Below are 42,723 nucleotides of genomic sequence, written 5' to 3' on the forward strand. Positions count from 1 at the left end.
CGTCCACCGCCAGCTGGCGGGAGGTCCGGATCCGGGCCGACGCCTCGGCCGTCCGCCCGACGGCCAGCTCCGCATCGGCCGCGTCCAGCTGGACCACCAGACCGCCGAGGGAGTGGGCGAGAACGTCGTGCAGGTCTCGGGCGATCCGGCTGCGTTCCTCCAGCGCGGCCACCCGGTCGGCCTCCCGCTGCCGCAACACCCGCTGTCGCCGGTTCGCCCCGAACAGGATGACGGCCGCCGCACCGAACAGGTTGCTCAGCAAGACGGTCCACTCGGGATTCGCGAGGACGGCCCGCGTCACCAGTCCGAGTGAGAGCGCACCCGTCACGCCGACGGCGAGCCGGGTCGGTACCTCCGGCTGGCCGACGACCATGATCCCGCCGACGACGAAGAAGACGGTGCCGAGATAGTCGATCGCCGGGTTCAGCGCGATCCCGAGCCCCATCAACACCACGGTCAGCACGAGCGCGAGCCGGTCGAAGGGGCGCCAGGTCCGCAGCACGAGGAGCACGAGCGAAACGGCGAGAGCCGTACCGGTGCCGATCGCAACCCAACGGGCACCGCTGAAGGCGCCGGACCTGACCAGGACGACCGTCAGGAAGGCCAGCCCGCCGAGTCGGACCACCAGGCCGAGGGTGCCGCTGCCGCCGCCCCAGCGGTCTCCGCCCGTGTCGGTCCACCTCATCGTCGCCGATCCTATGCCGACGGCCGGCCTCCTCGACCGATCAGAAGCCGCTGGCCGCGTACGTCCGGCGCGATTCCTCCGCGTGGTGCCGGTCGACCCGCTCCCGGACGACGTACGCCTGCACGCACTTGATCAGCGCCAGCACCAGGATCGTCGCCCCCGGCTGCGCTGCGAACGTCGCGCCGACCACGGCCGCCAGCACGCCGAACCCGATCCGCAGGGCGATAAAGCCGAGCCAGACGCCGAGCCCGGGACCGCTGAGCCGGAACTCGGTCTTGCCGCTCACGGTCCGGAGCAGGGTCAGCCGGCCCATCAACACGCCGGCCGCGAGGCCGACCAGCAGCTCGCCGCCGAGGACCACGATGTCCAGCACGCCGGGATGCCAGCCGTGCGGCTCGTGCTGCAGCGTGCCGGCGATCGTGATCAAGCCGACCACGGCGAGGATCACCGGCATCCGCAGCAGCCGGCTGGTGTCGACGGACTGCCACCTGGTCTGTCGATAGGTCACGAAGGCGATCGCCGCCAGCGCGATGATGATCGTCTCGATCGTGTTCGTGCTCATTCTCGTTGCCTTCTCCTCGGTCCGGCCGAGCGGCCGGACACCTGAACTGGGTGATGTATCCAGTCTTGGAGAAGCGGGCTCCGCGGCCCACCACCCGCGGGTGGAGATCCGGGTGGAGAAACCCGTTCGGCTGGGAGGACTCAGTGCTCGGGAAGCCACTCCTCGATCGCCGCGACGACCTGCGGATCCTTCGGCTCGGTCCGGGGCCGGAACCGTTTGACCTCTCCGCTCGGGCTGACCAGGAACTTCTCGAAGTTCCAGGTGACCCGGCCGGCCTTGCCCTCGGCGTCCGGAGTCGTCTTCAGCTCCCGGTAGAGCTGATGGGCCTGGCGGCCGTTCACCTTGACCTTCGCCGACATCGGGAAGGTCACTCCCCAGGTAGTCGAGCAGTAGTCCGCGATCGCCTCCTCGGTGCCCAGCTCCTGCAGGAACTGGTTGCTCGGGAACCCGATCACGGTGAAGCCACGCGGGCCGTACGTCTGCTGCAGATCCTCGAGCTGTTCGTACTGCGGAGTGAGCCCGCACCGCGACGCGACATTCACCACCAGGGCGAGCCTCCCCGCGGTCAGGTCTCCGAACGTGGTGCCCTCACCCTGCAGGGTAGTGACGGCAATGCCGGCAAGCTCCATCACTGACTGACGACCTCTCCTGCTCCCGATGAGCTTCCGCCTGCCAGGCTACGTCGCCGCCGGCGGGCGGAGTGCTCGCCGGGCTGCGGCCCGGACGTCCGCGCTGAGGTCGGCCAGCGCCGACGAGTCCAGCCGCCAGCGCTGCCAGAACAGCGGTACGTCGGTCACGTCCCGGGAGAGCCGTTGCAGCCGGCCGGCGGCCAGGTCGTCGCGAGCCTGCAGGCTCGGCACCATGGCCCAACCGAGGCCGAGCAGCACCGCGGCATAGAAGTCGGCGGACGAGGGTATCCGGTGCACCACGCGCGGCAGCTGCGCGATCCCGCGACGGCGGAGCAGCTCGGGCTGGAGATCGTCCTTGTCATTGAAGACGAGCGTCGGCATCGCCGCCCAGTCGAAGCCACGGCCGCGGCGCCAGTGATCGAGGAACTGCGGGGTGGCGGCCGGGACGTAGCGCAGCGCACCGAGCGGTTCGACCGTGCAGCCCTGAACGGCGGCCGGATCGCTGGTCACCGCCGCCAGCACGTCCCCGCTGCGCAGCAGGTCCTGGGAATAGGCCTGATCCTCGACGTACAGCCGGAGTGCCGTATCCCGCCGGCCGGCCACGCCGGCGATCACCTCGCGGAACCACGTGGACAGCGAGTCCGCGTTGACCGCGACCGCAACGGCGACCGACGTGGCGGTGCGCAGCTCGCGGCCCGCCTCCTCGTAGAGCAACCGGGTCTGCCGGCCGAGCTGGACGAGTCGTCGGCCGTGCCCGGTCACCCGGCAGGGGGTGCCCCGGGTGACCAGGACCTGTCCGGCCGAGGTCTCCAGCGCGCGGATGCGCTGGCTGATCGCGCTCGGTGTCACGTGCAGCGCCCGGGCGGCGCCGTCGAAGCTCCCGGACTCCGCGATAGCGACCAGCGCGTCCAGCTGGGCCGGGTTCAGTTCCATGATCGAAGTTAAGCAGAACTGATCGATCATGAAAAACATTTGCTGGTCTACTGAGGGGCGCGACCGTAGCGTGGAGGTCGTGCTCGATGCTTCGCTGGCCGGACTGCTCACCGGACTCTCGCTGATCATGGCGATCGGTGCGCAGAACGCTTTCCTGCTGCGGCAGGGCGTTCGCCGTTCGTACGTCGGCGTCGCGGTCGCGGTTTGCGTCCTGTCCGACGTCGTGCTGATCACCGCCGGCGTGTCCGGGGTCGGAGTGCTGATCCAGCGCGCCGACTGGCTGCTGACGCTCGCCCGCTGGCTCGGCGCGGCCTTCCTGGTCTGGTACGGCCTGTCCTCGATCCGGCGGGCGCTGCGGCCATGCGGCACAGGACTCGACCCCGCGGCCGGTGCCCTCGGCGGACCCGCCAGAGTGGTCCGGCGAACGCTGGCCCTCACCTGGCTGAACCCGCACGTCTACCTCGACACCGTCGTCCTGCTCGGCTCGATCGCGGCCGTCCACGGGGCCGTCGGCCGCTGGTGGTTCGGCGGTGGCGCGGCCGTCGCGAGCGTGCTGTGGTTCGTCGGCCTCGGCTTCGCCGCGCGGCTGCTCGCACCGCTGCTGTCGAGCGCGCGGGCCTGGCGTGTGCTGGACGTCTTCGTCGGTGCCACCATGCTGGCGATCGCGGTCAAGCTCGTCCTCGGTTGATCCCGCGGCCGGGTCCCCTCGCCCGCCCAGTAGCCCGCAACGCTCCGGTGCCGACGACTCCCTGGCGCCGCCCCGCCCCTTGGTGCCGACGACTCCCTCGCCCACCCCCGCCCACTCCGGTGCCGACGACTCTCCCCGCGCTCCGCCCCCCTTGGTGCCGACGACTCCCTCGCCCACCCCCGCCATCTTCGCGCGGCTTCGACCTAGTTCGCGCGAGAAGCTTCACGAGCGAAGTAGGTCGAAAGCGAGCGAAGACGACCGCGAGGGTCCGCGAGGACTGAACGCCTCCGGACCGCCGGCGGCCTCGGCGACGCATCGCCGACGAGGTCGCGCCGTCGGAATCCCACCGAGGGGATCACCGCGACGGAACTCCCACGGACGGGATCACCGCGACGGGATCCCAGCGATGGGATCACTGTGCGGGGAACGGCGGCTGCGCCCAGCTCGGTTGGTCGCTGAGCTCGACCCGGGCCACCCACTTCACCCACCAGAACCCGCGCCGGCCCGGGACCACCAGGCGCACCGGTGCGCCGGAAGCGGCAGTCAGCGGCCTGCCCTGGCAGGCGACCGCCAGCCAGAGCGAGCCTGCCTCCGCCGCGGGGAAGCGTCGGCGGTAGCCGGTCGCACTGGTCACCAGAACGCTGCGTGCCGCGGCCAGGTCCGCGACGGGAATCAGATCGGCGACCCGCCGGCCCGACCAGGTCGCATCGGCGAACCAGCCGCTGGTGCAGTCCAGCCGCGCGTTCACCTGCTCCGCGTCCTCGGCCAGCTCCGCGGCGCCGTACGACCGCCCGGCCACCTCAACCCGGTGCGTCGGCGCCAGCTCGGGGACTCGGTCCAACAGCCAGATGGTCGCCGGGATCGCGTCCGGATCGACCGCCCGGGACCCGGTTGCAGCAGGCGTTCGGGGCGGGCCGCCGATCGAGCGCGAGAGTGCGGTCAGCACCAGGTAGCCGGCGCTCACCGCGCCCAGCCCGCCGAGCCCGCGGAGCAGGACCCGTCGGGACAGGTCCGAACGCCGCGGGGCCAGCATCGCGCGGCCTCCGCGCCGCAGCACGTGCCAGCCGAGCAGCGGCAGCGCGATCAGGGAAGCGCCGACGTGCACCTGCAACGGGCTGATCCCGAGGGCCGCCGACCAGCCGGCGAACAGCTGGACGAAGCCGGCGGCCAAGCCGAGCACCACCGCGACCAGCAGCAGCACGCTGGCGACCCGCAGCCGGGATCGCCGGATGATCATGGACTTCCAGGGCGCCAGCGCCACCACAGCGAGTCCCAGCAGCGCGTGCAGCGCCGCGACCAGCCACGACGGCACCGGCCGGGCCACGGCAAAACCGACCCAGCCGGTGACGAACGCGCCGACCACGAGCCAGAACAGGGCGACGTTGGTCCGACGACCGGCCCGGGCGAACGTACGTCCTCGCGCCTCGGTGCGCACGCCACCATTCTCCGCCTCGACCGTGCCGAGTCTCCGCCTCGACCGTGCCGCCCGATCAATGCCGGCACCCGGCCCACCATCCACCGGGCCCACCATCCACCGGATGCCACCCCTCCGCCCCGGAAACTGTGCAGCTCTTGCAATCGCGGCCGGCGTGTCGCTGCAACAGCTGCACAGTTTCCGAGCTGGGGGGCGGCGGGGGCGGGGTGTCGCCGGGGGTAACGGGCGCGGAGCGCTCAGAGGGAGCCGGCGGCGGGTCCCGGCGAGCGGATCACCAGCACCGAGTCGACGGCGACCGGGCCGAGGGCCTGGTAGCGGTGCGGTACGTCGCTCACCCACTGCGCGGCCTCGCCGACCCCGACCTCGACCTCCGCACCGACGCGCCCGACCCGAGCCCGGCCGCTGGTCACCAGCAGGTGCTCGACGACGCCCGGCCCGTGCGGTATCGACCGGTGCTCCGCCCCGGCCTCGATCCGCAGCCGATACACCTCGACGGTCCAGCCGTCTTCGACACTGACGTCCAGCAGCAGGGCCACCACTCCGGGGGATGCGACCCGGCTCCCGGGCACGCCGGAGAGCAGCGCCGCCAGCGGCACCCCAAGCGCGCCGGCGAGTGCGTACAGCGTGCCGAGGGTCGCGCTGCGCGCCCCGTTCTCGATCTCCGACAGCGATCCCTTCCCGATGCCCGCGACCTCGGCAAGCGTGCCGAGGGACATGCCAGCCGCCTGCCGCAGCGACCGCAGCCGCTCGCCGACCTGCCGGGCCAGGTCCTGCCGGGCCGGGTCGGTGGCCGCTTGGGTGGCCGGTTCGGGGTGTGAGCTCACGGACCGAGACTAAACCGGTTGCGTTCTGTTTGCAGAACCCTAGGGCTCTGTTTGTGGAACCCTAGGGTTCTGTTTGTGGAACACTCCTCCCACGCACCCGTCGCCGGTGTCGTCGCTGCCCTGGTCGGCTTCACCAGTTCGTTCGCCGTCGTCCTCGCCGGCCTGACCGCGGTGGGCGCGACGCCGGCCGAGGCCGGGTCGGGACTGGCGGTGCTGTGCCTGGTGCAGGGCGTCGGCGTGCTGTGGCTGACCCTGCGGCACCGGACGCCGCTGCTGCTTGCCTGGTCGACGCCGGGTGCGGCCATGCTGGCCGCGACGGGAGCGGTCGCCGGCGGATGGCCGGCCGCGATCGGCGCCTTCCTGCTCACCGGAGCGCTCATCCTGCTCACCGGTGTCTGGTCGCGGCTCGGCGCCCTGATCGCAGCCATCCCGCCCGCGCTGGCCCAGGCGATGCTCGCCGGCGTGGTGCTGACCCTGTGCCTGGCGCCGGTGCACGGCCTGTCCGCCGAGCCGTGGGCGGTCGGCCCGATCGTGCTCTGCTGGTTGGTCGCGCTACGGCTCGCGAAGCGGTGGGCGGTGCCGGTGGCCTTCGCCGCGACCCTGGTCGTGGTCGGCATCGACGTCGCCCGGGCCGGCGGCCTGAGCGGTTCGCTGCTGCCGACGCTGGACTGGACCGTCCCCACGCTGACCTGGCCCGCCGTGCTCGGCATCGCCCTCCCGTTGTACGTCGTCACGATGGCCGGTCAGAACGTGCCCGGCACCGCGGTGATGGCGTCCTACGGCTATCGGGTGCCGTGGCGGGAGACGATGACCGTCACGGGTCTGGGCACGGTCGCCGGTGCCACCTTCGGCGGCCACGCGGTCAACCTGGCGGCGATCACCGCATCGATGACAGCGTCGCCCGACGTGCATCCGGACCCGAGGCTGCGGTGGCGAGCCGCGCACGCAGCCGGTTGGACGTACCTGGTGCTGGCCGTGCTCTCCACTCCGCTCACCACGTTCGTCAGCGCCGCCCCGCCCGACGTAGTGGGGACGGTCGCCGGGCTGGCCCTACTGGCCACCCTGGCCTCGGCTCTGCACACGGCGATGGGGGACGCCGCCCGGCGGGAGGCCGCCGCGATCACGTTCGTCGTCGCGGCCGCGGGAGGTGCCTTCCTCGGCATCGGCGCCGCATTCTGGGCGCTGGCGGCGGGCCTCGGTGTCGACCTGCTGCTCCGCCACCACCGGCGAGCAGAAGCGCCCGGCTCGGACGCCTGATCGGGCTGTGGTCTGATCGAGCCGTGGACGACGCCAGCCCCGGACCGAGCATCCAGGAGCGATATTTCGCCGAGCTGACCTGCTTCGGCTGCGGGCCGAGCAACGCCAAGGGACTGCGCATCCGCAGCTACCCGGCGGCCGACGGATCCGTCCGAGCCACTTTCCTCCCGTGGCCCGAGCACGACAACGGGCTCGGCTATCTCAACGGCGGCATCATCGCGACACTGCTGGACTGTCACAGCGCCGCGGCCATGGTCGTCGCGGCAGAGCAGCGCGGACTCGTCCCGAACGGAACCCTGCACTACGTCACTGCGGGGCTCGACGTCCGGTATCGCCGACCGGCCCCACTGCACGAGCCCGTCGAGTTGCGAGCCCGGACCGCCTCAGCCGACGACGCCGAGATGCTGGTCGATGTCGAGCTGTGGTGGCAGGACAAGGTCCGGGCGAGCGCCGAGGCGACCTGGAAACGCTGGCGCCCCCGCCCCTGACGCAGCCGGACCGACCCGCTGGGCCCGGCTCAGCGCGTCCGGGCCTCGAGCCAGGCAGCCAGTTCCTGATGGCCGGCATAGGCCGCCCAGCCGGCGGGAGTCGCGCCGAAGTCCCGATCCCGCAGCGTCGGGTCGGCTCCGTGCTCGATCAACCAGGTCACCATCGCCTGGTCGCCCCGCAGGGCGGCCTCGTGCAGCGCCGTACGCCGGTCGGCCGCCGCGGCGTTCACGTCGAAGCCCAGCGCGAGCAGCCGTTCGAGCGCTCCCCGATCGTGCTGCTCGGCCGCCAGCCGCATCGCGTCGGGCCGGCGGTCGACCAGGTCGGCGGGATGCCCGGCGGGCGCGCCCCCACCCCGGCCGCCGGCGAGCGCTGCACCGATCGCGCGGTCGACCTCGTCGAGACGGTCGCTCCACCCGCCGGCCTGCTCCAGCAGCGCGGCGGCTTCCGGGTGCCCGTTGCGAACCGCCACCTCGTACGCGGTCTGGTCGCCGAGCACCGGGTGGTAGCCGCGGGTGTTCGGGTCGACCCCGTGCTCGAGCAGGATCCGGACCCGCTCGGTGAACCCGTGCGCCGCCGCCGATCGCAGGTGCTCACCGACCATCTCCTCCGGCGACGGGTACGACGCACCGAGCCGGTCGCGCCAGGGCGACGGCGCCGGCCGGCCGGCGCCGTGCCCGAGCAGTGGTGGCAGGTGGTCGTTGTCGGCTCTGAACTGGCGGTTGTAGAACGCCTGGTTGTCGTTGGGGTCGGCGCCGGCGTCCAGCAGCAGCCCGGCCAGCGGGACCGCGTCCGGGTGCGGTGGCTCGTCCCGCTCACCGCCGCCGAGGACGCCGGTCACCGCGGTGAACGGCGAGGGCTGGCCGCGCCACAGGAATCCCGCGTTCGGGTCGGCGCCGGCGGCCAGCAGCACCCGCATCGTCGCAACGGGATCGCCGACGCCGAGCCGGGAATAGCACAGGTACAGCAGCGGCGGCCAGCGATGCGGGCCGGTCTCGCGGCTCACGGCGGCCCGATCCCGGTCGAGCAGCTCGGCCAGTAAGTCCGCCTCGGCACAGGCGGCGAGCGTGCCCGCCGTTGCCGTGGCCAGGGCAGGATCGGCGGACAGCAGGTCGGCGGCGCGGCCGGCGGCGGCCGGCTCGGTGTAGCTGAGACAGGCCGTTCGGAGGAAGCCGTCGACCGGATTCTCCCCGGCCGGGCCACGGGCGTCCATCTCGCGACTCCAGCGCTCGATCACGTCCCGCTCGATCACGCCCCGCTCGATCACGCCCTGCTCGTTCGACGCCCGATCCGGCACCCGCTCCTCCTCTGATCCCTCGTCGACGGTACCCGCGGCGGTAACCGCCCCACCCGACGAGGGTGATGCCGTCGCGAGGCCCCGACTCGACAATGAGCACATGGGCGATCTCGAGGGGCAGGACGGCGGACAGCGCGCCCTGCGCAACCATGCGGACGGGCATCGATGAGCCCGTCGACGCCGGCCGCGACCCGAACCGGCTGGACGGCAAGGCTGACCCCGCCGGCGCTGCGCGGCTACCAGCGTTCGTGGCTGAGAGCCGACATCCTCGCCGGAGCGACGCTGGCCGCGGTCGCCATCCCCGAGACCATGGGCTACACCTCGATCGCGCAGACGCCGGTGATCACCGGTCTCTACACCGTGCTCTTCCCGGCCGTGCTGTTCGGCCTGCTGGGCTCGTCCCGGCTGCTCGTGGTCGGGGCCGACTCCGCCACCGCCGCCATCCTGGCCGGCGGTCTGGGCGCCCTCGGCATCGCCGGCCTGCAGCCGAACTCTCCCCAGTGGCTCGCCCTCTGCTCGCTGACCGCGCTGGTCTGCGGCGCCCTGCTGATCCTCGCCCGGCTGCTCAAGCTCGGTTTCCTCGGCGACTTCTTGTCCGCGTCGGTCCTGATCGGCTTCCTGACCGGCGTCGGAATCCAGGTGCTGACCGGCCAGATCCCCGACATGCTGGGGATCGCGAAGGGGAAGGGCACCTGGTTCCAGCAGCAGTGGTACATGCTCACCCATCTCGGTCAGACCCAGTTGCCGTCGCTGGCCTTCGCGCTCGGCACGCTGGCGATCATCCTGGGTTTCAAACGGTTCGTCCCGAAGGTCCCGGGCGCGATCATCGCGGTGATCTTGTCGATCATCGTCTCCGCGGCGACCGATGCGTCCGCGCACGGTGTGGCGGTCGTCGGGGCGATGCAGGGCGGGTTCCCGCCGATCGGGCTGCCGCAGGGCGTCACCCTGTCCGACGTGCCGATGCTGCTCGGCACCGCGTTCTCGTGCTTCGTGCTGATCATCGCCCAGAGCGCGGCCACGTCTCGCAGCTTCGCGGCCAAGCACGGTGACCGGGTCGACATCAATCGCGACATCGTCGGGCTGAGCGGCGCCAACCTCGCGGCCGGCCTGACCGGTACGTTCGTGGTCAACGGCAGCCCCACCAAGACCCAGATCCTGGACGGCCAGAAGGGCAAGAGCCAGGTCGCCAACCTGACCATGGCCGCGGTCGTGCTGATCATCGTGTTGTTCCTGACCGGACTGCTGACCGACATGCCGAAGGCCACCCTCGGCGCAATCGTGTTCCTGATCGGGATCGACCTGATCGACGTCAAGGGCCTGAAGGTGGTCCGGCTGGCGCGGCAGAGCGAGTTCTGGATCGCGTCCGTGACCGCGGTGGTCGTCTTCGCGGTCGGCGTCGAGCAGGGCATCATCCTCGCCGTCGTGGCGTCCCTGGTCGAGATGGTGCGCCGCCAGTACAAGCCACACCGGTTCGTGGTCGGGATCAGCTCGGACGGCGACCCGACGTACCTCAAGGCACAGAACGGGATGCAGAGCGAGCCCGGCCTGCTGGTCTTCCGGTACGACGCCGACCTGTTCTATGCCAACGCGAACCAGTTCTCCGATGCCGTCCAGCAGCTGTTCAACGCCGCGCCCGATCCCGTGCACTGGCTCGTCCTGGACTGCTCCTCGATTCCCGACGTCGACTACTCGGCCGGAGCGGCGCTGCGCCAGCTGGTCCAGTTCGTCCACCAGCGCAACGCCGTGTTCGCGCTCGCCGGGCTCGATCCCGACCTGCAGGCGACCCTGGAGCAGTTCGGCGTGCTGCAACTGCTGAACGTCGACCATATCTACCCGACCGTCGCCGACGCCGTCGCCGCCTTCCGCTCCCCAGCGGCGACCACGGGGACGACGACCACGGAACCGCACGAGCCGGCCGGACAGGCCTAGGAGGGCATCATGACAGTCATCGAGGCGGCACCCCATCCCAGCGCGGCCGACCGCCGGGCCCAGGGCGTCGACGCCCGCGCCCGGACCCCACGCGAGGCCCACACGCACTGGCAGCCCGGGCCGGAACGGGAGGATCCGGTCGCCATCCTCCAGGCCCAGGACGCGACCCGCGAACCGGACCTGGTGCCCGTCCGGCACGGCCGGATGATGGTCTCCCCGTTCACCTTCTACCGCGGCTCGGCCGCGATCATGGCCGCGGATCTCGCTATCACCCCGACGGCCGGGCTGAACGTCCAGCTCTGCGGAGACGCCCACCTGTCCAACTTCGGTGTGTTCGCCTCGCCCGAGCGCCAGCTGCTGTTCGACCTGAACGACTTCGACGAGACCCTGCCCGGGCCGTTCGAGTACGACGTCAAGCGGCTGGCGGCCAGCTTCGCCATCGCCGCCGCCAACAACAAGTTCTCGGCCGAGGACACCCAGCAGGTCGTGCTCAAGGTCGGCGAGTCTTACCGGACCGCGATGGCCGGCTTCGCCAAGACCAACACCCTCGACATCTGGTACTCCCGGATGTCGGAGGCCGACATCCAGGACGGACTGGTCCGGCTCGAGCGGGAGTACGCCGAGGTGGCCAAGCAGGCCAAGCGGGCAGGGGCACCGAAGACCGCGATCCCGTCCATCGAGCGCGGCCGGGAGGTGTTCCGCAAGGCACGCACCCGGACGAACCTGCAGGCGCTGTCGAAGCTGACCGAGGTGGTCGACGGCCGGCAGCGGATCGTCAGCCAGCCGCCGGTGCTGATCCCCTGGCGGGAGCTGGAATCGAGCGCAGAGTCGGACCGGCCGGACCTGTTCGACGTCGTCCAGGAGGTGTACGACCGCTACCGCAGCACGCTGAACGAGACCCGTCGCCGGCTGCTCGACCGCTACCGGGTGGTGGATGCGGCACGGAAGGTGGTCGGCGTCGGATCGGTCGGCACCCGGGCGTTCATCGTGCTGCTGGAGGGACGCGACGCGGGCGACCCGCTGTTCCTACAGGTGAAAGAGGCCACCAGGTCGGTGCTCGAGGCTCACCTGCCGAAGAGCCAGTTCTCCACCTCGGGCGAGCGGGTGGTCCAGGGCCAGCAGATGATGCAGTCGGCGTCCGACATCTTCCTCGGCTGGTCCGAGGGCGTCCAGGACGACCGCTTCTACTACTGGCGCCAGCTGCGTGACATGAAGGGCTCGGTCCCGGTCGAGGAGCTGTTGCCGCCCGGTCTCACGTTCTATGCCGAGATCTGCGGCTGGACCCTGGCCCGCGCGCACGCCCGCTCCGGCGACCCGGTGGCCATTGCCGCGTACCTCGGCACCAAGCGGAAGTTCGACCGCGCCATCGCCGAGTTCGCCAAGGCGTACGCCAAGCAGAACGAGCAGGACTACCAGGCCTTCCTCGACGCGATCAACTCCGGCCGGCTGGAGGCCAAGACCGGCGTCTGACCACGATGCTCAGCGTTCCGCGATGCCGCCGAGCATTCCCGAGATGAATCTCTTCTGCAGCGCGAAGTACAAGATCACGATGGGCAGCGCGACGATCACCCCGGCTGCGGAGAGAAGCGAGTAGTCGGTCAGGTGCTCGCCCTTGAAGAAGGCCAGGCCCAACGGTGCCGTCCGCCGGTCCTCGCTGACGATCAGCACCAGCGGGATCAAGAACTCGTTCCAGGTCCACATCGTGATCAGGACGCACATCGTCATGATCGGCGCGAGCGACGGCGGCACCATCACCTGCCAGAGCAGCCGGAAGTCGCGCGCGCCGTCGAGTCGAGCCGCCTCGACGATCTCGGTCGGGAAGGTGCGGAACTGGTTGCGCAGCCAGAACGTCGCGAACGCCAGCGACTGGGCCGTCTGCGGCAGGATCAGGCTGGCATAGGTGTCGGTCAGGCCGACGCTGCGCAGGTTGAAGTACAGCGGGATGATGAACGCCTCGGCCGGCAGCATCAGCCCCGCCAGCAGCAGGAAGAAGATCGCCGACGAGCCGCGGAAGGTGAGTCGGGCGAAGGCGAAGGACGCCAGGATCGCGAGCACCGTGGTGAGCACCACCACCGCAACGGTGACCACCAGGCTGGAGAGCATGTAGCGGCTGAACTGCCCGTTCGTCCAGGCCCGTCCGAAGTTGCCGAGATCGATCCGGCTGGGCAGCGCGAATGCCCCGCTGTTCTCCGCGGGCGGGGTCACCGCGCTCATCAGCACGCCGATCAGCGGGATGATCGCGAACACACCGAAGACGATCAGCACGATGTGGTCGAGGACCTTCTCACGAGTGCTCAGTCTCACGCCGACTCCTTGGGCTGCAACCTGCTGATCAGCGCAGTCACCAGCATGATCACCAATGTCAGGCAGATGGCCACCGCGGCGGCGGAGCCGACCTGACCGGTGTTGAAGGCGCGGTTGTAGGCCTCGAACGCCGGAACGGTGGTGGAGTTTCCCGGGCCGCCGGCGGTGGTGATGTAGACGAGGTCGAAGGTCTTCAGCGCGGACACCATCGTCAGGGTCAAGGCCGCCGCGATCTGGCCGCGGAGCGCGGGCAGGGTGATCGCGAAGAACTCCCCGGCCGCGTTGGCGCCGTCCAGCCGGGCCGCCTCGAACAGGGCCGGCACGATGTTGCCGAACCCGGACAAGAACAGCACCAGGCAGAGGCCGATGTTCAGCCAGGTGCCGACGAACCCGATCGCCACCAGCGCGGTCGAGTAGTCCCCCAGCCAGACCCGGGTCACCGAGTCCAGCCCGACCAGGCGCAGCGCGGTGTTCAGCAGGCCGTCGGGCGAATAGATCGACACCCAGATCGTCGCCACCACGACCGACGCGATCACCTGGGGCAGGAACAGCACCGTCCGGTAGACGCTCATCCCGCGCAGCCGGTTGGCCCGCGAGATCAGCGCGGTGAGGAACAACGCGACCGCGATCGGCAGCACGCTGTAGAAGACCATCAACACGATCGCGTGTCCGAACGCCGCGCGCAACTGACGATCGGTGAACACCGCGACGTAATTGTCCAGCCCGGCCCAGGTTGCCAGCGACAGGCCGTCCCAGTCGAAGAACGAGTACTGGACGGTCTGCAGGAACGGCACCCCGAGGAAGACGGCGAACACCGCGAACGCCGGAAGGACGTACAGGTACGCAACCGGCTGGGACCGGCGCCGCCGGCGGCCGGTGCCGCCGGCCGCGGCGCCCGGCGCGGATGCAGGCGAGGGTCGGCGGCGGGAGCCGGCCGTGGCCGCTCCCGCCCCGGACGACGGCTGAGCGTCGGGCACGATCAGCGGTCCTGGTTGAACTTCGCGTAGTCGTCCTGCAGCGTCTGGGTGAACTGCTGCGGGGTCTGCTTGCCGGCCACCAGGTCCTGCGCGGCCGCGGTCAGCGTGTCGTAGAACGTCGGTGTCGCGTAGTCCAGGTACGGGGTGATGCCGTTCGACTTGGAGATCGCGACGTAGGAGTCGGTGATCGCCGCGGCCAGCGTGCCCGCCGCCGGCTTGTCGCTGTCCGGCACCACCGCCGGCAGGTTGCCGGTCTTCACCAGCACCTCGGAGGCGGCCTCGTTCGTGACGAAGTCGACGTACGCCGCTGCGGCGTCGGCGTTCTTGGTCTTGGAGGTGATGGCCCAGGCCAGCCCGATCCCACCCATGGTGACCGGCGTCTGCGAGCCGTCCGGCTTCAGCGCCGTGAAGCTGATGTTCTTGGCCTGCGGCGCCGCCTCGAGGGTGGCCTGGTACCACGTACCAGTGATCAGGAACGCCGCGTCGCCCTTGCCGAACGCGTTCACCGCGTCGTCCCGGGAGATGCCGTTGGCGCCCTTGGTCAGATAGCCCTTGGTGGCCCAGTCCTGCATGGTCTGTGCGGCCTGGACGACCTCCGGGTCGGTCCAGGCGCCGCTGGTCGAAGTGACCAGGTCGTTCACCTTCTGGCTCCCGGCCAGCGCGTTGAGCGGGACGCCGAACAGGTGGATCCCCGGGCTCTTCTCGACGTCGCCGTAGCTCAGCGGCAAGATCCCGGCCGCCTTCACCTTGGCCATGTCGTCGTTCAGCTCGGCGAGTGTGCTCGGCGGCTGGCTGATGCCCGCCTTCGCCAGCACGGCCTTGTTGTAGTACAGGCCGACCAGCTCGCCGGTCTGGGAGATGCCGTACAGATTGTCGCCCTGCCACTGCTTGCCGTCGGCGGAGAACGAGTTCAGCTTGAGGAAGCTGCTCGGGTAGCGCTGGTTCCAGCCGTACAGGTCGGCGTAGTCGTTCATCGGCCGGAGGTAGCCGGCCTTCACGAACGCGCCCATGTCCGGATAGCCCTGATTCGCCTGGACCACGTCCGGCGGGTTGTCACCGGACAGCGCCAGCTTCAGCGTCGTCTTCAGGTCCGAGAACGACCGCGACACCCGGTCGATCTTGACGTTGGGGTACTTCTTCGTGAACGCGTCGTTCAGCTGCTTCTGGGCGGCACCGATGCCCTCGTCACCGGTGTTCTGATCCCAGACGGTGAGCGTGATCGGTTCGGTGCCGAAGTCCTTCTTGACCGGCGCCAGGCTGCTCTGCTGGCTGGCCGGGGCCGAGCCGGATCCCGGCGTGCAGGCGCCGAGGGCGAGCGCGACCGCGGTGGCGACCGCCGCGACGGCCGATGCCTTCCTCAGGTGTTTCATGACTCTCCGTTCTGGGTGGGGGTGGTGGAGTGCGAGCCGAGGAACGACCAGTTGCCGGCTGGCCGGGCCTGGTCGACGAAGCGCCGGAGATCGGCCGGACGAGGTGCGCTCACGGCGCCCCCGAGACGGCGAACCGACAATGACGCGCTGAGCGCGGCGAACCGGAGCCGGTTCGTCAGGTCCCAGTCCGGATAGCGTTCGGCGGCCATGAACGACGCCACGAAGATGTCCCCGGCGCCGGTGGGATCGATCACGTCGACCGGGACCGCGGAGATCTCGGTGACCACGCCGGTCGCCGAATCGATCGCGACCACCCCGTCGCCGCCGCGGGTGACGACCGCAAGCGGAACCCGCTCGGCAAGCGCCTTCGCCGCCTCGAGTGCGGAGTCGGTCCGGGTGTAGCGCATCGCCTCGATGTCGTTCGGCACGAACACGTCGATCTCGGCCAACCGGTCCAGCACGTCACGCGACCAGACTCCCGCGGAGTCCCAGCCCACGCCACCGACGACCCTGGTGCCGGCGGCTCGCAGTGTGGCAACCCAGGCAGGTAGCTCGGTCGCGATGCCGACATGCACCGCCCCCACCGGGCCGGCACCGGCCGGCAGGTCGAGCGGGCCCAGATCCTCGTCGTAGGTGACGAAGCTCCGGTTCTCCGGCGAGGTCAACGACACGGTGATCGGCGTCTGCCGGTCGGGCACGCATGTGATCCAGGAGGTGTCCAGCCCCGGTTCGGCGGCGAGCATCACCCGCATCTCGCGGCCGAGCGGATCCTCACCCAGCCGAGACAGCAGCCGCGTCGGCGCGCCGGCGCGCGCCGCGGCGACGGCACGGTTGGCGACGCCACCGGGACTGATGGCGAAGCCGGAGGCGAAGACCTCGGCTCCGATCTCCGGGGCCGAGACGCCGGCCATCACCAGGTCGCAGTAGATGTCACCGACGAAGAGCAGGTCGCCGCCCGCGGCGGCTGGGCCGATCGTCTCCGCCACCTGTCAGCTCCTCGCCCTCTGGTCCTCGCCCTGACGTTCTCTTGCTGCCCGGCACTGACGCCCACGCCCGGCCGCCGCGCCTACGCGCTCGGGAAGATGCTCGAGTTTGCGCGGTCAAGGCGAGCGGCTTGCCCTATTCACGCAATCATGCGCACATCCGGTTGCTCTGACGTTACACGGGCGCCGCTCTTCTGTTAAGTCTGGATGAGAATGAAAGAGTTTGGCGTACTTTCGTTGCTCTTGCGCAAGATTGCCCTCTACAGTGATTTCCATGCTCTCGAGCGAACGGCGGAACCGCATCGTGAAGGCGCTGCGGGTCGACGGCTCGGCTTCGGTCCGCCAGCTCGCCGTCACGCTCGAGGTGAGCGAGTCCACGATCCGCCGCGACCTTCAGCTGCTCGATCGCAACGGTGAGCTGTCCCGCACCTACGGTGGCGCGATGCTGCCGCCCGGTGCGACCGTCGAGGAGTTCGGCCGGAGCGGTCATGAGGGGCGCTTCCTGCTCGACGCCGACGCCGACGCGCCGCTCAAGCGTGCGGTCGCCGAGACGGCGGCCGAGCTGGTGCGCGACGGCGACGTCGTGATCCTCGACATCGGCACCACGACCCCACCGCTCGCCCGCCGGCTTGCCGGCCGTGAGATCACCGTGATCACCACCAATCTGGCCGTCTTCGACGAGCTGCGCGACGACGAGGCGGTCCGGCTGATCCTGCTCGGCGGTGTCGTTCGCCGCAACTATCGGTCCCTGGTCGGCTCGATCGCCGAGCGGGCCCTGAGCGAGGTCAGCGCCGACATCGTCTTTCTGTCCTGCACCGGCGTGCGGCCCAACGGCCACGTGGTCGACAACATGGCCGTCGAGGCGCCGATCAAACGTTCCATGATCAGCGCGGCCGAGCGGGTGGTGCTGCTCGCCAGCGAGCGCAAATTCCCGGGCACCGGCGCCCTGCGGCTGTGCTCCCTCGCCGAGGTGGACACCGTGATCAGCACCCCCGGCGCCCCGACCGAAACCCTCGATCTGTGCCGGAACGCCGGCGGAGAGGTCCTCATCGCATGAAGCTCTGCATCCTCGGCGGCGGCGGTTTCCGCACGCCGTACGTCTACCAGGCCCTGCTGCGCGACACCGGCTCGCCGCGGGTCGACGAGGTCGCCCTGTACGACGTCGACGAGTCACGACTGCGGGCAATGACCGCGATTCTCAGCCAGCTCGGCGCCGGCTTCCCCGACGCCCCCGTGCTGAGCCCGGGCACGAATCTGGTCGAGGCGGTGGAGGGCAGTGACTTCGTCTTCGCGGCGCTTCGCGTCGGCGGGCTGGAAGGGCGCCGCTGCGACGAGCACGTTGCCCTGGACCTGAACGTCATCGGTCAGGAGACGACCGGGCCCGGTGGCCTGGCGTACGCCCTGCGCAGCGTGCCGGTGATGGTGCGGGCGGCGACCGTGATCAAGGAGCTGGCCCCGGACGCGTACGTCATGAACTTCACCAACCCGGCCGGCATCGTGACCGAGGCGATGCAGTCCGTGCTCGGCGACCGGGTGCTCGGCATCTGCGACACCCCGTCCGGGCTCGGCCGGCGAGTGGCGGGCCTGCTCGGCCTCGACCACACTCGCGTCCAGATGGACTACGTCGGCCTGAATCATCTCGGCTGGATGCGCCGGGTGCTGTTCGACGGCCGCGACGTGCTGCCCGAGCTGCTGGCCTCCGAGACACTGCTCGGCCGGCTGGAGGAGGCACAGGTCTTCGGTGCGGACTGGATCCGCTCGCTCGGCGCCGTGCCGAACGAGTACCTGTACTACTACTACTTCAACCGCGACGCGGTCCGTTCGATCGTGGCGTCCGGCACCACCCGAGGGGACTTCCTGGCCCGCACGCAGGACGAGTTCTATCGCCGGGCGCTGGCGGCCGGCGACGGTGCGGCGGACCTCTGGCGCCAGACCGTGGCGAGGCGGAGTGCCTCGTACATGGCCGAGGCCAAGGGAGGCACGCAGAACGAGCCGGTGGGCGAACGGGACGTCGAGACCGACCCGGCCCACCAGGGCTATGCCGGCGTCGCCCTCGGCGTGATGGCCGCGATCAGCCGCAACGAGCGGCAGACGATGATCCTCAACGTCCGCAACGGGACGACGCTGACCGGGCTGCCGGCCGACGCGGTGGTCGAGGTGCCGACCATGGTCGACGCCAACGGCGTCCATCCGCTGGCGACGAGCCAGCCGGACCTGCACCAGCTCGGCGTCATGGCCCAGGTGAAGGACGTCGAGCGGCACACCATCGCGGCCGCACTCACCGGCTCGAAGGCCGAGGCGCTGACCGCGTTCGCCCGGCATCCCCTGGTCGACAGCGTCACCGTTGCACGGGACCTGCTGACCGGCTATCTCGCGGCAAGCCCGGAGATCGCCGCCGTCCTCGCCGGCTGAACCGTCGGGCTCGTCGTCATCCGGATGAGCCCGAGCCGCTCAGTGTGCGGCGTCGTGCCAGGACCGGCCGACACCCACCGAGACGTCCAGCGGCACCGCCAGGTCGACGGCGTGCCCCATCTTGGTCCGGACCAGCTCGGTCAGCGCCTCCCGCTCGTCCGGGCCGATCTCGAAGACCAGCTCGTCGTGCACCTGCAGCAGCATCCGGCTGCGCATGCCGGCGTCGTCCAGCGCCTTCTCGACGTCCAGCATCGCGACCTTGATGATGTCGGCCGCCGAGCCCTGGATCGGGGCGTTCAGCGCCATCCGTTCGGCCATCTCACGGCGCTGCCGGTTGTCGCTCATCAGGTCGGGCAGATAGCGGCGGCGGCCCAGGATCGTCTCGGTGTATTCGGTCCGCCGGGCGTCGGCCACCAACCCGCGCAGGTAGTCCCGGACCCCGCCGAAGCGCTCGAAGTACTCGTCCATCAGCGCCTTCGCCTCGGACGTGTCGATGGCGAGCTGCTGGCTCAGACCGTACGCGCTCAGGCCGTACGCCAGCCCGTAGTTCATCGCCTTGATCTTCGCCCGCTCCCCCGGCGTGACGGCATCCGGCGCAACGCCGAACACCCGCGACGCGGTCACGGTGTGGAAGTCGATGCCGGAGTTGAACGCCTCGATCAGGCTGGCGTCCTCGCTCGCGTGCGCCATGATCCGCATCTCGATCTGGCTGTAGTCGGCGCTCATCAGCGACTCGTAGCCCTCCCCGACCACGAACGCCTGCCGGATCCGGCGCCCCTCCTCGGTCCGGATCGGGATGTTCTGCAGATTCGGGTCCGTGCTGGACAGGCGGCCGGTCGCCGCGATCGTCTGGACGTAGGTGGTGTGGATCCGGCCGTCGTCGGCGACCGACTTGAGCAGGCCCTCGACGGTCTGCTTCAGCCGGATCGCGTCCCGGTGGATCAGCATCTGGGCGAGGAACGGGTGCTCGGTCTTGAGGTACAGCTGCTGCAGAGCCTCCGCGTCGGTGGTGTAGCCGGTCCGGGTGCGCCGCGTCTTCGGCATCCCCAGCTCGTCGAACAGCACCACCTGGAGCTGCTTCGGCGAGCCGAGGTTGATCTGCTTGCCGAGCACCCGATAGGCCTCCTCGGCGGCCGCATTCACGGTGGCCCCGAACTCGGACTCCAACGCATGCAAATGATCGGTGTCGACCGCGACACCGGTGCGTTCCATCCGCGCCAGCGTGCGCTGCAGCGGTAGCTCGACGCCGTAGAGCAGCTCGGTCCCGCCGCGCTCGGATACTTCGGTGTCGAGCGCATCGGCCAGGTCGATCACCGCTCGGCCGCGCACCATCGCCGCCTCGGCGGCGACCTGGGCGCCGGAGTCGTCGTCGCCGAAATCGAGCGCCAGCTGGTCGTCGTCGGCTGCCTCGAGCGCAGTCTCGACCTTGAGCTCGCGCTTCAGGTGGCGCAGGGTGAGGTCCGCCAGATCGTACGTCCGCTGGTCCGGCCGGGTGAGATAGGCGGCCAGCTGGGTGTCCGAGGTCAGCCCGGCGAGGTCCCAGCCCCGCGCCCAGATCGCCAGCAGCGGACCCTTCGCGTCGTGCATGGCCTTGTGGTGGCCGGGGTCGGCGAGCCAGTCGGCCAGCGCGGCGTCGTCGTCGGGAGACAGCTCGGTGACGTCGACATAGGCGGCGGCCCCGTCGGCGGCGGCGATCGCGAACGCCCGCAGATCCCCGCTGCCCGAGCCCCAATGGCCGACGACATCCACCCCGACCCGGTTCGACGCAGGACCGGTGTCGGTCTCCACCGCCTCGACCGTGTGCTCGGCCAGCCAGGCCCGCAGCTGATCGGGCTCCAGGACCGACCCGGTGAGCTCGAAGCCGCCCTCGGGCTCGAACGCCTCGGTCGGCAGCGCCTCCAGCAGGCGGTCGCGAAGCACCCGGAACTCGAGCCCGTCGAACAGGGTATGGGTGGCCTCCCGGTTCCAGGCCCGTCGCTCCAGCTCGTCGACGGTGACCGGCAGCTCCAGGTCGCGGACCAGCGCGTTGATCCGGCGGTTCCGCAGCACATCCTCGGTCCGCTGCTGGAACGCCTCGGCCGCCTTGCCCTTCAGCTCGCCGGCGTGCGCGACCAGGTTCTCCAGCCCGTCATAGGTCGCCAGCCACTTGGCGGCAGTCTTGGGCCCGACCCCCGGCACTCCCGGCAGGTTGTCGCTCGACTCCCCCACCAGCGCCGCGAGCTCGGGATAGCGGGCCGGGGTAGCGAAGTATTTCTCCTCCACCACCGCCGGGGTCATCCGGCCGAGGTCGGAGACACCCTTGCGCGGATAGAGCACGGTCACGTTGTCGGTGACGAGCTGGAACGCGTCCCGGTCACCGGTGCAGATCAGCACGTCGAAGCCGGCCTGCTCCGCCTGGGTCGCCAGGGTGCCGATCACGTCGTCGGCCTCGAAGCCGGGCTTCTCCACGTGCACGATGTTGAGCGCGTCCAGCACCTCCTTGACCAGGTCGAGCTGGCCACGGAACTCGTCCGGGGTCTTGCTCCGGTTCGCCTTGTATTCCGCGTAGACCTCCGAGCGGAAGGTCTGCCGGGACACGTCGAACGCGACCCCGACGTGGGTCGGTTGCTCGTCCCGCAGCACGTTGATGAGCATCGAGGTGAAGCCGAAGACACCGTTGGTGTGCTGGCCGGTCTGGGTGGAGAAGTTCTCCACCGGCAGCGCGAAGAACGCCCGGTAGGCGATCGAGTGTCCGTCGATCAGCAGCAGCTTCGGGCGGCTGGGCGCCGCCCCCTCGGGCGGCTTCGTCGCGGTCTTCGCAGTAGCGGTCGGCACGGATGCGAGCCTAGCCGTGACCACTGACACCCGACGGAGCCCGCACCACCGAGCACCTCGCCCATCCCCACCGGCGGCACCCCGCCCAGCCGTGTCCCCGGCACTCCGCACCACGCAGGTCTACTCCGCGCCCTGCGTATGGGGTGCGGAGTCGACCTGCCGGGTGCGGAGTGAGGCGTCGGACGGCGTCGCAGACGAACGTCGCGCGCCTCTTCGACGCGAGTGGCGCGGAATCGCGGGAATATCGTCAACGGCACCCGGCGAGCGAGCGCCGGTGCCACAATCGGCTCACCGCACATCGTCAGGTTCGGGGGGATCGATGATGATTCGTTCGTCTGTGGCCGCTCACATTCGGGCCGGAGCCGCGGGACTCGCTGCGATCGCAGCGGTCCTGGTATCCGGCAGCGCATGCTCGGCCGGCCAGGCCAGCTCACCAGCAGCTGCCCCGGCTCCGCCCGCCGCGGCGAGCACGGCGAGCCCGAGCGCATCGGCCCAACCGCCGACCAAGGCCGGCGACCTGGCCGCGGCGAAACGGGCGCTGATCACCGCGAAGGAGCTGGGCGATCCCTGGGTGGCGGTGAAGACCGTGAACAGCGTGGGCGGCAAGGACGAGGCGTGCCCGGGGAAGCCGACCACCGACGCAACGGTGAAGCCGCTGGCCAGCGCCACCGCTCGGTTCACCGCCGGCCGCGCGAAGGGCGCGGGCATCGGCGTCTTCGGGGTGTCGAGCTATGCCGACAGCGCCGATGTCGCCACCTTCCGCGAGGCACTGCCGAAGGTTCTGGCTGCGTGCGCCAGCTATACCGATGCCAGCAAGATGTACGTCGTGCTGAAGACCACCGACGGTCCGGCGATCGACGGGGCCGACGCCACCTGGCAGTACGCCGAGCGGGTGTACTACGACGCCAAGCACACCAAGCTCGCGTACGCCCGGCACTACGTGATCGCGCTGCACGGCCGGGCGGTCTCGGCCGTGCAGTACGCGTTCCTCACTGAGAAGTCCGACCCGAACGCGAACGACTTCTCCCGGACCGAGCAGATGGCGCGGAAGCAGCTCGCCAACGTGCAGGCCGAGTTCAGCGAGAACTGACCGGCGGCCGCCGGCTAGCGCGCGCTGATCTTGATCGTCTTGGACTTGGTCTTGACGTTCGCGTACGCCATCACCTGGCGCCGCATCACGGTGCAGTCGTCGGCCCGCCAGGCCACCTTCACGTTGAACGTGGGCTTGGCACCGGCCTTCACCCGGACCCACTTCTGCATGGTCATCGTCCGGAACCGGTTCAGGCTGTAGATGTCGTAGCGCACCGCGTCGCTGGCCAGCCGCTTGGTGTGGATGTCGGCCTTGTCGCAGGTGGAGAAGTTCGCCACCGTGGTGCCGACGTTGATCGGGCCCATCGACACCCCGAGATTCAGCGGGTAGCTGTGGCAGCCGCCCTTCAGCTTGCTCTTGGAGTAGACGTTCGTGCTGTAGTTGATCTTCGAGGTCGGGTCGATGGTCACCGACAGCCGGCCCTTGTCGCCGTCGCCCAAGCGATCGTAGGTGTTGGCGGTGACGTCGACGAAGTAGTAGTCGTAGCGCTTCTCCTTCTCCTTCAGCCGATAGAGCTTCACCGAGTAGTTCACCTTGCCGCGGTTCGGCGGGTACTTCGCGCAGAGCGAGGCGCCGCCGTAGTAGCAGACCTCGTCGCCCTGTCCGATGCCGTCGATGTGCTCGTAGTAGCTGAACCGGTACGGCGACTTGTCCTTGATCAGCACGGCCTGCTGGGTGACCGGCGGGTCGGCGGCGGCGGGGAGGGCGGTGCCCGCGACCACGCCGAGGGAGACGACGGCGGCGGCGGTGAGTGTGGCCGCCGGGCGGAGGCCCGGCACACGGAGGAGGTGGAGAGGAGTCATGCTCGGACCCTAAGCACTGACGGGTTCACCTCGCAGCCTTCAGAACAACTTGCCTGCATCTCGCGCCGCCGCATGGGCGGCCAGCCGGTCGGTCGCCGCGTCGGCCGTGACCAAGTTCGGCCGGAAGGCGACCTCGGTGATGTCCTCGATGCCGACCCAGCGCAGCCAGTCGTCGAAGAACGGCCGCTGGAAGTCGGAGCCGAAGCCGGCCCGGTCCCCCGGTCCGTAGACCGCGCTGGTGTAGATCACCGCCGCCTGGCGCCCCCCGAGCAGACCGGTGTAGCCCTCGATCGGGTCGAAGCCGAAGGCCATCCCCGGTTGCGACACCACGTCGATGAACTGCTTCACGATGTAGGGCACGCCGGCGTTCCACATCGGCACACTGAACAGGTACTCGTCGTAACCGGCGAACCGCTCGAACGCGGCGCGGGCCCGTGCCCACGCATTCGCCGCCCCGCCGACCGGCTGCTCGCCGGCGAACACCGCCATCTTCGCCGCAGCCGCATCCGGGCCGAATTCGGGCAGCGTGCCGTCCCAGAGGTCCCAGTGATGAATCTGGGCACCGTCGTTGGCCTCGGCATAGGCGTCGAGGAAGGTCGCGGCCAGTGCCAGCGACTCCGAGCGCTCACCGCGCGGCGAGGCCGAGATGTGCAGCAACCGCCGGGGCCGGTCGGATCGAGTGTTCATGGTGAACCTCCTTGATATGTGCGTGTGCACGTACTTTATGTGCGTGCGCACGCATTTGTCAACGCGGGGCCGGGCTTAGCTCTTCCTGGTACGATCTCGTGCGTGCGCACGCAAAGAGACGTGATCGCGGCGGATGCCGACGAAGGCGTTCGCGCGTGGGCCGGACTGCTTCAGGTGCACGCGGCCCTGGTGCCGGTGCTCGACCGCGAGCTGCAGCGCGCAACAGGCATGTCCCTGGCCTGGTATGACGTGCTGCTCGAGCTGAACTCGGCCCCCGAGCGACGGCTGCGGATGAGTGAGCTCGGTGCGCGAGCCGTGCTGTCCCGCAGCAGGGTCAGCCGGCTGACCGACGAGCTGGTCTCGGCGGGCCTCGTCGAACGGGAGGCCGACCCCGCGGACGGGCGGTCCTCCTTCGCCGTGCTGACCGCCGACGGCCGGCGCAGGCTCCGGGCCGCGGCTCCGGTCTATCTGGCCGGCATCGAGGCGCACTTCTCGCGTCACCTCCGGGCACGGGAACGGCGCGTCGTTGCCGACGGGCTCTGGCGTGTCCTCCGCGACGAGAGCGCGCAGCCCGGCTGACCCTGCGGGGCACGAAGCAGAAACGGCTCAGCGCGCCAGCAGGTCGGAGACGTCTCGGGACCACAACGAACCGCCGCCGTCCTCGGTGACCAGATACAGCCGGGAACCAACCAGCAGCGCGGCCCGGACCACCCCGTCGGGAGCGGTATAGGCACGCCACTCCCCGGCGTGGCCGACCAGCAGGCGGCCCGAACCGGACGAGCTCAGCGCGGCGAGCACGCGATCACTGCCGTTGAGCACGACGCCGTTGTCGCCGTCGCCGACCGTCAGCTCGGGCAGCGGAGCTCGCGCCCCGTCGTCCCAGAGCGCGGCGACGCCATCGCGCGATCCGAGCGTGGCGCAGCTCGCGGCGCAGTCGGTGGACCAGGCCTCGCTCCGCCGGCCGGCATCGGGCAGCACCGTCAGGGTCCAGCTCGCGCCCGATCCACGCCAGATCGCCGCCGACTGGTGCACGCCGTCGGCAAGATCGATCACCGAGCCGCTGATCACGGTCGCGCCGGAACGCGTCTCCGCGGCCCGCGGCGCGACCTGGCGGGTCGCGGTGTTGGTCAGCGCCGGCACGGGCGCCTGGCGGGACCATCGATCATGAGCCACCCGCCAGATCCGGCCGTCCAGCCCCCGGGCTCCCTGCCAGGTGCCGACGATCATCGGTCCGCTGCCGTCCCAGGCGACGTCGAGCAGGCCGCCGGCCTCCTCGCCGCCGAACGCGTAGAAGCTCTGCGGCCGGTCGATCACCCGCCCGGTGCTGCCGGACCAGACCGTCCAGCGGAAGTTCGAGTGCGCGCCGCCGTGAGCGGCTCCGAGGGCGACCACGGAGGAACCGCTTCCCGTGACCGAGACCAGGTCGGCCACCTTTCCGTACGGCGTCTGCGGCGCTACGTCCGCGGCAGCGAAGTGCGGATCGGCGGCGGCGCCCCGGGCCAGGGCCGGCGCGCGGTCCGTGCCGGTGCCGACGTACCCGCCGACCACGAGGGTTCGCCCGATCAGCGCGATCGAGGACGCGTGCATCGCGTCCGGCAGCGGCACCCGGCCCCAACCGTCCAGCTGGACCGGGGGTGCCGGTGACGGGGCGGGCGGCGTCACCGGGCCGGCGGTGCACCCGGTCGCGATCAGCAGCAGCGCCGCCACCGTGCACCGGACCGCCGGGGTCCGCGCTCGAGTCCGCACGAACTCACTCTAGGTCGGAGGTGTGGACGTCCTACTCCTCGCCGAGATAGGCCTTGCGGACGTTCTCGTCGGTCAGCAGCGCCTGACCCGTCCCGTCGAGAACGATCTTGCCGACCTCCAGCACATAGCCGTGGTCGGCCAGCGACAGCGCCGCCTGGGCGTTCTGCTCCACCAGCAGGATGGTCACGCCCTCGGACCGCAGCTCGACGATGGTGCTCATGATCCGCTGCATCATCAGCGGCGAGAGGCCCATCGACGGCTCGTCCAGCATGAGCAGTTTCGGTTTGCTCATCATTGCCCGACCGATCGCCAACATCTGCTGCTCGCCGCCGGAGAACGTACCGGCCGGTTGGCTGCGGCGCTCCTGGAGGATCGGGAACAGGCCGAAGACCCGGTCGAGATCGCTGGCGACCCCGGCGCGGTCCCGGCGAGCGAACGCGCCGAGCCGGAGGTTCTCCTCGACCGTCAGCCTGGGGAAGATCCGCCGGCCCTCGGGCGAGTGGGCCAGACCGCGGCTGACGACGTCGTGGGCCGGCACGTTGTCGATCCGTTCGCCCTCGAACCAGATCTCTCCGGACTCGGGGTGCAGCAGCCCGGAGATGGTTTTCAGCGTCGTCGTCTTGCCGGCTCCGTTCGTGCCGACGAGGGTGACGACCTGGCCCTGGTCAACGCTGAAGCTGATCCCCTTCACCGCCCGCACCCGGCCGTACGCCACCTTGAGGTTCTTGACCTCCAGCATCAGCTCTCACCACCCTCGCCGCCGTCGACCGGTTCGTCCGACGCTTCCGGCCCGGTGCCGATGTAGGCCTCGATCACGCGCGGATCGGACTGCACCTCGGTCGGAGTGCCCTCGATCAGTGCCCGGCCCTGGACCAGACACAGCACCCGGTCGCAGAGGTTGAAGATGAACCGCATGTCGTGCTCGATCACGACCACGGCCAGGCCCAGGTCACGGATCTTGAAGATCAGCTCCTCGGCCTGGCGGGTCTCCTGCGGGTTCATGCCGGCGGTCGGCTCGTCCAGCAGGATCAACTTCGGGTCGGTGGCCAGGGCTCGGGCGATCTCCAACCGGCGCTGATCACCGTACGGCAGGTTGCGGGCCAAGATCTCCGTCGCGTTCGGCAGGCCGACGAAGTCCAGCAGCTCCTGTGCGCGGGCCCGCACTGCGGCCTCCTCACGGCGGAACTTCGGGCCGCGGATGATCGAGGTGAACGGACCGGCCGTGGTCCGGCAGTACCGGCCGACCATCACGTTCTCGAGCGCGGTCATGTTGCCGAACAGGCGGATGTTCTGGAACGTACGCGCCATGCCGGCCCGCACGACCTTGCGCGGCTTCGGCGGCAGCACCGCGCCGTCGAAAACGACCTGACCGGCCGTCGGCAGGTACATCCCTGTCAGGCAATTGAAGAAGGTGGTCTTGCCTGCGCCGTTGGGTCCGATCAGGCCCATGATCTCCCCGCGCGCCACCCGAAAGTTCACCGAGTCGACCGCGGTCAGTCCGCCGAACCGCATGGTGACGTTCTCGGCGGACAGGATCGTGCTGCCGGCCTCCGCGGCGGTGGCGTCGGGAACGGGGTGTGACGCGCTCATCGGGTGGCCTCCCGCATCTCGCCGGTTTCGTCCAGCTCCTCCTGCACCCGTTCGACGAGTTCCTCGTCCTCCTCGTGGAACTCGAGCTGTCGGCGCTGGTTGGCCACCAAGCCCTCCGGTCGGAAGCGCATCATGATGATCAGCAGCAGTCCGAACAGAAGCAGCCGGTAGTCGGCGACGAAGCGGAGCTTCTCGGGCAGCAGGTTCAACAAGACCGAACCGACGAGCACGCCGAGCACGGTGCCCATGCCGCCCAGCACGATCGCGGCAAGCAGGAAGGCCGACGTCAGGAAGACGTACTGGTCGGGAGTCACCGAGACGTCGACGTGCGCCTTCACCGACCCGGCCACGCCGGCCAGGAACGCGCCGCCGGCGAACGCGAAGAGCTTCAGCCCGAAGACGTTGACGCCCATCGCCTCGGCCGCCCGCTCGTCCTCCCGGATCGCCACCCAGCCCCGCCCGATCCGGCTGGCGTTCAGCCGGACGAAGACCAGGATGACCAAGGCGAGCAGGAACAGGAGCAGGAAGAAGTAGTTCGAGAAGCGGCCGAGGGTGATGCCGAAGACGACGTGCGGCTTGCCGAAGTCGAAGCCGAGGATCGACAGGTCCGGGATGGCCGGAATGCCGTTGGAGCCGTTGGTCAGGTTCGGGCCGGCCTGTCCGTCGAGGTTGATCATGGTGATCCGGAAGATCTCGCCGAAGGCCAGCGTGACGATCGCCAGGTAGTCGCCGGACACGCGCAGCGTCGGTGATCCGATCAGCAGGCCGAGGGTGGCGGCGACACACCCGCTGATCAGCACGACCACGATGAACGGCGGATGGAAGTTCACCGTCGAGAACGCGGAGCGGGACAGGACCGCCGCGGTGAAGGCGCCGGCGCCGAGGAAGGCCACATAACCGAGGTCGAGCAGACCGGCCAGCCCGACGACCATGTTCAGACCCATCGCGGTCGCCGCGAAGATCAGGATCTGGGTCGCGATCGACATGTTCGCGTCCGAGCCGTTTTGGGTGAACGGGAACAGGAACGCCACCACGAAGGCGGCCAGGATGAGCACCTTGCGATGTCGCTCGGACACCCCGGTCAGCCAACTCATCACCCCCGTCCGGAACAGGATGGCGATGAACCCGCCGGCCGCGGCCAGGAAGGAGACGAACGAGCCGCCGTCGTCGTGGTTCAGGGCGAACGCGGTGCCGAACAGCGCGACCGCCATCAAGGCGACGATCGCCAGGATCTCGATCCACGGCTTGGCCACAGCGCTGGCCAACGTCGGCTGCCGCTCGGGGACCAGGAAGCGGGTGCCGCCGAACACGAGCACCGCTCCCACCAGGGCGATCCAGCCGCCGTACACGACATTGACCAGGCCGCCGAGCTCGACGGCGATGCTGACCAGGATCAGGGCGATGTAGAGCAACAGCCAGAACGTCCCTGCCTTCGCACCGCGGATCCAGCCGATCCGCCAGGGCAGCCGATCCGGTTTGATCAACCAGGACGCGATCAGCAGGCCGCCGATGATCGCGGCCAGGACCAACGCGATCATCTGCAGCGGGGACGGATAGCCCGCGATCGTCATGTTGTCAAGCGCGTCGCCGGACCACGCCCACGGGAGGAACGGCGCCGCGATGCTGACGGCGCAGCCGACCAGCGCGACAATCCGGCCGACAGGTGTGTACCGCTCCTGCAGCTCCGGAGTGATCAGGGTGGGCAACCGGCTCATGCTCGATCCACCACCCGCGCGCCGAGCAGACCCTGAGGTCTGAACACGAGCACCAGGATCAAGATCACGAAGGCCCAGACGTCTTTCCAGGCTGACCCGCCGAACTGGCCGGGAATGAAGGTCGCCATCGCCTCGATCACGCCGAGGACGAGTCCGCCCACCACTGCTCCGGCGACGTTGCCGATGCCGCCGAGCACGGCCGCGGTGAAGGCCTTGAGGCCGGCGAGGAAGCCGATCCGGAAGTCGACGTTGGTGTAGCGCAGGCCGTAGCACAGGCCGGCGACGGCGGCCAGGGCCGCGCCGACGGTGAAGGCGACCATGATGATCCGGTCGACGTTGATCCCCATCAGCCGCGCCGTGTCGGGGTCCTGCGAGGTGGCCTGCATCGCCCGGCCGAGCCGGGTCCGGTTGATGAAGACATACAGCAGCGCCGAGCACACGATCAGCGCTGCCATGGTGAACAGCGCCGCCCGTTGGATGGTGATCCCGCCGATGGTGAAGGCCGGCCCGGTGACGTAGTCGATCTGCGGGAACGGGATCGCCCGCTTGCTGTCCGGGAAGCCCGGAATGTCGCCGTAGAACAGGCGGACGAACTCCTGCAGGAAGATCGAGACGCCGATCGCGGTGATCAACGGCGCCAGTCGCGGCGCGTTGCGGAGCGGGCGGTAGGCGAACCTCTCCATCAACAGCGCCACACCGACGGAGGCGATCATTCCGCCGATCAGCATCAGCGGCAGCATCCAGACCGAGGTCGTGCCGCTGGGCACCAGCAGCCAGACGGTCAGCGCACCAAACGCCCCGATCATGAAGATCTCGCCGTGGGCGAAGTTGATCAGCTGGATGATTCCGTAGACCACGGTGTAGCCGACGGCGATGAGCGCGTAGAGCGCTCCGAGCGACAACCCGTTCACGAGCTGCTGCAACACCTCAGTCAAAGAAGCCTCCCGAGACCGGTAGGGCCGATCCTGCCACGACTGGCGGCAGTCCGGCAGCGGTCGGACACAAGCCGAGCAACGAAATATCCTCGAACACGACGAGAGCGGCGGGCCATGTCACCATCGCCCGCCGCCCTCGGCATGCCTTCGATCAGTTCGTCGACCGGATCACTTGGCGGTCTTCGTCGCCTCGGTGGCCCACTTCCCGTCGGTCACCTTGTAGACCGTGATGACCTTGTTGGTGGTGTCGCCGAACTCGTCGAAGGCGACGGGGCCGGTGGCACCCTCGAAGCTCACCTTCTGGACGGCGTCGATGGTCGCCTGACGCGCGGACTTGGCGTCCGACGCGCTGGCCAGCGAGGTCTTCAGACCGTTGATGATCGCGTTGGCCGCGTCGAAGGAGTAGGCACCGTAGGCGCCGTACGGTTCCTTGAAGCCGGCCGCGGAGTAGTCGGAGACGAACTGCTTCGCCGAGTCCAGCGTCTCGGTGGGCGCACCCACGGAGGTCGCCAGGTCACCGTTGGAGGTCTTGCCGGCGAGCTGGATGTAGGCCGGGTCGAAGATGCCGTCGCCACCCATCAGCGGCACGCTCAGTCCGGCCGCCTTGGCCTGCTGGCTCAGCGGACCGGCCTGCGGGTACTCGCCGCCGTAGTAGACCAACTGCGGGTTCGAACTCTTGACCTTGCTGATCACGGCCGAGAAGTCCTTGTCGTCCGGGTTGATCGTCTCCGCGTCCACGATCTCGCCGCCGGCCGCCTTGAACGCCTCGGTGAAGGCGGCGACCAGGCCCTGGCCGTACGCCTTCTTGTCGTGGATGGTGGCGACCTTCTTGTAGCCCGCCTCGTAGGCGTACTGCGCCGCGACCGGGCCCTGAACGGCGTCGGTGGTGCAGGTCCGGAAGTATCCGGGGTACGAGCGCTTCGGGTTGCTGAGATCGGCGCCCTTGGTCAGCGTCGGGTTGGTGTTCGCCGGCGAGACCTGGGTAATGGTGGCCGCGCTGAGCACCGGCTGGACCGACTGCGACACCGACGAGTTCAGGGTGCCGACCACGCCGACCACCTCGTCGTCGCCGGCGAGCTTGGTCGCCGCGTTCTTGCCGACGTCCGGCGTCGCCTGGTCGTCCTGGGCGTCCATCTCGAGCTTCCAGCCCGGGATCAGGTTCTTGTCGTTCGCCTGCCGGATGGCCAGGTCGACCGAGTTGCGGATGCCCAGTCCGAGCGCGGACAGGTCGCCGGACAGTGGCGCGATCACGCCGATCTTCGCGACCTTCTCGCTGCTGCCGCTGGCACCGCCGCCGGACTCACTCCTCGATCCGCAGGCGGACAGAGCCAGCGTCGCGGCCAGCACCGTGATACCTGCCGCGACGAGCCGTTGCTTGCGCACGTGTTCTCCTCCTGTAGTGGCTGATCCGGCCCCTTGCCGAGGCCGGACGAGTCGAGCCGGGTTCCCTGCCGATAGCGGGTCGCCGAGCCCGAGACTCCCCCGAGTCTGAAGCGCACCCTACGTCGGCAATTCTCAGGATTCGCCAGCATTCTTCAGCGTGTTGCCAGTTTGTTACACGATTGCAAGCGCGAAAGCGCGTCGGAGCTACTTCTTCTTGCCGGCGCCGGCACCGTGCTCGATCACGCCTTCGGCGACCTCACGCATCGACTTGCGCAGATCCATCGCGGTCTTCTGGATCCAGCGGAACGCCTCCGGCTCGGTCAGCCCGAGGCCGGTCTGCAGCAGGCCCTTCGCCCGGTCGACCGCCTTCCGCGACTCCAACCGCTCGGTCAGGTCGGTCACCTCGGCCTCGACCGCCACGATCTCGGCGTAGCGGGCACGGGCGATCTCGATCGCCGGGATCAGGTCGGCCTTGCCGAACGGCTTCACCACGTACGCCATCGCACCGGCCTGGCGCGCCCGGTCGACCAACTCGCGCTGGCTGAAAGCAGTCAGCATCACCACGGGGGCGATCCGCTCGGCCGCGATCTGCTCGGCGGCGCTGATCCCGTCGAGCTTGGGCATCTTCACGTCCATCACGACCAGATCCGGCTTCAGCTCGGTCGCCAGCGCCACGGCCGCCTCACCATCGCCGGCCTCGCCGACGACGTCGTAGCCTTCTTCCGTCAGCATCTCGACCAGGTCCAGGCGGATCAGCACCTCGTCCTCGGCCACGAGCACCTTGGTCGGACCATGCTCCGCACTGGTCTTCTTGTTTCCGTTCGTCACGCGATCACTTTATCCAGCGCGTGTTACGAGCCTCGATCGAGAAGGCCCCGGGTGGACGCTCTGGCCGGGTCGTTGTGGCAGAATGAGCGGTCGCCCCTGCGGCGCAGGTGCGCACCCGGCCGGGGTGGCGGAATGGTATACGCGGACGGCTCAAACCCGTCTGTCCGCAAGGACATAGGGGTTCGACTCCCCTCCTCGGCACCGGCCTTTGAATTGCGTCGTGTTCGCGCCGCCGGCGCGTTCACCGGCTCGGTTCATCACTCTTCGTGACGGCGTCGTTGGTGCCCAGGTGCCCGACCCTGCCCATTTCGCCGCCACTCATCGTTCTTCACTCGCCGGGCGCCGGCTTCAGACGCTCACACGACGCTGTCGTCGCTCGCTCGCGAAGAGGAAAAGCGCCTCTTCGCTCGACTCGCTCCTCTGCCGGCCTCGTGAGCCCGTCGCGGCGTTCAGAAGTGGACTTGGGACTCAGGTGGCGGCGAGGGTGCGGGCGAGCGCGGGGGGCATGTAGTCGTAGCGGGCGAACGTGCGGGTGAAGGTGCCGGTGCCGTGGGAGACCGAGCGGAGGTCGATCGGGTAGCGGGCCAGCTCATGGGCGGGGACTTCGGCGTGCACGGTGACCTGGCCGGGGATCTCGCCCGCTTCGGTGCCGTGGACGAAGCCGCGGCGACCGCGCAGGTCGGCCAGGACCGACCCGAGGGAGTCCTCGGCGACGGTGATCTCGACGGTGTCGATCGGCTCCAGCAGCGACACGTTGGACTCGTTCGCGGCCTCCCGGAGGGCGAGCATCGCAGCAGTCTGGAAGGCCATGTCGGAGGAGTCGACCGAATGCGCCTTGCCGTCCACCAGCGTGACCCGTACGTCGACCACTGGGTAGCCCGCCAGCACCCCCTTCTCCAGCTGGTTGCGGGCGCCCTTCTCCACCGACGGGATGTACTGCCGGGGCACCGCGCCACCGACCACCCGCTCGGCGAACTCGACTCCGGCGCCGCGATCGAGCGGCTCGATCTCGAGCTTGCAGATCGCGTACTGGCCGTGGCCGCCGGACTGCTTGACCAGCCGGCCGAGCACCTCGACCGGTCGGACGAATGTCTCCCGCAGCGACGTGCGCAACGGCTCGACCTCGACCTGCACGTGCCAGGTGTCGCGGAGCGAGGACAGCAGTTTGTCCACGTGCGCCGGGCCCATCGCCCAGAGCACGATCTGGTGCGTCTCCGGATTGTGCTCCAGCCGCATCGTCACGTCCTCCGCGACCAGCCGCTGCAGGGCCGAGCCCAGACGCTCCTCCTCGGCTCTGGACGCGGCGTGGATGGCGACCGGGAGCAGCGGCTCCGGCAGTAGCCACGGCTCGATCAGCGCCGGCCGATCGGCGGTGGACAGCGTGTCGGAGGTCTCCGCCGCCCCTAGCTTGGAGACCAGGACGAGGTCGCCGGCGACCGCGTACGGCGTGGCCTTGGCGTCGTCGCCGATCGGCGTGGACAGCGGTCCGACCCGCTCGTCGTCGACGTCGTGGTCGGCGTGGGCGTCGGTGTGGTGGAACGCGAACTGCTGCAGGTGGCCGCAGACGTGCAGCAAGGTGTCCGGCGTCAGGGTGCCGGAGAAGACGCGGACCAGGGACAGCCGGCCGACGTACGGCTCGCTGGTCGTGCGCACCACCTCCGCCACCAGCGGGCCGCCCGGATCGCAGCGGAGCTCGCCGAAGTCGCCACCGTCGGGCGTCATCACCGCCGGCAACGCGGCCGCGGTCGGTGCCGGGAAGCCCTGCTCGAACAGGAGATAGAGCGCCTCCAGGCCGATCCCACCCGGCGCGTGGGTCGGGATGATCGGGAAGAAGCGAGCGGTCGCGACCGCCGTACGGAGGTCCTGCCAGACGGTGTCGAACGGGATCTCCTCACCGTTCAGATGGCGTTCGAGCAGCTCCTCGTCCTCGGACTCCTCGATGATCGACTCCATCAGCTCGGCGCGCCGCTCCTCGATCAGCTCGCCCTCCTCGGCGTCCGGCGGTCGCGGTGTGGGATCGCCGGCCAGGTTCACCGCCTGCCGGAGCAGATCGAGCAGTCCGACCATCGTGCCGTCCGCCAGCAGCGGAAGGGCCACCGGCTGAGCGTCGCCGAAGGCCCGGCGGCAGCGCTCCACGGTCTCGTCGAAGTCGGCCCGTGCCTGCTCCAGCTTGGTCACCGCCACGGCGCGCGGCTTGCCGTTGACCTCACACTCGCGCCACAGCAGCCGGGTCGCGTCGTCGATGTCGCCGGCCGCGGAGATCACGAACAGCACGGCGTCGGCGGCCCTCAGGCCCGCCCGCACCTCCCCCACGAAGTCCGGCTGGCCGGGGGTGTCGAGCAGGTTGACCGTGACCGCGCCGCTGACCGCGGAGCCGGCGCCGAGCGACTGGGTCGCGGCCGGGTCGCCGCGGAAGTGCCGGCCGGGCACCCGGGCCGCCAGCAACTGCTCGAACAGCATGGTCTTGCCGGCGCCGGAGGGGCCGACCAGGACGACGTTGCGAAGGGTGTCAGAAGAATTCGTACGCTCATGGGCTTCGGTGGCCATGACGTCACGCTATCGCCGCGTTATTGCGACGCATCGAGCGCCCGGCTCGCCCTTCGGCCAGCTCAGGGCACGCACCGCGCCAATGCGCGCTGCGCCCTTTCGAAGCGCGCCCATCTGCCCTTCGACAGGCTCAGGGCACATACATCGGCCGGTCTGCCCTTCGACAAGCTCAGGGCTCGTTCAGCGGGTGAGTCAGCCCTTCGACTCAGGGCACGGCCCGGAGGGCGAGCGTCGGAAGACGGCGCGCCCGGCGAGTGAAGAACGATGAGTGAAGGGCAACGCTTTTCCGCCCTTCACGAAGAGCGATGAACCGAGCCGGTGAACGCGCGCCGTCGCGCGAGCCCGACCATTCAGAGGGGCGCGCCGATCCGCCGGACCCGGACCATGTTGGTATGCCCGGCGACCCCGGGGGGCGAGCCGGCGACGATCACGACGCGCTCGCCCTCGGCGATCCGGCCGGTGTCGATCAGCGCCTTGTCGACCTGGCGGATCATGTCGTCGGTGTGGTTCACCATCGGCACCAGGAACGACTCGATCCCCCAGCTCAGGGTGAGCTTGTAGCGGGTGTCCTCGATCGGGGTGAAGGCCAGCACCGGGATCGGCGAGCGCAGCCGGGACAGCCGCAGTGCCGAGTCGCCGGAGTGGGTGAAGGCGACCAGGAACTTGGCGTCGATCCGCTGGGCGACGTCCATCGCGGCCTTGGTGATCACGCCGCTGGTGGTGTGCGGGTCCCAGATGATGCCGTGCATCTGATCCAGGCCGTGCGACTCGGTGTTCTCGATGATCCGGGCCATCGTCTCGACGGTGACGACCGGATACTCACCGACGCTCGTCTCGCCCGACAGCATCACCGCGTCGGCGCCGTCCAGCACCGCGTTGGCGACGTCGGAGGCCTCCGCGCGGGTCGGTCGAGGCGCCGAGATCATCGATTCGAGCATCTGGGTCGCCACGATGACCGGCTTGGCCCAGCGGCGGGCCGCGGTGACGATCTTCTTCTGGACCAGCGGCACCTCCTCCAGCGGCAGCTCGACGCCGAGGTCGCCGCGGGCGACCATGAACGCGTCGAAGCTGTCGATGATCTCGTCGAGGTTGTCCACGGCCTGCGGCTTCTCGATCTTCGCGATCACCGGGACCCGGCGACCCTCCTCGTCCATCACCTGGTGGACGAGCTCGATGTCCTTGGCGCTGCGCACGAACGACAGCGCGACCATGTCGACACCGTGACGCAGCGCCCAGCGCAGGTCCTCGGTGTCCTTCTCGCTCATCGCGGGCACGCTGACGGCGACGCCCGGCAGGTTGATGCCCTTGTTGTTGCTGACCGGACCGCCGACCACCACCTTGGTGACGACGTCGGTCTCGGTCACCTCGGTGGCCTCCAACGCGATCCGGCCGTCGTCGATCAGGATCATCTCGCCGGGGGTGACGTCACCGGGAAGACCCTTGTAGGTCGTCGAACAGCGGTTCACGTCGCCGGCGATGTCGTCGACCGTGATGGTGAAGGTCGCCCCGTAGGTCAGGGTCTCCTTCCCGTTCGCGAAGCGGCCGAGCCGGATCTTCGGGCCCTGCAGATCGGCGAAGACCCCGATCGGCCGGCCCGCGTTGGCGGACGCCTCGCGGACCGCGTTCAGGTTCTTCTCGTGGTCGCTGTAGTCGCCATGGCTCATGTTGAGCCGGGCGACGTCCATGCCTGCCGCGACGAGCTCGGCGAGGCGCTCCGGTGCTGAGGACGCTGGCCCCAGGGTGCAGACGATTTTGGCTCTACGCACGAGTTGACAGTAGCGACCGTGTCTGGACGATTTCGGACCACCCATGTCGGTGGTCCACTGGCGGTCACCGAGCGACGGCGGTCGTCGCTGCCGAGTCAGCCGGCGTCGGCGATGATCGCCAACGCATCCGCCAGGTCGTCGGGATAGCTCGACTCGAACTCCAGCTCGTCACCGCTGACCGGATGGACAAAGCCGAGCCGGACCGCGTGCAGCCACTGCCGCCGCAGCCCGAGCCGGTCGGCCAGCGTCGGGTCCGCGCCGTAGTTGACGTCGCCGACGCAGGGGTGGTGGAGGGCCGACATGTGGACCCGGATCTGGTGCGTACGCCCGGTCTCCAGCTTGATCTCCAGCAGGGTGGTGCCGACGTACGCATGCAGGGTGTCGTAGTGCGTCACGCTGTGCCGGCCGCCCGCGATGACCGCCATCTTGTACTCCCCGCTGGGGTGGCGCCCGATCGGTGCCTCGATCGTGCCGGTGAAGGGATCGGGATGCCCCTGCACCAGGGAGTGATAGGTCTTGTCGACCGTGCGGGAGCGGAACGCGCGCTTCAGCACGGTGTAGGCCCGCTCGCTCTTGGCCACCACCATCAGCCCCGACGTACCCACGTCCAGCCGCTGGACGATCCCTGTGCGCTCCGGCACACCCGAGGTGGAGATCCGGAATCCGGCGGCGGCGAGGTGGCCGAGCACCGACGGCCCGGACCAGCCCAGGCTCGGATGGGCGGCAACCCCGGCGGGCTTGTCCACGACAACGATGTCGTCGTCGTCGTAGACGATGCCGATGCCCTCCACCTCCTCGGGCACGATCGCCGGCCCGGCCGGCTCGGCGTCGATCTCGGCCTCCAGCATCGCGCCGCCGTGGACCCGCGCCGACTTGCCGACGGTGCGCCCGTCGAGCTGGACCCGGCCGGCGGCGATCAGGTCCTCCACCTTGCTGCGCGACAGCCCGAGCATCCGGGCCACCGCCACGTCGACACGTTCGCCGTCCAGACCGTCGGGCACCAAGACGACCCGGACGTCAGTCACGGGTGTACCGGTGCCCGTCGATGCCGACACCCTTGACCATGGCCAGCACGATGATCATCACCGCGGCAGCGGTGATGCACATGTCGGCGACGTTGAAGATGGCGAAGTGCGGCAACTGGAAGAAGTCGACCACGTGGCCACGGAAGACCCCGGGCGCACGGAACAGCCGGTCGATCAGGTTGCCGGCGATCCCGGCGCAGAGCAGCCCGAGGGCGACCGCCCAGCCGGTGTGGGCCAGCCGAGGCACCAACCGGATTCCGATGAAGATCAACACCCCGACGGCCAGGAACGCGAACACGTAGGTGAACCGCTCGCCGAGGCTGAACGCGGCTCCCGGGTTGCGGATCAGCCGGAGGGTGAGCAGGCCGCCGAGCAGCCGGACCGGCTCGGCCGGGTCGAGATGGCGGACCGCCAGTGTCTTGGCCAGCAGATCGAGCAGGACGCCGGCCACCGCGACCGCGGCGAACAGACCGATCAGTCGCGCCCGGCCCGGCCGAGTCCCGGGACTCTCGCCCTCGTCGGCTGCGACCGGCGTCTCGTCGGCTATCGCCGCTCCTCGCGCTGCTTGCAGCTGACGCAGAGGGTCGCCCGCGGGAACGCTTGCAGCCGGCCCTTGCCGATCGGCTTCCCGCAGTTGTCACAGCTTCCGTACGTCCCCAGCTGGATGTGCCGGAGGGCGAGGCGCGACTGGTCCAGCATCTCGCGGGCGTTGTTCGCGAGCGACATCTCGGCGTCGCGCTCGAAGTTCGCCGAACCGACGTCGGCCGGGTCGCGGCCCGCGCCCTCGTTGCCGTCGCGGAGCAGTCCGACTAGCTCTGCGGTGGAGATCTCGATCTGGCTCTCGAACCGGAGGATGTCCTCCTCGAGCACGGCCCGGACCTCGTCCAGCTCTTCCTCGGTCCACGGATCCTCGCCGTCGCGGACCGGCAACTGGCTCGCGATGGACGCGGACGAGGCGCCGGCAGCGGCGCTCGCCTTGGCGGTTGACAATTCGGTCTCCCTCGGGGCCGTGGACTGTGATCGGAGCGACACTAGGCCGCAATCGCAGCGAGTTCAATGATCATCGACAATTTGTGTCGGTTTCGTATCGCAGCCGGCCCCGGCCGCCGGCGCGCACCGACGATCGGAGCCGCGACCAGGGGTGTTGCCCACCGCGTGCCGGTGGGTCGGGTGCCGGAACGGTTCAGCGCTGATCGCCGAGGAGGGCGTCCAGTCTGGGGGTGTCGCTGACCTGCACGGTGGCGTCGGGATCGGTCTCGATCTCCTCCTCGCCCTCGCCGGCCTCGTCGTGGTCGGCAACGGGTGCGGGGGTCTCGTCGGCCGGGGGCGTCGTGGCGACCGGTGCCCCGGGGGCCGGAGCCAGCTCGGGCACGTCCGACGGCTCGGCGCCGCCGGCCTCCAGCACCGTGAGATGGCGCTTCAGGTGCTCGGACAGATTGGACCGGAACGCCTCCTCGAAGTGGCGCAGGTCCTGCACGGCCGACGACAGCAGGGCGCGTTCGGCATCCAGGTCGCCGAAGAGCTCCTGACGCCGCTGCGCGGTCTCCGCGTCGAGCTGCTGCACCCGTGCGTCGGCTTCGGCCCGCACCCGCTCGGCGTGCTCGCGCGCCTCGGCCCGAAGCCGTTCGGCCTCGGCATGCGAGTCGTTGCTCAGCTGGCTCGCTGCGGTGTCGGCCTCGGACTGGATCCGCTCCGCCTCGGCCTTGGCCTCCGCGACCAGTCGATCGGCCTGCTCGGTCGACAGCTGCACCAGCCGCACGACCGCGGAGCTCGCCTCTTGCGTGGTGGTGACCACGACGGTCTCCGGCGCGGCCGGTGCCGCCGGCTCCCGCGGCGCGGTATCGGACACCGCGGCCGGCGCCGGGACGCCGTCGCCGACGGTGTCGAGCTGCTTCTTGAGAGTCTCGTTCTCTTCGATCAGCTGGGCGAACGACTCCTGCAGCTGGTCGAGGAAGTCGTCCACCTCGGCGACCTCGTACCCGGACTTCCGGGCCAACCGGAATCGCTTGTTCCGCACGTCGTCAAGCGACAGCGTCATCCTTCACCTCGACTAGATCTTCCCGACTCGGATGCGGTCACGACCTGCCGACCGCCAGTGCCCTACCGTACCCAATCGCGCTGCCGGCCACAGCCCGAACCACGGATGGGACGGCGACCGTTCTTCCGACGGTCGACACGCGGTCGCGGCAGCTCAGCGGAGCAGCACGTGGGCGTTCACCTGCATCAGGATGGACACCAGGATTGCCAGACCGATGAAGGCCAGATCGAGCATCATGTTGCCGACCCGAACGGGCCGGAGAACCTTGCGGACGAGCTTGAGCGGCGGGTCGGTGATCGAGTAGATGATCTCGGCGAAGACGAGCATCGGGCCCTTCGGCTCCCAGTCGCGAACCAGCACCGGGACCCAGGACAAGATCATCCGCGCGAACAGGACGAGCAGGAAGATCCAGAGCACCCACTGGATGATGCTTCCGACAATCCACATGTTCTCAGTTTTCGCCTAACGCTCGTGTTCTGCCAACTCGCGGCACCGGAGGGCCCGGTGCCGCGGGTCGCGACGAGCGGGCTCAGCTCTGGTTGAAGAAACCGCCGGCGATCCGCTCTTTGTCCTCCGAGCTCACGTTGACGTTCGGCGGGCAGAGCAGGAAGACCTTGCTCGTCACACGTTCGATGGTGCCACGCAGGCCAAAGATCAGGCCGGCCGCGAAGTCCACCAGCCGCTTCGCGTCCGCGTCTTCCATCTCGGACAGGTTCATGATGACCGGTACGCCGTCGCGGAAGTGCTCGCCGATCACCCGGGCCTCGTTGTACGTGCGCGGGTGAACCGTGGTGATGCGTGCCATGTCAGCCGTCCGGGGAGTCGGGATGGTCGCGGTGGATCCGCCGTAGGACTGGGTGCCGCGGGACTGGGTGGCGTGCGACTGGACGCCATCGCCCGGCACACCACCGCTCGGCGGCGCCAGGGTCGCCGTTCCGCCGCCCTGCACGTGGCCCGCCTGGGCGGCCTGGCCGGGGTTGCGGCGCGACTCGAGCGGAGTCACCGTCCCGGTGTGCTCGCGGCCGTCGTCGAGCAGGTCCTCGCGGCTGATCCCCTCGGTGAGCTCGCTGTTGTCGTCCCGCTCGTCGTAGTCGCCGTAACGGTCGTCGGTGACCAGGCCGAGCCACGCCGCTGCCCGCTTCAGTCGATCCGCCATCTGAGGAGTCCTCGCCTTGTGATCCGCTCGTTGTGTGCTGGTCGCCGGGTCCCTTGCCGGGAGGCAACCGGGTCGTACCGCGCTCGACACTACCGGCCGGATCGGCCGTTTCCAGGTAGGTCGCCGCCCGACACGCTCGTACCTCTTCGCATCGCTCGCGGGCTCGTGCCGGCCGATCCGCCGCGCCACCGGGCAGCTCGTCGGGCGCAGCGCTCGCACCGCCCCGTCCGACCGGCCACGGCGGCTTCACACCCCGACGCACGCCCCGCACCCCGTGTGCAGGGTGTGGAGCAGCTGTCAGCGGTGTGAAGCGGCACGGAAGACCTGGCGGCCCCGCGCGGCCGGCACGGGCCCGACGCGAGCTACTTCAAGAAGTCCGGTACGTCGAGGTCGTCGTCGTCGGCCTCGGCCGGACGCGACGGCGCGGCCGGGCGCGGCTGCTGGGGTGCGAAGGGGTTGCCCGGCAGGGTGGCCGGCTGCTCCGCCGGCGGGTTGGGATGGGCCGGCGAGTGGGTCGAGGTCGGCTGGGAGGAGACCAGGGTCGGCCGCTGCGGCTGCTGGGCCCGCAGGTCCGGCGCCCGGGTGATCCCCGGTTGACGGCGCGGCAGCTGGCCGCCCTCGAAGCCGGCTGCGATCACGGTCACCCGGACCTCGTCGCCGAGCGCGTCGTCGATCACCGTGCCGAAGATGATGTTCGCGTCCTCGTGCGCGGCCTCCTGGATCAGGTTGGCGGCGGCCGACACCTCGAACAGACCCAGGTCGGAGCCGCCCGCGATCGACAGCAGCACCCCGTGAGCGCCTTCGATGCTGGCCTCCAGCAGCGGGGACGACACGGCCATCTCCGCCGCGGCCCGCGCCCGGTCCTCGCCCCGCGCGGAGCCGATGCCCATCAACGCGGAGCCCGCGTTCGACATGACCGCCTTGACGTCGGCGAAGTCCAGGTTGATCAGGCCCGGTGTGGTGATCAGATCGGTGATACCCGAGACGCCCTGCAGCAGCACCTGGTCGGCCTGCTTGAACGCGTCCAGGATGGCGATCTGGTGATCGATCATCTGGAGCAGCTTGTCGTTCGGGATGGTGATCAGGGTGTCGACCTCCTCGCGGAGGTTCGTGATGCCCTGATCGGCCTGGGTCGCGCGACGCTTGCCCTCGAACGAGAACGGCCGGGTCACCACGCCGATGGTCAGCGCCCCGAGGGCCCGGGCGATCCGGGCCACGACCGGCGCACCGCCGGTGCCCGTGCCGCCACCCTCACCGGCGGTGACGAACACCATGTCGGCGCCCTTCAGCGCGTCCTCGATGTCCTGGGCGTGGTCCTCGGCCGCCTGCCGACCCTTGTCGGGGTCCGCGCCGGCGCCCAGCCCGCGGGTGAGGTCGCGACCGATGTCGAGCTTGACGTCGGCATCGCTCATCAGCAGGGCTTGCGCGTCGGTGTTCACCGCGATGAACTCGACGCCGCGCAGACCGGCCTCGATCATCCGGTTCACCGCATTGACGCCGCCACCGCCGACGCCGACGACCTTGATGATGGCCAGGTAGTTCTGTGATGCAGACACCACGGGTTTACGCCTCTTCCTGCTTCGTCTCGAACCTCCGCTTGGCCTGCGGAGAGGTGTACGCCAAGTCTTGACCTCTACTCGACGGGGAAGGGTTCACAGCGGGTAGACGCGACGTCGCTCGCAAGGCTATGAGATCGCTTCCGGCAGATTCCACCACGTCCGATGTGACACGCGGGCGAGGTCACGAAACGGCCACATTCCTGCACCTCAGGTTGATGGTTAGCCGCGCGGCCATCGTCGGCTCTGCCGTGCGGCACCGGCGCCCCTGGA

At 69.8% G+C, this 42,723-nt stretch carries 39 protein-coding genes and 1 tRNA gene; 10 read left to right on the top strand and 30 right to left on the bottom strand.

Annotation, left to right across the window (positions count from 1 at the left end):
- The 4 genes from ABD747_RS16525 to ABD747_RS16540 form a co-directional block, all read right to left on the bottom strand.
- Positions 1-685, bottom strand: a 685-nt coding sequence (locus ABD747_RS16525; RefSeq protein WP_344806502.1) for a histidine kinase dimerization/phosphoacceptor domain-containing protein, incomplete at its 3' end; no start/stop codon positions are given.
- A 40-nt stretch (positions 686-725) separates the two neighbouring features.
- Positions 726-1,247: a hypothetical protein gene (locus tag ABD747_RS16530; RefSeq protein WP_344806504.1), complete on the bottom strand. Its 522-nt coding sequence runs from the start codon at positions 1,245-1,247 to the stop codon at positions 726-728.
- A gap of 140 nt (positions 1,248-1,387) precedes the next feature.
- Positions 1,388-1,876, bottom strand: coding sequence for a glutathione peroxidase (locus tag ABD747_RS16535; protein ID WP_344806708.1), 489 nt, complete (start codon positions 1,874-1,876; stop codon positions 1,388-1,390).
- Positions 1,877-1,924: 48 nt separating this feature from the next.
- Positions 1,925-2,809, bottom strand: coding sequence for an ArgP/LysG family DNA-binding transcriptional regulator (locus tag ABD747_RS16540; RefSeq protein ID WP_344806506.1), 885 nt, complete (start codon positions 2,807-2,809; stop codon positions 1,925-1,927).
- Between the two features lie 79 nt (positions 2,810-2,888).
- Here ABD747_RS16540 and ABD747_RS16545 point away from each other — a divergent pair, with 79 nt between their 5' ends.
- Entirely contained in the window at positions 2,889-3,497 is a 609-nt protein-coding gene (locus ABD747_RS16545) for a LysE/ArgO family amino acid transporter (protein ID WP_344806508.1), read from the top strand.
- A 412-nt stretch (positions 3,498-3,909) separates the two neighbouring features.
- Here ABD747_RS16545 and ABD747_RS16550 read toward each other — a convergent pair whose 3' ends face one another.
- Together ABD747_RS16550 and ABD747_RS16555 are read right to left on the bottom strand one after the other, a co-directional pair.
- Positions 3,910-4,932, bottom strand: coding sequence for a molybdopterin-dependent oxidoreductase (locus ABD747_RS16550; protein WP_344806510.1), 1,023 nt, complete (start codon positions 4,930-4,932; stop codon positions 3,910-3,912).
- A gap of 236 nt (positions 4,933-5,168) precedes the next feature.
- Positions 5,169-5,756: an XRE family transcriptional regulator gene (locus ABD747_RS16555; RefSeq protein ID WP_344806512.1), complete on the bottom strand. Its 588-nt coding sequence runs from the start codon at positions 5,754-5,756 to the stop codon at positions 5,169-5,171.
- A 75-nt stretch (positions 5,757-5,831) separates the two neighbouring features.
- Between ABD747_RS16555 and ABD747_RS16560 the strand changes: the two genes are divergently transcribed.
- Positions 5,832-7,013 (top strand): benzoate/H(+) symporter BenE family transporter, encoded by a 1,182-nt coding sequence (locus ABD747_RS16560; protein WP_344806514.1) that lies wholly within the window; start codon positions 5,832-5,834, stop codon positions 7,011-7,013.
- 23 nt (positions 7,014-7,036) lie between these two features.
- The gene (locus ABD747_RS16565) at positions 7,037-7,501 is read left to right on the top strand and encodes a PaaI family thioesterase (protein ID WP_344806516.1); all 465 of its coding nucleotides are present in this window, start codon (positions 7,037-7,039) and stop codon (positions 7,499-7,501) included.
- A 29-nt stretch (positions 7,502-7,530) separates the two neighbouring features.
- Here ABD747_RS16565 and ABD747_RS16570 read toward each other — a convergent pair whose 3' ends face one another.
- A complete protein-coding gene (locus ABD747_RS16570) occupies positions 7,531-8,796 on the bottom strand; it encodes an ankyrin repeat domain-containing protein (RefSeq protein ID WP_344806518.1) in 1,266 nt (421 codons plus the stop codon).
- 165 nt (positions 8,797-8,961) lie between these two features.
- Between ABD747_RS16570 and ABD747_RS16575 the strand changes: the two genes are divergently transcribed.
- Both ABD747_RS16575 and ABD747_RS16580 read left to right on the top strand, forming a co-directional pair.
- A complete protein-coding gene (locus tag ABD747_RS16575; protein WP_344806520.1) occupies positions 8,962-10,725 on the top strand; it encodes a SulP family inorganic anion transporter in 1,764 nt (587 codons plus the stop codon).
- A 9-nt stretch (positions 10,726-10,734) separates the two neighbouring features.
- Positions 10,735-12,195 (top strand): DUF2252 domain-containing protein, encoded by a 1,461-nt coding sequence (locus ABD747_RS16580; RefSeq protein WP_344806522.1) that lies wholly within the window; start codon positions 10,735-10,737, stop codon positions 12,193-12,195.
- Positions 12,196-12,204: 9 nt separating this feature from the next.
- Here ABD747_RS16580 and ABD747_RS16585 read toward each other — a convergent pair whose 3' ends face one another.
- From ABD747_RS16585 to ABD747_RS16600, 4 genes are read right to left on the bottom strand one after another with little or no spacing between them, the layout of a single operon-like run.
- Entirely contained in the window at positions 12,205-13,029 is an 825-nt protein-coding gene (locus ABD747_RS16585) for a carbohydrate ABC transporter permease (RefSeq protein WP_344806524.1), read from the bottom strand.
- Positions 13,026-14,006, bottom strand: coding sequence for a carbohydrate ABC transporter permease (locus ABD747_RS16590; protein WP_344806526.1), 981 nt, complete (start codon positions 14,004-14,006; stop codon positions 13,026-13,028). The genes ABD747_RS16585 and ABD747_RS16590 overlap by 4 nt, the downstream gene beginning before the upstream one ends.
- A 2-nt stretch (positions 14,007-14,008) precedes the next feature.
- Entirely contained in the window at positions 14,009-15,376 is a 1,368-nt protein-coding gene (locus tag ABD747_RS16595; protein ID WP_344806528.1) for an extracellular solute-binding protein, read from the bottom strand.
- The gene (locus ABD747_RS16600; protein ID WP_344806530.1) at positions 15,373-16,362 is read right to left on the bottom strand and encodes a carbohydrate kinase family protein; all 990 of its coding nucleotides are present in this window, start codon (positions 16,360-16,362) and stop codon (positions 15,373-15,375) included. The genes ABD747_RS16595 and ABD747_RS16600 overlap by 4 nt, the downstream gene beginning before the upstream one ends.
- A 271-nt stretch (positions 16,363-16,633) precedes the next feature.
- Between ABD747_RS16600 and ABD747_RS16605 the strand changes: the two genes are divergently transcribed.
- A complete protein-coding gene (locus ABD747_RS16605) occupies positions 16,634-17,416 on the top strand; it encodes a DeoR/GlpR family DNA-binding transcription regulator (protein ID WP_344806532.1) in 783 nt (260 codons plus the stop codon).
- Complete coding sequence (locus tag ABD747_RS16610; protein ID WP_344806534.1) at positions 17,413-18,771, top strand: 6-phospho-beta-glucosidase; 1,359 nt, start codon at positions 17,413-17,415, stop codon at positions 18,769-18,771. The genes ABD747_RS16605 and ABD747_RS16610 overlap by 4 nt, the downstream gene beginning before the upstream one ends.
- A 39-nt stretch (positions 18,772-18,810) precedes the next feature.
- On the opposite strand, the gene polA is transcribed toward ABD747_RS16610, so the two are convergent.
- Positions 18,811-21,585: a DNA polymerase I gene (gene polA, locus ABD747_RS16615; protein WP_344806536.1), complete on the bottom strand. Its 2,775-nt coding sequence runs from the start codon at positions 21,583-21,585 to the stop codon at positions 18,811-18,813.
- Positions 21,586-21,922: 337 nt separating this feature from the next.
- Here polA and ABD747_RS16620 point away from each other — a divergent pair, with 337 nt between their 5' ends.
- On the top strand, positions 21,923-22,675 hold the full coding sequence (locus tag ABD747_RS16620; protein WP_344806538.1) for a hypothetical protein: 753 nt from the start codon (positions 21,923-21,925) through the stop codon (positions 22,673-22,675).
- Positions 22,676-22,689: 14 nt separating this feature from the next.
- Here the strand turns inward: ABD747_RS16620 and ABD747_RS16625 are convergent, their stop codons facing one another.
- Both ABD747_RS16625 and ABD747_RS16630 read right to left on the bottom strand, forming a co-directional pair.
- Positions 22,690-23,478, bottom strand: coding sequence for a hypothetical protein (locus ABD747_RS16625; protein WP_344806540.1), 789 nt, complete (start codon positions 23,476-23,478; stop codon positions 22,690-22,692).
- Between the two features lie 39 nt (positions 23,479-23,517).
- Positions 23,518-24,165, bottom strand: coding sequence for an FMN-dependent NADH-azoreductase (locus tag ABD747_RS16630; RefSeq protein ID WP_344806542.1), 648 nt, complete (start codon positions 24,163-24,165; stop codon positions 23,518-23,520).
- Positions 24,166-24,267: 102 nt separating this feature from the next.
- Between ABD747_RS16630 and ABD747_RS16635 the strand changes: the two genes are divergently transcribed.
- Entirely contained in the window at positions 24,268-24,744 is a 477-nt protein-coding gene (locus ABD747_RS16635) for a MarR family winged helix-turn-helix transcriptional regulator (RefSeq protein ID WP_344806544.1), read from the top strand.
- 27 nt (positions 24,745-24,771) lie between these two features.
- On the opposite strand, the gene ABD747_RS16640 is transcribed toward ABD747_RS16635, so the two are convergent.
- From ABD747_RS16640 to ABD747_RS16670, 7 genes are all read right to left on the bottom strand, one after another.
- Positions 24,772-25,911, bottom strand: a complete 1,140-nt coding sequence (locus ABD747_RS16640) for a hypothetical protein (RefSeq protein ID WP_344806546.1) — start codon at positions 25,909-25,911, stop codon at positions 24,772-24,774.
- Positions 25,912-25,942: 31 nt separating this feature from the next.
- Positions 25,943-26,650, bottom strand: a complete 708-nt coding sequence (locus ABD747_RS16645; protein ID WP_344806548.1) for an ABC transporter ATP-binding protein — start codon at positions 26,648-26,650, stop codon at positions 25,943-25,945.
- Positions 26,650-27,501 (bottom strand): ABC transporter ATP-binding protein, encoded by an 852-nt coding sequence (locus ABD747_RS16650; RefSeq protein WP_344806550.1) that lies wholly within the window; start codon positions 27,499-27,501, stop codon positions 26,650-26,652. Before ABD747_RS16650 ends, ABD747_RS16645 begins: the two co-directional genes overlap by 1 nt.
- A complete protein-coding gene (locus ABD747_RS16655; protein ID WP_344806552.1) occupies positions 27,498-29,216 on the bottom strand; it encodes a branched-chain amino acid ABC transporter permease in 1,719 nt (572 codons plus the stop codon). The genes ABD747_RS16650 and ABD747_RS16655 overlap by 4 nt, the downstream gene beginning before the upstream one ends.
- Positions 29,213-30,142, bottom strand: coding sequence for a branched-chain amino acid ABC transporter permease (locus tag ABD747_RS16660; protein WP_344806710.1), 930 nt, complete (start codon positions 30,140-30,142; stop codon positions 29,213-29,215). The genes ABD747_RS16655 and ABD747_RS16660 overlap by 4 nt, the downstream gene beginning before the upstream one ends.
- A 177-nt stretch (positions 30,143-30,319) precedes the next feature.
- Positions 30,320-31,534, bottom strand: coding sequence for a branched-chain amino acid ABC transporter substrate-binding protein (locus ABD747_RS16665; protein ID WP_344806554.1), 1,215 nt, complete (start codon positions 31,532-31,534; stop codon positions 30,320-30,322).
- Positions 31,535-31,738: 204 nt separating this feature from the next.
- The gene (locus tag ABD747_RS16670; protein WP_344806556.1) at positions 31,739-32,362 is read right to left on the bottom strand and encodes an ANTAR domain-containing response regulator; all 624 of its coding nucleotides are present in this window, start codon (positions 32,360-32,362) and stop codon (positions 31,739-31,741) included.
- 118 nt (positions 32,363-32,480) lie between these two features.
- Here ABD747_RS16670 and ABD747_RS16675 point away from each other — a divergent pair.
- Positions 32,481-32,563 (top strand) — tRNA-Leu (locus tag ABD747_RS16675).
- A gap of 267 nt (positions 32,564-32,830) precedes the next feature.
- On the opposite strand, the gene ABD747_RS16680 is transcribed toward ABD747_RS16675, so the two are convergent.
- The 9 genes from ABD747_RS16680 to ftsZ form a co-directional block, all read right to left on the bottom strand.
- Entirely contained in the window at positions 32,831-34,909 is a 2,079-nt protein-coding gene (locus tag ABD747_RS16680) for an elongation factor G-like protein EF-G2 (RefSeq protein ID WP_344806558.1), read from the bottom strand.
- Positions 34,910-35,259: 350 nt separating this feature from the next.
- Positions 35,260-36,675, bottom strand: a complete 1,416-nt coding sequence (gene pyk / locus ABD747_RS16685; protein WP_344806560.1) for a pyruvate kinase — start codon at positions 36,673-36,675, stop codon at positions 35,260-35,262.
- A 95-nt stretch (positions 36,676-36,770) separates the two neighbouring features.
- On the bottom strand, positions 36,771-37,700 hold the full coding sequence (locus ABD747_RS16690) for an RluA family pseudouridine synthase (protein WP_344806562.1): 930 nt from the start codon (positions 37,698-37,700) through the stop codon (positions 36,771-36,773).
- Positions 37,693-38,178, bottom strand: a complete 486-nt coding sequence (lspA, locus tag ABD747_RS16695) for a signal peptidase II (protein ID WP_344806712.1) — start codon at positions 38,176-38,178, stop codon at positions 37,693-37,695. Before lspA ends, ABD747_RS16690 begins: the two co-directional genes overlap by 8 nt.
- Before the next feature lie 65 nt (positions 38,179-38,243).
- Positions 38,244-38,690, bottom strand: coding sequence for a TraR/DksA family transcriptional regulator (locus ABD747_RS16700; RefSeq protein ID WP_344806564.1), 447 nt, complete (start codon positions 38,688-38,690; stop codon positions 38,244-38,246).
- A gap of 193 nt (positions 38,691-38,883) precedes the next feature.
- On the bottom strand, positions 38,884-39,738 hold the full coding sequence (locus ABD747_RS16705; RefSeq protein ID WP_344806566.1) for a DivIVA domain-containing protein: 855 nt from the start codon (positions 39,736-39,738) through the stop codon (positions 38,884-38,886).
- 153 nt (positions 39,739-39,891) lie between these two features.
- Positions 39,892-40,185 (bottom strand): YggT family protein, encoded by a 294-nt coding sequence (locus ABD747_RS16710; RefSeq protein ID WP_344806568.1) that lies wholly within the window; start codon positions 40,183-40,185, stop codon positions 39,892-39,894.
- A gap of 82 nt (positions 40,186-40,267) precedes the next feature.
- On the bottom strand, positions 40,268-40,894 hold the full coding sequence (locus ABD747_RS16715) for a cell division protein SepF (protein ID WP_344806570.1): 627 nt from the start codon (positions 40,892-40,894) through the stop codon (positions 40,268-40,270).
- Positions 40,895-41,256: 362 nt separating this feature from the next.
- Positions 41,257-42,453, bottom strand: a complete 1,197-nt coding sequence (gene ftsZ / locus ABD747_RS16720; RefSeq protein WP_344806572.1) for a cell division protein FtsZ — start codon at positions 42,451-42,453, stop codon at positions 41,257-41,259.
- Positions 42,454-42,723: the final 270 nt, after the last annotated feature.

Source organism: Microlunatus ginsengisoli (assembly GCF_039537205.1).
Lineage (GTDB): Bacteria > Actinomycetota > Actinomycetes > Propionibacteriales > Propionibacteriaceae > Microlunatus > Microlunatus ginsengisoli.

Excerpts from the sequence above, each read along its gene's own strand:
- ABD747_RS16530 (WP_344806504.1), bottom strand. The coding sequence starts at position 1,247 with ATGAGCACGAACACGATCGAGACGATCATCATCGCGCTGGCGGCGATC.
- ABD747_RS16535 (WP_344806708.1), bottom strand. The coding sequence starts at position 1,876 with ATGGAGCTTGCCGGCATTGCCGTCACTACCCTGCAGGGTGAGGGCACC.
- ABD747_RS16540 (WP_344806506.1), bottom strand. The coding sequence starts at position 2,809 with ATGGAACTGAACCCGGCCCAGCTGGACGCGCTGGTCGCTATCGCGGAG.
- ABD747_RS16575 (WP_344806520.1), top strand. The coding sequence starts at position 8,962 with ATGAGCCCGTCGACGCCGGCCGCGACCCGAACCGGCTGGACGGCAAGG.
- ABD747_RS16580 (WP_344806522.1), top strand. The coding sequence starts at position 10,735 with ATGACAGTCATCGAGGCGGCACCCCATCCCAGCGCGGCCGACCGCCGG.
- ABD747_RS16595 (WP_344806528.1), bottom strand. The coding sequence starts at position 15,376 with ATGAAACACCTGAGGAAGGCATCGGCCGTCGCGGCGGTCGCCACCGCG.
- ABD747_RS16605 (WP_344806532.1), top strand. The coding sequence starts at position 16,634 with ATGCTCTCGAGCGAACGGCGGAACCGCATCGTGAAGGCGCTGCGGGTC.
- ABD747_RS16610 (WP_344806534.1), top strand. The coding sequence starts at position 17,413 with ATGAAGCTCTGCATCCTCGGCGGCGGCGGTTTCCGCACGCCGTACGTC.
- ABD747_RS16625 (WP_344806540.1), bottom strand. The coding sequence starts at position 23,478 with ATGACTCCTCTCCACCTCCTCCGTGTGCCGGGCCTCCGCCCGGCGGCC.
- ABD747_RS16630 (WP_344806542.1), bottom strand. The coding sequence starts at position 24,165 with ATGAACACTCGATCCGACCGGCCCCGGCGGTTGCTGCACATCTCGGCC.
- ABD747_RS16645 (WP_344806548.1), bottom strand. The coding sequence starts at position 26,650 with ATGCTGGAGGTCAAGAACCTCAAGGTGGCGTACGGCCGGGTGCGGGCG.
- ABD747_RS16650 (WP_344806550.1), bottom strand. The coding sequence starts at position 27,501 with ATGAGCGCGTCACACCCCGTTCCCGACGCCACCGCCGCGGAGGCCGGC.
- ABD747_RS16655 (WP_344806552.1), bottom strand. The coding sequence starts at position 29,216 with ATGAGCCGGTTGCCCACCCTGATCACTCCGGAGCTGCAGGAGCGGTAC.
- ABD747_RS16680 (WP_344806558.1), bottom strand. The coding sequence starts at position 34,909 with ATGGCCACCGAAGCCCATGAGCGTACGAATTCTTCTGACACCCTTCGC.
- ABD747_RS16705 (WP_344806566.1), bottom strand. The coding sequence starts at position 39,738 with ATGACGCTGTCGCTTGACGACGTGCGGAACAAGCGATTCCGGTTGGCC.
- ABD747_RS16710 (WP_344806568.1), bottom strand. The coding sequence starts at position 40,185 with ATGTGGATTGTCGGAAGCATCATCCAGTGGGTGCTCTGGATCTTCCTG.
- ABD747_RS16715 (WP_344806570.1), bottom strand. The coding sequence starts at position 40,894 with ATGGCGGATCGACTGAAGCGGGCAGCGGCGTGGCTCGGCCTGGTCACC.